At 62.6% G+C, this 57,671-nt stretch carries 52 protein-coding genes and 1 riboswitch (2 of these 53 cut by a window edge); of the genes, 27 read left to right on the forward strand and 25 right to left on the reverse strand.

Annotated features, from left to right (window positions below):
* Positions 1–794 carry the 3' portion of an ABC transporter permease gene (locus DF196_RS03895; RefSeq protein ID WP_109056584.1) on the forward strand. It extends 697 nt beyond the left edge of the window, so the window shows 794 of its 1,491 coding nt (coding positions 698–1,491); its start codon lies beyond the left edge, outside the window; the stop codon is at positions 792–794.
* 175 nt (positions 795–969) lie between these two features.
* Here DF196_RS03895 and DF196_RS03900 read toward each other — a convergent pair whose 3' ends face one another.
* Positions 970–3,081 carry a 1-deoxy-D-xylulose-5-phosphate synthase gene (locus DF196_RS03900; RefSeq protein WP_241519575.1) on the reverse strand — a complete coding sequence of 704 codons (2,112 nt, stop codon included), beginning with the start codon at positions 3,079–3,081 and terminating at the stop codon, positions 970–972.
* A gap of 329 nt (positions 3,082–3,410) precedes the next feature.
* Here DF196_RS03900 and DF196_RS03905 point away from each other — a divergent pair, with 329 nt between their 5' ends.
* The 4 genes from DF196_RS03905 to DF196_RS03920 all read left to right on the forward strand — a co-directional run bounded on the left by DF196_RS03905 (position 3,411) and on the right by DF196_RS03920 (position 6,618).
* Positions 3,411–4,403, forward strand: a complete 993-nt coding sequence (locus DF196_RS03905) for a zinc-binding dehydrogenase (protein WP_109056586.1) — start codon at positions 3,411–3,413, stop codon at positions 4,401–4,403.
* A gap of 70 nt (positions 4,404–4,473) precedes the next feature.
* Positions 4,474–4,974: a 5-(carboxyamino)imidazole ribonucleotide mutase gene (gene purE / locus DF196_RS03910; RefSeq protein WP_170114971.1), complete on the forward strand. Its 501-nt coding sequence runs from the start codon at positions 4,474–4,476 to the stop codon at positions 4,972–4,974.
* A complete protein-coding gene (gene purK, locus DF196_RS03915) occupies positions 4,958–6,187 on the forward strand; it encodes a 5-(carboxyamino)imidazole ribonucleotide synthase (protein ID WP_109056588.1) in 1,230 nt (409 codons plus the stop codon). The genes purE and purK overlap by 17 nt, the downstream gene beginning before the upstream one ends.
* An 8-nt stretch (positions 6,188–6,195) precedes the next feature.
* Positions 6,196–6,618 (forward strand): Fur family transcriptional regulator, encoded by a 423-nt coding sequence (locus DF196_RS03920; RefSeq protein ID WP_109056589.1) that lies wholly within the window; start codon positions 6,196–6,198, stop codon positions 6,616–6,618.
* A gap of 182 nt (positions 6,619–6,800) precedes the next feature.
* On the opposite strand, the gene metK is transcribed toward DF196_RS03920, so the two are convergent.
* The gene (metK, locus tag DF196_RS03925) at positions 6,801–8,024 is read right to left on the reverse strand and encodes a methionine adenosyltransferase (protein WP_109056590.1); all 1,224 of its coding nucleotides are present in this window, start codon (positions 8,022–8,024) and stop codon (positions 6,801–6,803) included.
* Positions 8,020–8,081: riboswitch (SAM riboswitch) on the reverse strand. Its footprint overlaps the gene before it by 5 nt.
* A gap of 283 nt (positions 8,082–8,364) precedes the next feature.
* On the reverse strand, positions 8,365–8,649 hold the full coding sequence (rpoZ, locus tag DF196_RS03930) for a DNA-directed RNA polymerase subunit omega (protein ID WP_094667091.1): 285 nt from the start codon (positions 8,647–8,649) through the stop codon (positions 8,365–8,367).
* A 186-nt stretch (positions 8,650–8,835) separates the two neighbouring features.
* Between rpoZ and ilvD the strand changes: the two genes are divergently transcribed.
* Positions 8,836–10,701 carry a dihydroxy-acid dehydratase gene (gene ilvD / locus DF196_RS03935; RefSeq protein ID WP_109056591.1) on the forward strand — a complete coding sequence of 622 codons (1,866 nt, stop codon included), beginning with the start codon at positions 8,836–8,838 and terminating at the stop codon, positions 10,699–10,701.
* 229 nt (positions 10,702–10,930) lie between these two features.
* On the opposite strand, the gene fmt is transcribed toward ilvD, so the two are convergent.
* The 4 genes from fmt to serB all read right to left on the reverse strand — a co-directional run bounded on the left by fmt (position 10,931) and on the right by serB (position 15,857).
* Positions 10,931–11,971, reverse strand: a complete 1,041-nt coding sequence (gene fmt, locus DF196_RS03940; RefSeq protein WP_109056592.1) for a methionyl-tRNA formyltransferase — start codon at positions 11,969–11,971, stop codon at positions 10,931–10,933.
* Between the two features lie 46 nt (positions 11,972–12,017).
* Positions 12,018–12,722, reverse strand: a complete 705-nt coding sequence (locus tag DF196_RS03945) for an HAD family hydrolase (RefSeq protein ID WP_109056593.1) — start codon at positions 12,720–12,722, stop codon at positions 12,018–12,020.
* Between the two features lie 67 nt (positions 12,723–12,789).
* Entirely contained in the window at positions 12,790–15,036 is a 2,247-nt protein-coding gene (locus DF196_RS03950) for a primosomal protein N' (RefSeq protein ID WP_109056594.1), read from the reverse strand.
* 95 nt (positions 15,037–15,131) lie between these two features.
* Positions 15,132–15,857, reverse strand: coding sequence for a phosphoserine phosphatase SerB (serB, locus tag DF196_RS03955; protein WP_170114972.1), 726 nt, complete (start codon positions 15,855–15,857; stop codon positions 15,132–15,134).
* A gap of 38 nt (positions 15,858–15,895) precedes the next feature.
* Here serB and DF196_RS03960 point away from each other — a divergent pair, with 38 nt between their 5' ends.
* From DF196_RS03960 to DF196_RS04010, 11 genes are all read left to right on the forward strand, one after another.
* Positions 15,896–16,615 carry a DedA family protein gene (locus DF196_RS03960; RefSeq protein ID WP_241519576.1) on the forward strand — a complete coding sequence of 240 codons (720 nt, stop codon included), beginning with the start codon at positions 15,896–15,898 and terminating at the stop codon, positions 16,613–16,615.
* Between the two features lie 85 nt (positions 16,616–16,700).
* Positions 16,701–18,269, forward strand: coding sequence for a proteasome ATPase (gene arc, locus DF196_RS03965; protein ID WP_109056596.1), 1,569 nt, complete (start codon positions 16,701–16,703; stop codon positions 18,267–18,269).
* Positions 18,270–18,316: 47 nt separating this feature from the next.
* Positions 18,317–19,957, forward strand: coding sequence for a depupylase/deamidase Dop (gene dop, locus DF196_RS03970; RefSeq protein ID WP_109056597.1), 1,641 nt, complete (start codon positions 18,317–18,319; stop codon positions 19,955–19,957).
* A 17-nt stretch (positions 19,958–19,974) separates the two neighbouring features.
* A complete protein-coding gene (locus tag DF196_RS03975; RefSeq protein ID WP_109056598.1) occupies positions 19,975–20,835 on the forward strand; it encodes an inositol monophosphatase family protein in 861 nt (286 codons plus the stop codon).
* Between the two features lie 138 nt (positions 20,836–20,973).
* A complete protein-coding gene (locus tag DF196_RS03980; protein WP_109056599.1) occupies positions 20,974–21,177 on the forward strand; it encodes a ubiquitin-like protein Pup in 204 nt (67 codons plus the stop codon).
* Positions 21,177–22,682 (forward strand): Pup--protein ligase, encoded by a 1,506-nt coding sequence (gene pafA / locus DF196_RS03985; protein WP_109056600.1) that lies wholly within the window; start codon positions 21,177–21,179, stop codon positions 22,680–22,682. Before DF196_RS03980 ends, pafA begins: the two co-directional genes overlap by 1 nt.
* Positions 22,683–22,773: 91 nt before the next feature.
* Complete coding sequence (locus DF196_RS03990) at positions 22,774–23,499, forward strand: LytR/AlgR family response regulator transcription factor (RefSeq protein WP_109056601.1); 726 nt, start codon at positions 22,774–22,776, stop codon at positions 23,497–23,499.
* A complete protein-coding gene (locus DF196_RS03995; RefSeq protein ID WP_241519577.1) occupies positions 23,496–25,025 on the forward strand; it encodes an ATP-binding protein in 1,530 nt (509 codons plus the stop codon). The genes DF196_RS03990 and DF196_RS03995 overlap by 4 nt, the downstream gene beginning before the upstream one ends.
* A 191-nt stretch (positions 25,026–25,216) precedes the next feature.
* Complete coding sequence (locus DF196_RS04000; protein WP_109056602.1) at positions 25,217–26,740, forward strand: family 43 glycosylhydrolase; 1,524 nt, start codon at positions 25,217–25,219, stop codon at positions 26,738–26,740.
* A 12-nt stretch (positions 26,741–26,752) separates the two neighbouring features.
* A complete protein-coding gene (locus DF196_RS04005) occupies positions 26,753–27,406 on the forward strand; it encodes a hypothetical protein (RefSeq protein ID WP_109056603.1) in 654 nt (217 codons plus the stop codon).
* A gap of 87 nt (positions 27,407–27,493) precedes the next feature.
* The gene (locus DF196_RS04010; protein ID WP_109056604.1) at positions 27,494–30,379 is read left to right on the forward strand and encodes a glycoside hydrolase family 3 protein; all 2,886 of its coding nucleotides are present in this window, start codon (positions 27,494–27,496) and stop codon (positions 30,377–30,379) included.
* A gap of 116 nt (positions 30,380–30,495) precedes the next feature.
* Here DF196_RS04010 and DF196_RS04015 read toward each other — a convergent pair whose 3' ends face one another.
* The 7 genes from DF196_RS04015 to DF196_RS13550 all read right to left on the reverse strand — a co-directional run bounded on the left by DF196_RS04015 (position 30,496) and on the right by DF196_RS13550 (position 37,331).
* Positions 30,496–31,782, reverse strand: coding sequence for a type II toxin-antitoxin system HipA family toxin (locus DF196_RS04015; protein WP_109056605.1), 1,287 nt, complete (start codon positions 31,780–31,782; stop codon positions 30,496–30,498).
* A 5-nt stretch (positions 31,783–31,787) separates the two neighbouring features.
* The gene (locus tag DF196_RS04020; RefSeq protein ID WP_109056606.1) at positions 31,788–32,027 is read right to left on the reverse strand and encodes a helix-turn-helix domain-containing protein; all 240 of its coding nucleotides are present in this window, start codon (positions 32,025–32,027) and stop codon (positions 31,788–31,790) included.
* 73 nt (positions 32,028–32,100) lie between these two features.
* A complete protein-coding gene (locus DF196_RS13425; protein WP_158276259.1) occupies positions 32,101–32,244 on the reverse strand; it encodes a hypothetical protein in 144 nt (47 codons plus the stop codon).
* 46 nt (positions 32,245–32,290) lie between these two features.
* Positions 32,291–32,572 (reverse strand): HU family DNA-binding protein, encoded by a 282-nt coding sequence (locus DF196_RS04025; protein WP_094667237.1) that lies wholly within the window; start codon positions 32,570–32,572, stop codon positions 32,291–32,293.
* 363 nt (positions 32,573–32,935) lie between these two features.
* Complete coding sequence (locus DF196_RS04030; protein ID WP_241519579.1) at positions 32,936–35,392, reverse strand: lysylphosphatidylglycerol synthase transmembrane domain-containing protein; 2,457 nt, start codon at positions 35,390–35,392, stop codon at positions 32,936–32,938.
* 221 nt (positions 35,393–35,613) lie between these two features.
* Complete coding sequence (gene purB, locus DF196_RS04035) at positions 35,614–37,050, reverse strand: adenylosuccinate lyase (protein ID WP_109056608.1); 1,437 nt, start codon at positions 37,048–37,050, stop codon at positions 35,614–35,616.
* A gap of 74 nt (positions 37,051–37,124) precedes the next feature.
* Positions 37,125–37,331, reverse strand: a complete 207-nt coding sequence (locus DF196_RS13550; RefSeq protein WP_170114968.1) for a hypothetical protein — start codon at positions 37,329–37,331, stop codon at positions 37,125–37,127.
* Positions 37,332–37,386: 55 nt separating this feature from the next.
* Here DF196_RS13550 and DF196_RS13665 point away from each other — a divergent pair, with 55 nt between their 5' ends.
* The 4 genes from DF196_RS13665 to DF196_RS04060 all read left to right on the forward strand — a co-directional run bounded on the left by DF196_RS13665 (position 37,387) and on the right by DF196_RS04060 (position 41,241).
* A complete protein-coding gene (locus tag DF196_RS13665) occupies positions 37,387–38,115 on the forward strand; it encodes a response regulator transcription factor (RefSeq protein WP_206603774.1) in 729 nt (242 codons plus the stop codon).
* A 287-nt stretch (positions 38,116–38,402) separates the two neighbouring features.
* On the forward strand, positions 38,403–39,350 hold the full coding sequence (locus DF196_RS04050) for an ATP-binding cassette domain-containing protein (protein WP_109056609.1): 948 nt from the start codon (positions 38,403–38,405) through the stop codon (positions 39,348–39,350).
* Positions 39,347–40,222, forward strand: coding sequence for an ABC-2 transporter permease (locus DF196_RS04055; protein ID WP_146194698.1), 876 nt, complete (start codon positions 39,347–39,349; stop codon positions 40,220–40,222). The genes DF196_RS04050 and DF196_RS04055 overlap by 4 nt, the downstream gene beginning before the upstream one ends.
* Before the next feature lie 11 nt (positions 40,223–40,233).
* The gene (locus DF196_RS04060; protein ID WP_206603775.1) at positions 40,234–41,241 is read left to right on the forward strand and encodes a sensor histidine kinase; all 1,008 of its coding nucleotides are present in this window, start codon (positions 40,234–40,236) and stop codon (positions 41,239–41,241) included.
* Here DF196_RS04060 and DF196_RS04065 read toward each other — a convergent pair.
* The 10 genes from DF196_RS04065 to DF196_RS04110 all read right to left on the reverse strand — a co-directional run bounded on the left by DF196_RS04065 (position 41,227) and on the right by DF196_RS04110 (position 50,444).
* Positions 41,227–41,487, reverse strand: a complete 261-nt coding sequence (locus DF196_RS04065) for a hypothetical protein (protein WP_241519578.1) — start codon at positions 41,485–41,487, stop codon at positions 41,227–41,229. The two genes, DF196_RS04060 and DF196_RS04065, sit on opposite strands and share 15 nt — an antisense overlap.
* 361 nt (positions 41,488–41,848) lie before the next feature.
* Positions 41,849–43,459 (reverse strand): PGAP1-like alpha/beta domain-containing protein, encoded by a 1,611-nt coding sequence (locus tag DF196_RS04070; protein ID WP_109056612.1) that lies wholly within the window; start codon positions 43,457–43,459, stop codon positions 41,849–41,851.
* Complete coding sequence (locus DF196_RS04075) at positions 43,459–43,794, reverse strand: hypothetical protein (protein ID WP_109056613.1); 336 nt, start codon at positions 43,792–43,794, stop codon at positions 43,459–43,461. Before DF196_RS04075 ends, DF196_RS04070 begins: the two co-directional genes overlap by 1 nt.
* Before the next feature lie 424 nt (positions 43,795–44,218).
* A complete protein-coding gene (locus DF196_RS04080) occupies positions 44,219–44,818 on the reverse strand; it encodes a DUF6466 family protein (protein WP_170114973.1) in 600 nt (199 codons plus the stop codon).
* A complete protein-coding gene (locus DF196_RS04085; RefSeq protein ID WP_109056614.1) occupies positions 44,815–45,864 on the reverse strand; it encodes a vWA domain-containing protein in 1,050 nt (349 codons plus the stop codon). The genes DF196_RS04080 and DF196_RS04085 overlap by 4 nt, the downstream gene beginning before the upstream one ends.
* Complete coding sequence (locus DF196_RS04090; protein ID WP_109056636.1) at positions 45,861–46,916, reverse strand: vWA domain-containing protein; 1,056 nt, start codon at positions 46,914–46,916, stop codon at positions 45,861–45,863. Before DF196_RS04090 ends, DF196_RS04085 begins: the two co-directional genes overlap by 4 nt.
* Positions 46,913–47,461: a hypothetical protein gene (locus tag DF196_RS04095; RefSeq protein WP_109056637.1), complete on the reverse strand. Its 549-nt coding sequence runs from the start codon at positions 47,459–47,461 to the stop codon at positions 46,913–46,915. The genes DF196_RS04090 and DF196_RS04095 overlap by 4 nt, the downstream gene beginning before the upstream one ends.
* A complete protein-coding gene (locus DF196_RS04100; protein WP_170114977.1) occupies positions 47,461–48,411 on the reverse strand; it encodes a DUF58 domain-containing protein in 951 nt (316 codons plus the stop codon). Before DF196_RS04100 ends, DF196_RS04095 begins: the two co-directional genes overlap by 1 nt.
* Before the next feature lie 20 nt (positions 48,412–48,431).
* Positions 48,432–49,517: an AAA family ATPase gene (locus tag DF196_RS04105; protein WP_170114974.1), complete on the reverse strand. Its 1,086-nt coding sequence runs from the start codon at positions 49,515–49,517 to the stop codon at positions 48,432–48,434.
* A 234-nt stretch (positions 49,518–49,751) separates the two neighbouring features.
* Entirely contained in the window at positions 49,752–50,444 is a 693-nt protein-coding gene (locus DF196_RS04110; RefSeq protein WP_109056616.1) for a uracil-DNA glycosylase, read from the reverse strand.
* 114 nt (positions 50,445–50,558) lie between these two features.
* Here DF196_RS04110 and DF196_RS04115 point away from each other — a divergent pair, with 114 nt between their 5' ends.
* The 3 genes from DF196_RS04115 (at position 50,559) to groL (ending at position 53,572) form a co-directional block, all read left to right on the forward strand.
* Complete coding sequence (locus DF196_RS04115; protein ID WP_109056617.1) at positions 50,559–51,248, forward strand: LytR C-terminal domain-containing protein; 690 nt, start codon at positions 50,559–50,561, stop codon at positions 51,246–51,248.
* Between the two features lie 216 nt (positions 51,249–51,464).
* A complete protein-coding gene (locus DF196_RS04120) occupies positions 51,465–51,701 on the forward strand; it encodes a cold-shock protein (RefSeq protein WP_094667229.1) in 237 nt (78 codons plus the stop codon).
* Between the two features lie 245 nt (positions 51,702–51,946).
* Entirely contained in the window at positions 51,947–53,572 is a 1,626-nt protein-coding gene (groL, locus tag DF196_RS04125; protein WP_109056618.1) for a chaperonin GroEL, read from the forward strand.
* Between the two features lie 168 nt (positions 53,573–53,740).
* On the opposite strand, the gene DF196_RS04130 is transcribed toward groL, so the two are convergent.
* Entirely contained in the window at positions 53,741–54,031 is a 291-nt protein-coding gene (locus DF196_RS04130) for a WXG100 family type VII secretion target (protein WP_109056619.1), read from the reverse strand.
* A 221-nt stretch (positions 54,032–54,252) separates the two neighbouring features.
* Between DF196_RS04130 and DF196_RS04135 the strand changes: the two genes are divergently transcribed.
* The 3 genes in view from DF196_RS04135 to DF196_RS04145 are tightly spaced (at most 19 nt apart) and all read left to right on the forward strand, a layout consistent with a single transcriptional unit that may run on beyond the window.
* Entirely contained in the window at positions 54,253–54,975 is a 723-nt protein-coding gene (locus tag DF196_RS04135; RefSeq protein WP_170114975.1) for a TPM domain-containing protein, read from the forward strand.
* A complete protein-coding gene (locus tag DF196_RS04140; RefSeq protein WP_109056621.1) occupies positions 54,968–55,699 on the forward strand; it encodes a response regulator transcription factor in 732 nt (243 codons plus the stop codon). The genes DF196_RS04135 and DF196_RS04140 overlap by 8 nt, the downstream gene beginning before the upstream one ends.
* A gap of 19 nt (positions 55,700–55,718) precedes the next feature.
* Positions 55,719–57,671: the 5' portion of a sensor histidine kinase gene (locus DF196_RS04145; RefSeq protein ID WP_421728441.1), read on the forward strand. 345 nt of this gene lie beyond the right edge of the window; only the first 1,953 of its 2,298 coding nucleotides appear in the window; it begins with the start codon at positions 55,719–55,721; its stop codon lies off the right edge, out of view.

Raw genomic sequence — 57,671 nt, forward strand, 5'->3', positions numbered from 1 at the left:
GCGGCACTGGCACGCAATCCGAGACGGTGAGCCTTGATCTGAACGTTTCCGGCGTCGTCAAGGCGGACGGCAACAAGGGTTACGCCACCTCCAGCGGACTGGTCATGAGCGTCGACGATCTCAAGGCGCTGATCGCCAAGGTGAACCCGTCCGCCGCCAAACAGGGCACCACCTACGATCAGGTGCTGGTGAAGGCCGCCGACCTGACCTCCGTGCCCGAGGTGGAGTCGCAGCTCAAATCCATGGGCTATGAAACCTACTCCTACGAGGACATGCGCAAGTCCATGGAGGAGCAGACGCGCAGCATCCAGATCATCCTGGGCGGCATCGGCGCGGTGTCCCTCCTGGTGGCTGCCATCGGCATCGCCAATACGATGGTCATGTCCGTGACCGAACGCACGCGCGAAATCGGCATCATGAAGGCGCTCGGCTGCTATGTGCGCGACATCCGCGTGATGTTCCTGACGGAGGCCGGCGCGATCGGCTTCTTCGGCGGGCTCATCGGCTGCGTGCTGAGCGGGCTGATATCACTGGGCATCAACCTGATAGGCATGACGTACTTCGCGTCGATGTATGGCGTCAGCACGAACGACACCGAATCGCTCTCGTTCGGGGAACGATTCTGGCAGGCGCTGACCGGCGGTGAAGATGTGACGCGCTTCTCGGTGATCCCATGGTGGCTGTTCCTCTTCGCTATCCTGTTCTCCACGCTGATCGGCCTGCTCTTCGGCTTCGGCCCCGCCAATAAGGCCGTGAAGATCCCCGCCTTGGACGCCATCAAGAACAGCGAGTGATGGCTTTTTCTTGGCTCCCCTTGAAGGACATTGCCGTGAAGCAAACAGCAGGGCTGTTTGTAGGCAATGTGCGAGACGATAGTCGAGCCGGCAAAATGCGAACGAAGTTCACCATGATTGCTGATGAGCTGGCGGCGAAGCCGACTAAGGGGTAGTCCAATAGGGTTTGCCGCCTTCAGTTGAGTACAGTTCTCCTCTGTTGAGTGACGGCGGCGACGATGGCCGGTACGGTCAGGCCGTAGCGTTCGTTGAGTTCGGCCAGCGGGATGCGGTCGGTGAACTCCTTGGCGGCGCCGAAATTCATCACGCGCGGGTTGCCGCTGGTGTGCTCGGCATGGCCGGTGCCGTCGCCGCAGCCGTCTGCGATGCGGTGATTCGCGTAATACGCGGTCACCTTCTCGCCCCAGCCTCCTTCAAGCTGGCCGTCCTCCAGCGTGACGACAAGCTCGTGTTCCGCACGCAACGACTCCAGCGCAGCGGTGTCCAGTGTGCTGCACTGCCTCGGGTCGATGACCGTAGCGTCGATATTGTGATGCTCGGCCAACTCGACGGCCGCACGCTCGGCCAGCGGATACGTGTTGCCCAATCCGATCAACGCCACGCGGGCTCCCACGTGTGTGACGCGCCACGACAGCATATCCGTATCCGAATGGTCCCCGGCGGTACCGCATACGTTGGCAATGCCGCGTCCGCCCGTTAGCGGCAGCAGCGAAGTGTCACGCTCCGCCGCAAGAATCGGCTCACCCGGCACACGGATCACCACCGGGCCATCCGGGGCGCCCGCGACCCCGGCCGGCATCGTGGCCCAGGCAAGACCGGCCAGAAAGTCGGACTGCGAGGTCGGCGCCAGCATCGTCACGCCGGGAATGTTGGCGAACATCGCCACGTCGTATGCGCCGGAATGGGTGTTATCCGAACCGGACAGACCGCCCAGGAAATCCAGCACGGTCACGCGCGAACGGTTCAGGCTCATTTCCTGGAAGAACTGGTCGTAGGCGCGCTGGAAGAACGAGGCCGTGGTGGCCACCACGGGCGTACCGCCAGCACGCGCGATGCCCGCCGCGAACGCCACCGCATGCGATTCGGTGATGCCCGTGTCCACGTAATGGGCGCCCGCGCACTCGCGGAACTCATGGGTGATGCCGTTGGAACCGGGGGTTGCGGGGGAGATGACCACCAAGCCCGGTTCGGTGGCGAACCGCGGCTCGAGCGCGGCCATCGCCAGCTTGCCGTAGTGCTTGCGCGGGTCGTCCGGGCGCCCGAGTGAGGAGTCCGGGTTCTGCCAATGCGAAGCTTCGCACTGGCCCTCGTGCGGCTCATGGTCGGACAGGTTGCAATGGTCCGAATGCCATGGTTCGGCATGGGCGATGTTCTCGGTGGGCTTGACGCCGGTGTCGTTTCCGGGGTTTACTGCGGACGCCGCGCGTTCGTCCGCAACGTCATGGCCGGCAATTTCGCCACTTGCCGCAGTATCGGCGGCCTGTCCGCCCGCATACCCCGCGCCCTTCAACGTATGGATATGCACCACCACCGGGTGATCGATATCCTTCACCTCGGCGAATGCGTCGACAAGCGCGTCCACGTCGTTGCCTCGCTCCACATACCGGTAGTCGAATCCGAACGCCTCGAACAGGTTCGGCTGGGCCGTGCCGCCGGAGGCGCGCAGACGGGCGAGCGGACCGTACATGCCGCCGAAATCGCCGGCGATGGACATTTCGTTATCGTTGACGATGACGATGATGTTGCCACCCTGCTCGGCCGCGTTGTTCAGCCCCTCGAACGCCACACCGGAACTCAGCGAACCATCGCCGATGATGGCGACCACATTGCCGATGCCGCTGGCCGGGCCTTCCATATCGCGGGTTTTCGCCAGTCCGCACGCCAATGAGATGGACGTGCCGGTGTGGCCGAGCACGAACTGGTCATGCTCGCTTTCGTCCGGGTTCGTGAAGCCGGTCACCTCGCCGAAGCGATCGGCATCCAGATACGCGGCGGCGCGGCCGGTGAGCATCTTATGCACGTAGCTTTGATGGGAGACGTCGAACACGATGCGGTCGCGCGGCGAATCGAACACCTTGTGCAGGGCCACCGTGGCCTCCACCATACCTAGATTGGAGCCGATATGGCCACCGTGCAGATGCCCATAATCCAGCAGCGTGCGGCGGATCTCGCGGCATAGCTCATGCAGTTGCTCGCCGGAGAGGGCCTTGACGTCGGCAGGGCTGGTGATGCCTCGCAGCAGGGTGTCCGAATCATTATGTTGCGTGTTCACCGTGTCATCACCCATGCCGTTCATCCCTGCGAATCCCCTTCCAATACCGGTAACCTCAAAAGTCTTCTTAATGTCAAGACTGACCTGAGTCGTACGGGACTGCCCCTCAGTCGGCTGAGCCGACAGCTCCCCTGACAAGGGGAGCCAAGAAAAAGAGGCATGTCATCTTATTTCGAAGCCTTATCCAAATGAGCCATGCTACCGTCCGATGACGGACCCGCGGCGATCCGCACGGCAATGCGTCCAACATCTCCGTAAATCATGTGCGGCACCCTGTTTTCCGGGCCTCGGTGTGGGAGAATGATGGCGGTATTTGCCGCAGCACACCAGCAAAGGAGCTCGCCATGAAAGCCGTATACGCATCCACCGTCAATCCCGCCGAACCGCTCGCCGCACTGGAGGTGGGGGAGCGGCCGGAACCGCAGCCCCATCCGTATTGGTCTACCATCTCGGTCAAGGCGGCGACCGTGAATCATCATGATCTCTGGTCGTTGCAGGGCGTGGGCCTCGCCGCCGGACAGACGCCGATGATCCTCGGCACCGACGCCGCCGGCATCCTGGACGAGGACATTCCCGGCAAGCATGGCCTTAAGGCCGGTAGCGAAGTGGTGCTGTACACCTTCGTCGGCACGGACGGTGCGGGTGTGGCCCCCGGCGAACGCCGCACGATCCTTTCGGAGAAGTACCCCGGCACGATGGCCGAGAAGACCGCCGTCCCTTCCGCTAACGTGTTCGCCAAGCCCGCGAACCTCAGCATGGCTGAGGCCGCCGCGCTCGGCACCAGCTGGCTGACCGCCTATTCGATGCTGTTCAACGCGGCGAACGTCAAGCCGGGGGACACGGTGCTCGTCCAGGGTGCGGGCGGCGGCGTATCCACCGCGGCCATCCAGCTGGCCCATGCCGCGGGTCTTGAGGTGTTCGTCACTTCGCGCAGCGAGGCCAAGCGGGCCAAGGCGTTGGAGCTTGGCGCGGACGCCGTATTGGAGGCCGGTGCGCGACTGCCGCGCAAGGTGGACGCGGTCATCGAATCCGTGGGCGCCGCCACCTGGAGCCATTCGGTCAAATCCGTGCGTCCCGGCGGCACCATCGCCATCTGCGGTGCCACCACCGGCGACCAGCCCGGTGCCGAACTGACACGCATCTTCTTCCAGGACATCCGCGTGCAGGGCAACACGATGGGCTCGCGCGAAGACTTCGCCCGTCTGCTGCGCCTCGTGGAGCATGCCGACCTCCATCCGGCCATCGACTCGGTGTACCAGGGCCTTGACGCCGCGCCCGAGGCCTTCGCCAGGATGGTCGGCGGCGACATGTTCGGCAAGATCGTGCTGGAAATCTGACCCGGCGATCGAATCGGCACAGGGGAGTACAGTGAAACCATCATTCTCAATAACTAGGGAGTAAATGATAATGGCAAATGAATCCAAGCCCGAAGTCGCGGTGGTCATGGGATCCTCCAGCGACTGGGAGACCATGAAGCGCGCCTGCGACATTCTCGACCAGTTCGGCGTCGCCTACCACAAGCAGGTCATCTCCGCGCACCGCACCCCGGAGCTCATGGCCGATTTCGCGCACAACGCCCGCAAGAACGGTCTCAAGGTCATCATCGCCGGTGCCGGCGGCGCCGCCCACCTGCCCGGCATGATTGCCGCCCAGACCACGCTGCCCGTGATCGGTGTGCCGGTGCGCTCGCACGCCCTGTCCGGCTGGGATTCGCTGCTGTCCATCGTGCAGATGCCCGGCGGCATCCCCGTGGCCACCACGGCCGTGGGCAACTCCGGCGCCACCAACGCCGGCCTGCTCGCCGTGCAGATGCTCTCCGCGTTCGACGAGTCCTTGGCCGCCAAGCTTGAGGACTACCGCAACTCCCTGAAGGAAAAGGTGGCTGAATCCAATGCCCAGCTTGTCTGAGGAAACCCACGGCGCCGTCTCCATGCTGCAGCCGGGTGCCACGATCGGCATCATCGGCGGCGGTCAGCTCGGCCGCATGATGGCCCTGTCCGCTAAGTACATGGGCTTCCGCATCGGTGTGCTCGACCCGACTCCGGACTGCCCCACCGCGCAGGTGGCCGACTTCCAGGTGGTGGGCGAGTACGACGACAAGACCGCCATCCACGACTTGGCGGAGAAGTCCGACGTGCTCACCTATGAGTTCGAGAACGTGGACGCCGAGTCCATCGACGAGGTGCGCCACCTGGTGGCCGCCCCGCAGGGCACCGACTTGCTGCGCGTGACCCAGGACCGCATCAACGAAAAGACCTTCATCAACCAGCACGGCATCGAGACCGCTCCCTGGCGTGAGGTCAACGACTTCGACGAGCTCGAGGCCGCCATCGACGAGCTGCACTACCCGTGCGTGCTGAAGACCCGCTCCGGCGGCTACGACGGCCACGGCCAGCACGTGCTGAAGAACGACTCCGACCTGGAGAAGATCCGCGCGCGCGGTGACCGCGGCGGCGGCTTCCCGCCCTCCATCCTCGAAGGTTTCGTGGATTTCGCGTTCGAGGCGTCCATCCTGGTCTCCGGCAACGGCAAGGACTATGTGACCTTCCCGATCGTGCGCAACGACCACCGCAACAACATCCTGCACATGACCATCGCCCCGGCCGAAGTGAGCCCGGCAATCGCCAAGACCGCGCACGAAATGGCGCTGGCGCTGGCCAAGGGCTTCGAACTGGCCGGCACGCTCGCCATCGAGCTGTTCGTGACCAAGGATGGCCGCGTCATCGTCAACGAGCTCGCTCCGCGCCCGCACAATTCCGGCCACTACACCATCGAGGCCTGCTCCATCGACCAGTTCGACGCGCACATTCGCGGCATCGCCGGTTGGCCGCTCATCCAGCCGAAGCTTCTGAGCCCGGCCGTGATGGTCAACGTGCTTGGCCAGCATGTGTCGCCCACGCGCGCGCAGATCGCCGAGCACCCGGAATGGAATGTGCACGATTACGGCAAGGCCCAAGTGCGCCACAACCGCAAGATGGGTCACATCACCGTGCTCACGGACGACACCGCCCGCACCGTGGCCGAACTTGAGGCCACCGGCTGCTGGGATGATCTGAAGCCCTACGCCCGTCCGTTCGTGCAGCCGTCCGAGCCCGCCGCGCCGTCCGCTCAGGAGGCGTAAGCGCCGGCATGGCTGAGCATATCGAACGTCAGACCAAGCAGAAGGATGCCATCCATGCGGCGCTCGCGGATTGCGATGAATTCATCTCCGCGCAGGACCTGCATCGTCGTATGCAGGACGCGGGCTCCAAAATCGGCCTGGCCACCGTCTACCGCCAGCTGAACGCGCTGGCGGATGCCGGTGCCGCCGACACGATCCGCTTGGACGGTCAGCAGCTGTTCCGCCTGTGCGGGGACGACGGGCATCATCACCATCTGGTATGCCGCAACTGCGGCAAAACCGTGGAGATCGACCCGCCAAGCGAGACCTGGCTGCGCAAGGTGGCCGAGGGACACGGCTTCACCGTGGAATCCCACACGTTGGAGGTCTTCGGCCTGTGCGCCGACTGCCGCAAGGCCGAAGAGGATGAGAACAAAGAAGGCTCCCTCTGACGAGGGAGCTGGCGTTGTAGACGACTGAGGGAGAGAAGAGCGGCGTAGCCGCTGGGGAATTGAATCGGCTTCAGGCCAATGGCTTATTCCAGCGGCTACGCCGCAAACTTCTCTCCCTCAGTCACGTCTGGGGACGTGCCAGCTCCCTCGTCAGAGGGAGCCATGCAAAGCGCAAAGCGCGCTCACTCCGCGGCGATGGCGGCCTTGAGCTCGTCCACCTTGTCGGTGCGCTCCCACGGGAACTCCACGTCCGTGCGGCCGAAGTGGCCGTATGCGGCGGTCTTCAGGTAGATTGGGCGCTTCAGATCAAGTTCGTCGATGATGGCGGCCGGACGCAAATCGAACACCTTGCGCACCGCGGCGGCGATCTGGCCGCGAGTCACGCCGTCACGCTCGGTGCCGAAGGTCTCCACGTTGATGGACACCGGGTCGGCCACGCCGATGGCGTACGCCACCTGCACCTCGGCCTTGTGTGCCAGGCCGGCGGCCACGATGTTCTTGGCCACCCAGCGCGTGGCGTAGGCCGCGGAACGGTCCACCTTGCTCGGATCCTTGCCGGAGAACGCGCCGCCACCGTGATGGGCAGCGCCGCCGTAGGTGTCCACGATGATCTTGCGGCCGGTCAGGCCTGCATCGGCGGCCGGGCCGCCCAGCACGAACGAGCCGGTCGGATTCACCAGCTGACGGTAGCCCTCGTACGGCACCTTATCGCCCAGCACATCCTTGAGCACCGGGTCGATGACGTGCTCCTTGAGCTGCGCCTCAAGCCACTCGTGCGTGGCCTCGGGGTCGTGCTGGGTGGAGATGAGCACGGTGTCGAGGCGTACGGGCTGGTCGTTGTCGTCGTATTCGATGGTCACCTGGGTCTTGCCGTCCGGGCGCAGGTGCGGCACCTCGCCGGACTTGCGCACCTCGGTCAGACGGAAAGCGAGACGGTGTGCCAGGTAGATCGGCAGCGGCATGAGCACGGGGGTTTCATCGGTGGCGTAGCCGAACATCACGCCCTGATCGCCGGCGCCCTGCGCCTCGTAACGCTGTTCGCGGCTGGCGGCGGACTCCTCGGCGGCATTGAGACGGCTCACGCCCTGGTTGATTTCGGCGCTCTGACCGGTGATGGCCACGATTACGCCGCAGGAATCGGCGTCCAGGCCGACTTCGGAGGAGGTGTAGCCGATGTTGTGCAGGGTTTCGCGGACTTTGGCCTGCACGTCGCAATACCCCTTCGACGTGACCTCGCCAAAGACCAGGAACACGCCCGTGGCGGCGGAGGTCTCCACGGCGACGTGGCTCGTGGGATCCTGCGCCAGCAGGTCGTCAAGAATGGCATCGGAAATCTGGTCGCAGACCTTGTCAGGATGGCCTTCGGTTACGGATTCGGCGGAAATAAGCCGCTTTTCTTCGGTCATATCATCCCTTTCCCCAGGACTTATCGCCCCGCGCCGGACGCGAGGCACAATGATACGGTGTGATTGATATTGAATTTTCGGCGGGCCGTGCACATCTGATACATGCCGGATACACGTTGTCCGTCTTGGCGAAGCGGGCATGCAAAAGGGCTCGTGCCAACCAGCGCGGTGGCACGAGCCCTAGCGTGTTTGCTTCTGATGACGAGTTATAGCCCTTATCGGCCAAGGTGGCAAGTGTGTCGCCCAAATTCACCGCTCCGGTGAAAACCTTGGCTTCGGTCCGCAGCCCCGGCTAGTCGACGCTAACCGACTATCAGAGCTTCGGACGTGACGGTCGAGGTCAATTGCCCTCGTTGGTGTCGTCCTCGCCCAGGGTCTCCTCAAGCAGACCCTCGTCGATCTCACGGAAGGCGATGGACAGCGGCTTCTCGTTGTTCTGGTATTCCACCAGCGGGCCGACGTTCTGCAGCAGGCCCTCGTTGAGCTGGGTGAAGTAGGAGTTGATCTGACGGGCGCGCTTGGCCGCGAAGATGGCCAGCGCGTACTTGGAATCGGCGTGCTGCATGAGGTCGTCGATCGGCGGGTTCGCAAGACCGGTGGGGTGCGGGTCGGTGCCAAAAGCCATGATGCTTATCTCCAGACTTGGAAAAATCTATCTCAAACGAAGCCAGTGTAGCCGTCCGGGCAGACTTCCCCGGAATGCCGCCATCCTGATACCCTTTTCATGCTCCCCGAAAAGTTACGTTTTTGAAAATTCCATTATGTGAGTCTTGACAAAACCCGTGTCCCGCGTAAGGGCTTGAATGGAGTCATGACTGAAATGCGATCTGCAAAACTCATGTCCGGCCGCGTCTTCGCAGGCGCGCGCGCCCTGTACCGTGCCGCTGGCGTCAGCGGCGACGACATGGGCAAGAAGCCCATCATTGCCATCGCCAACTCCTTCGACGAGTTCCTCCCCGGCCACGTCCACCTGAACAAGGTCGGTCGTATCGTCTCCGAGGCCATCAAGGAAGCGGGCGGCATCCCGCGCGAGTTCAACACGATGGCCGTGGACGACGGCATCGCCATGGGCCACACCGGCATGCTCTACTCCCTGCCCTCCCGCGATATCATCGCCGATACCGTGGAATACCAGTGCAACGCGCACTGCGCCGACGCCCTGATCTGCATCCCGAACTGCGACAAGGTCGTTCCGGGCATGCTCATGGCCGCCCTCCGCCTCAATATCCCGACCGTGTTCGTCTCCGGCGGCCCGATGGAAGCCGGCACCACCGTGCTGGCCGATGGCACCGTCAAGAAGAACACAGACCTCATCTCCGTGATGTACGCCTCCGCCGACGACAACGTCTCCGAAGAGGACCTGCTCAACTACGAGAAGACCGTGTGCCCGACCTGCGGCTCCTGCGCCGGCATGTTCACCGCCAACTCAATGAACTGCCTGACCGAGGCCATCGGTCTGGCCCTGCCCGGCAACGGCACCATCCTGGCCTCCCACTCCTACCGCAAGGACCTGTTCAAGCGCGCCGCGCAGCAGGTGGTCAAGATCGCCAACCAGTACTACCGCGACTCCGACGATTCCGTGCTGCCGCGCTCCATCGCCACCAAGGAGGCGTTTGAGAACGCCATGACCATGGATGTGGCCATGGGCGGCTCCACCAACACCGTGCTGCACATTCTGGCCATGGCCCAGTCCGCGGACGTGGACTTTACCCTGGACGACATCGAGCGCATCTCCCATACCGTGCCCTGCATCTGCAAGGCCTCGCCGTCCGGCAAGTGGGAGATCTCCGACGTGCACCGCGCCGGCGGCATCACCGGCATCCTCGGTGAGCTCGACCGCGCCGGCAAGCTGCACCGCAACGTGCACTCCATCGACTACCCGACCCTTGAGGACAAGCTCAACGATTGGGACATCATGCGCGACACCTGCACCGATGAGGCCAAGCAGATGTACAAGGCCGCTCCGGGCCACATCATCTCCCCGGAGCCGTGGACGCACACCACGCTGTTCGACACGCTCGACACCGACCGCGTCAACGGCGCCATCCACGACATCGACCACCCGGAGATCCACGAAGGTGGCCTTGCCGTGCTGCGCGGCAACCTGGCCCCCGACGGCTGCGTGGTCAAGACCGCCGGCGTGCCGCAGGAGATCTGGAAGTTCCGTGGTCCGGCCCTGGTGGTCGAGTCCCAGGAAGAGGCCATCAAGGTCATTCTGGACGATACCCTGAAGCCCGGCATGGCTCTGGTGATTCGTTACGAGGGCCCGAAGGGCGGCCCGGGCATGCAGGAGATGCTCTACCCGACTTCCTTCGTCAAGGGCAAGGGTATCGGCAAGCAGGTGGCCATGCTCACCGACGGCCGTTACTCCGGCGGTTCCTCGGGTCTGGCCATCGGCCACATCGCGCCTGAAGCCGCCAACAAGGGTCCGATCGCGCTCATCAAGAACGGCGACATCATCAACATCGATATCGAGAACCGTTCCGTGAACGTGGAGCTGACCGACGAGCAGCTGGCCGAGCGTCGCGCCGAGCTTGAAGCCGGCGACGGCTACGTGGCCCACCGCGACCGCAAGGTGTCCCAGGCCCTTAAGGCCTACGCCGCCTTCGCCCGCTCCGCCGACAAGGGTGCTACTAGGGATCCTGACCTGATCAACAGGCTCTCCGGCCTTGCATGATAAACGCTGGCTCTGTTAAACCAAGATTGACATGTCCCTTATTCTTGGCTCCCCTTGTCAGGGGAGCTGTTGGCGAAGCCGACTGAAGGGTAGTCCAATGGAATTCATGTCAATCTTGGTTTAACAGAGCCTAAACATTTGATGGTATGAAAGAAGTCCTCCCGGTATTCCGTGGAGGACTTCTTTCATATTCTGGGGCTCCCTTCAGAGCGGGGAGCCCCAGAAAGTTTTACTGCACGCAGGCGTCGGCCGCGAGCCGTGCGCCACGGGCCCAATCGGCGGCGCGCATGGCCTTCTTGCCTTGCGCCTTGACCTGGGTGAGTTCCAGCGCGTCGGTACCGGTGCCGACCCAGACGTTCTTCTTGCCCACTTTGAGTTCGCCGGGCCGCAAATCGGCGGGTGTGTTCGGATTGCCCGCATCGGCCGGTTGCGCGGCAAGCACATGCAATGTGATGGGCTTGGCCGTCTTATCGGCATCCGTCTCAGCAGCTGCCGTTTCGCCGGTTGCGGTGGCTCCATCTGCATTCTCCACGGTCGTCGGCAGACCCTCGGCATACAATTCGGTCCAAGCACCCGGATGCGGCGTGCATGCGCGGATCTGACGGTCGATGGCATCGGCCGAATCCGTCCAATCGATGCGTGCATCCTCCACGGTGATCTTGTGCGCGTACTCCAGACCTTCTGCCGGTTGCGGTGTGAACGTGGCCGTGCCATCGCCCACGGCGGCCAGCGCATCCACATACAGGGGAGCACCTTCTTCGGCCAAACGGTCGAGCAGCTCGCCGGAGGTCTCACGGCCGGTCAGGGCAACGGTCATTGAAGCCACGATTGGACCGTCATCCAGACCTTCGCCCACCTTGAACACATCGGCGCCCGTGGTGGTATCGCCCGCCCAGATGGCGCGTTGCGCCGGAGCCGCGCCACGCCACTTCGGCAGGTTGGAGAAATGCAGGTTGTACCAGCCCATCGGTACCGCATCCAGCACGTTCTTCGGCAGGATATTGCCATAGGCAATTACAGCGGCGATATCCGCGCCCAGCGCGTTGAGCGCCTCCAGAAACTCAGGGGAGCGTGGCTTGGAATCGATGATCGGCAGTCCCAGTTCCAATGCCGCCGCCTTCACCGGGCTGGGCATCAGTTTGCGGCCGCGTCCGGTAGGCGCATCCGGGCGGGTGATGACGCCCACCACGTCAAAGCGCGGGTCGGCGGCGAACGCCTTCAGCGAGGGCACAGCCACGTCAGGGGTACCTGCGAACACCAGTTTCAGCATAAATCTCCTTGGAAAACGTCGATGGACTGGAATGATGGACGAACGCTTATTGCACGTCCGGAATATTGACGCCGTTGGCGATGAGCAGCTGACGCAGCTTGACCGGATCCTGGAACCGCACACCGCGGATGCCGGCGGAATTCGCCCCCACGATGTTCATGGCCTTGTCGTCGATGAACAGCGCGCCCTCGGCCTTGATGCCGAACTGCTTGAGCGCCGCCTCGTAGATGTCCTTGTGCGGCTTGCGCAGGTGCACGAAACCGGAGACCAGCTTGCCGTCCAGCAGCTGGAGGATGTCGCACTGCTCTTCGGCCACATGGAACACGTCAGCCTCCCAGTTGCTCAGGCCCCACACGCCGATGCCCGCGGCCTTGAGATCGTTGACCAGTACACGCGCACCCGGCACGATGCCGGTCAGGGAATCGCGGAAGTTATCCATGTAGTAGCGCAGGATGTCCGCCCACTTGTCGCCGGTGCGCTCGCGCATGACGGCGATAGCCTCATCCGTGGGCATGCCGCCGTCCATCAGATCGTTGACATCATAGAAACCGGAGATGTCGTTGTCCAGGAACTCATCGATGGTCTTCTGGCTGTAGCGGGGAATGAGCGCGGCGGCCGGATCCCAGTAGATGAGCACATTGCCGAAATCGAAGATCACATCGGTGATCGGCTTGCCGGCGTTCGCGGCGGCCTCGCCGTCCGCGACCAGCACGTCGTATTCCATATCCGGTTCTCCGGGCCAACCCTTCATCGCGTCCTCCTTAATATGTTGACGTCCGTTTCCATGGTTCCATGCCTAGGCGACGATGGACCGCCACTCAGATGAGGTCCTTGGGATCGATGCGGAACCGCAGTTCCCCCGGTTCCCGGGCCGCCACATGCCGGGCGACCTCGCGATGCAGCCGTGCGGCCAGTTCGGCGCGCTCGCCCTGCGGCACGCGCACCACGGCCTTGACCCGATCCGCCGTGGCCTCCAGTTCCCGGGCGTCCACGGTATCCGGCTGGGCGATGGGCACCGGTCCCAGCATGCCGGGCATCTCGCCGCAAACCGCCCAATCTCCGGACAGTGCGCCGATGCGTTGCATCAGCGTCATCACCGCATCCCGACGTCCCCACACGCATGCCGCGGCCACAGCCGGAGGCATGCCGGTCTCGACACGCTCCTCCATGTCCTTGGCCGCCAGAATCCGCGAATCCCATACCATCAACGACTGGGCGATCGCCGGATCGGTTTCGCCAAGGATCAACGCCTGACCGCCGCGAGAACGCGGCGCGCACAACGACACCGCCCGCATCCACGCGGTCAGCGTATCCAACCGGGCATCCACCCCCAGCGCATACAGGCTGGTCCAGGCATCCAGAATCGCCACCGCACGGTATTCATGTCCGGCCGCACCCTGCTCGGTACTGATGGGTCGCACCCTCGGCTCGAATCCGGGCGTCGCGATGACGATCATCGGCTGGCAGGCCACGTCCCGCACCAATCCCTGCGTCTTGCTGGACAGCACCACCGGCACTCCGCGGAACAGCCAGGCCAGTTCCGCGGCGGTGCCGGCCGCGCCCACGCGCACCACGCGCATACGTTCGTGCCCGCAGCCGGGGCATGCCCAGTTGATGGCCGCAGCCCCGCACCACCGGCACCGCGGCGTGGCATCCCGTCGGTCGGCCGGCAGCTGCAACGGTCCCATGCATTTGGCGCAACGGGCCTGACGATGGCATTTGGCGCAGCTCAGCGTCTCACTGATACCGTCCTGAGGAATGGACAGCAGCACGGGGCCGCTTTCCAACGCCTTGCTCAGCACACGCACCGCGGTGTGCGGCACACGGGCACCGATGCTGGGGTCCGCCAACCTCGCCAGCTCATCACGGTTGAGCCACCGCACCCACGGCGTGGCATCCTTCAACGGCGAGCCCAACGGATGGATGGCCGTGGAGAAACCGCTCACCGGCGTCTCCACCGTGTCCGGTCCCACATTCTCCCACTGGCTTTGCGGGGTGCGTGCATTGGCCATGGCCACGAACACACCGCCATGTGCCTTGGCTCGCAGACGCATCACGCCGCGGGCCTGCGGGTAGGGCATCATGCCGTCCATGTTCTGATAGGCGGCGTCCTCCAGAATGGCGAACAACGCCGGTCCCTCCACTGGCGCATACATGACCGCACGGGTGCCGACCACCACCTTCACCTGCCCCAAAGCGACGGCGAGATACGTGCGATACCGGTCGGCGGCGGGCATGGTCTCCGCGTTGAGCACGGCCACGTCCCCGGTCCAACCGCCCGAGGGAGAGGGGGCGAACGGCGTGAGTCCGTAATTGCGCAAAGCGGGGAGGAGATCCTCAACCTCGCGCATGGTGGGCAATTCCACCACCGCGCATTTGCCGGCGGTCAGAGCCGTGGCTACCATCCAGGCCATGTCCCGCTGCCATTCCTGCGCGCCCGGCAGAAGATCGAAGACGAAGGATTGGAAACGGTTGCCGGTGAGACCGGCCTGCAGCACGTTGGCATCCGCGTAATTGGCACTGATGCGCTTGTACCCCTGTGCGGCGCCATCGGACACCCCTGCAACAGGGGAGCCCGCGCTGGCACCGCCACCCACCGGGCGTCGGAACGATGCCGCGAGTCGCTGCTCGGCCTCCACCTTGGCCACGCGCGGCGGCACCGCGAACCGCAGAATATTGGCCCGCGTACCGCCGTACGCCTGGGCGATGAGACCAATGTCCTCGCGCATCGAGGCGGGCACCAGCACGTCCGGGCTCAGCACCCGTTCGATGTATCTGATGGAGGAACGCGGCGTTTCGCTGGAATCCGTGCGCGCCCAGATCACGCCGCTGACCCGCTGGCCGCCGAAACGGACCCGCACCAATACGCCGGGTTGGGCGGCCTCGCTGTCCTTTTCGTCGATGAAATAGTCGAAGGCCTGCCCCAGATGCAGGGCCTGCACGTCCAGCACCACCTGGGCGATGGGATTGTGCTCGGCCGGGTGGTGTTCGGCGGGCGCGCGCTTGCGACGCTTGCGTGGGGCAAGCCCCGCAAACGTCAGCTGTTCCGCGTCCTCGAAAGTCATGGCACCACTATAAGTGGGGATATTGAAGACGGTAAAATTTTACCGAAGAAGAGGTAGCGAGGCGTGGTGAAGCGTCTCGCTACCTGCGGGCCCACCTATCGCAGGAAATCAAGCACGCGGGTGAGATCGCGCTCGTTGATGGCATCGTCCGCGGCCAGCTGGGTCTTGGGCTTGGCGCAGAACGCCAGACCCAGACCGGCGGCCTGAATCATCGGGATGTCGTTCGCGCCGTCGCCCACGGCCACGGTCTGGCTCATCGGGATGCCCAGACGCTTCGCCCATGCCTCCAGCGCGTGCAGCTTCACGGTCTTGCACACGATCTCGCCGAGCACCTTGCCGGTGAGCTTGCCGTCCGCCGTCTCCAGGCGATTGGCGATCCAGTAGTCGATGTCGCCCTCGGCCGCCAGACGGTCCACCACCTCATGAAATCCGCCGGAGACCACGCCCACCTTCCAGCCATGGGCGTGCAGCGTGTCGATGAGCTCCAACGCGCCATTGGTGAAGTGCAGCTTGTCATGCACGGTGTCGAACACGGAGACCGGCAACCCCTCAAGCAGGGCCACGCGGGCGCGCAGCGCATCGCAGAACTCCAGTTCGCCGCGCATCGCGCGTTCGGTCACCGCGGCGATCTCCTCGCCGCAGCCGGCCGCCTCGCCCAGCTCGTCGATGACCTCCTCGTCGATGAGCGTGGAATCCACGTCCATGACCAGCAGACCGGGCTTGGACAGCGTGGGAACCGGCGGCAAAGATTCGCCGTTCAGGCCGTCCCCGTTCAACCCTTCGGCGGACTTGTCAACAAAATGCACATCTTCTTGCGTCATGCTTCCGATTCTCGAAAAACCTTGGGACAATGCCCCCTATGAGTTTTTCCCCGGCACTGACCACGACATTGACCGACGCCTTCGCCACCAATATCGCCGCCCTCGCCGCGGACCCCACGCCTGTATGCACCGCCGCGGAACCCGGCCTGATCGGCACGATCACCGCCTGGCTCGTCAGTCTCATGGAAACCATCGGCGGCATCGGCGTGGCCCTGGCCATCGCCCTCGAATCCGTGTTCCCGCCCATTCCCTCGGAAGTGATCCTGCCGCTCGCCGGCTTCACCGCGGCCCGCGGCACGCTGAGTCTGCCCGGAGCGATCATCTGGGCCACCATCGGCTCGCTGCTCGGCGCATGGACGCTCTACGGCATCTCCCGATGGGTGGGCCTGCACCGCATCAACCGCGCCGCGGACAGGATTCCGGGCGTCAGCCGCAAGGATGTCGGCAAAGCCAACGACTGGTTCACCAGGTACGGCACCTGGTCCGTGCTCATCGGGCGCGTGATCCCCGTGGTCCGTTCGCTCATCTCGATCCCGGCCGGCTTCAACCGCATGAATTTCCTGCAATTCACCGGCTGGACCCTGCTCGGCTCGGCCGTGTGGAACACCATCCTGGTCTCCGCCGGCTACCTGCTCGGCGACCAGTGGTGCTCCATCCAAGGCGTGCTCGGCGTGTTCGAGGACGTGGTCATCGCCGCCGTGGTTCTGGTCATCGTGTGGTTCGTGGTACGCAAAGTGCGTACGCTGATGCGTAAGTAGGAAATCCGCCCGCGGAGCTGTCCGCGAAGCCGGACGAATCCGGCCGGAACCGGTTCGCCCGGGCCGGAAAGCCAAGAAGGAACACATGACCGCAACCGAAGATCTCGCCGAACTCAACGACCGGCTCATGGCCAAGAACCATGCGCTCGCCGAGGCGCTCACCCGTGCCGGCAAGGAGCTCACCAAAGCCAAGTCGCAGCTCGCACAACTGGCACAGCCGCCGCTCACCTTCGCCACCATGGTCAGGGTGGACTCCACCCATACGGACGAAGACGGCATCCAGCACGCCTCGGCCGAGGTCATCTCCGGCAGCCGCCGCATGGTGGTGCCCGTGGCTGCGAACGTGAACGCCGCGCGACTGACCACCGGCGCCACTGTGATGCTCAACGAGAAGCTGGTACTGGTCGAACAGCGCGACGCGGACACCGTGGGCCAAGTCCGCACCGTCCGCCAGACGCTTGACGACGGTCGTCTCATCATCGCCGACGCCTCCGGCAATCCCGTACTCGTCCGCCGCGCCACCGCGCTTGCACGCCGGAACGTCAACCAAGGCGACCGGGTGATTGTGGACCCGTCCGTGAGGATGGCCATCGAACTGCTGCCGGCCGAAGGCGATCGCGATCTGGTGCTCGAGGAGACGCCGGACGTCACCTTCCGCGACATCGGCGGCCTGGACGAGGAGATCGACCGCATCCGCGACGCCGTGCAGCTGCCGTTCCAGCATCGCGCGCTGTTCGAACGCTACGATCTGAAACCGCCGAAGGGCGTACTGCTGTACGGACCACCCGGCAACGGCAAGACGATGATCGCCAAGGCCGTGGCGAACGCCCTGTGCGAAGGCGGGTACGACGCGGACGGCGACGGAGCGATCAGCGATGCCGAACGCTCGGTCAAGGGCGTGTTCCTGTCCGTCAAGGGACCGGAACTGCTCAACAAATACGTGGGCGAGTCCGAACGGCTCATCCGCCTCATCTTCCAGCGGGCCCGCGAACGCGCCGCCGAAGGCAAGCCGGTGGTGGTGTTCATCGATGAAATGGACTCGCTGCTCAGGACCCGCGGCTCCGGCGTCTCCTCGGACGTGGAGACCACCATCGTGCCGCAGTTCCTCTCCGAACTGGACGGCGTGGAATCACTGGACAACGTGATGGTGATCGGAGCCTCCAACCGCGTGGACATGATCGATCCCGCGGTGCTGCGTCCGGGCCGCCTCGACGTGAAGATCCGCGTGGGCCGTCCCAAGCGCGCGCAGGCCGTGGCCATCGTGAACCACTACCTCACCGACGACCTTCCACTGGAGGACGGCGTGGACGCGCGCGCCCTGTCCGAAGTGCTCGTGGGAGACATCTACGAGGCGTCCGAACGACGCCACCTGTGCGACGTGCAGAACGAGGCCGGCCAATGGTCCGCCCTGTACCTGAAGGACGTGGTCTCAGGCGCCATGCTCAAGAACGTGGTGGACCGCGCCAAGACCCGCGCCGTCAAGCAATCCATCGAATCCGGGGAGGCCGTGGCCATCACCGTGCCGCTGCTCGCCGCCGCGGTGGAGGACGAATACCGCGAAACCAGCGATTCGATGGTGGACGTGGACCCGGCGCAGTGGGCGCTCATCAACGGCATGGACCCGATCCGCCGCATCCGCGCCAAACAGCAGTGAATACGTAAGCATACGCGCAGGCAATACGTAAGCGAAGGAGCATGTGAATGACCGTCAGACGAGTGATGGGCACCGAAACCGAATACGCGGTCTCGCTCAAGGGGGCCGGCCGGTACAATCCGGTCCAGCTGTCCTTCGACGTGGTAGGTGCGGCCGCCGGAGCGGACAGCAAATCCATCCGCTGGGACTACCGGCAGGAGGATCCGGTCAACGACGCGCGCGGTACCCGCCTCGAACGCGCCGCCGCCCGCCCGGACATGCTCACCGACGCCCCGCAGCTCAACATCACCAATGTGATCGCCCCCAACGGCGGCCGTGTCTACGTGGACCACGCCCACCCCGAGTACTCCGCACCGGAGACGCTTGACCCGTTCGAGGCCGTGGCGTACGACCATGCCGGCGACCTCATCATGCAGGCCGCCGCCGAACGCGCCGCCGCACAGACCGGCACGCCCATCGTGCTCCACCGCAACAACGTGGACGGCAAAGGTTCCTGCTGGGGCACGCACGAGAACTACATGATGGACCGCGCGGTGCCGTTCGACCTGGTCATCCGCCTGATGACGCTGCACTTCGTGACCCGCCAGATCTACGCCGGCTCAGGCCGTGTGGGACTTGGCGAGGCCAGCGAGATCCCCGGCTTCCAATTGAGCCAGCGCGCCGACTACATCCATGCCAAAGTGGGACTGCAGACCACCTTCGAACGGCCGATCATCAACACCCGAGACGAATCCCACGCCACGGACGACCGACGCCGCCTGCACGTGATCGTGGGCGACGCCAACCGCATGGACGTGCCGCAGGTCTTGAAGCTCGGCACCACCAGCATGCTGCTGTGGCTCCTCGAACACGCGGGGGAGGCCGGATTCGACCTGAACGGCTTCCTGGACGGGCTCGAACTGGCCGACCCGGTCGAGGCCATGCACGCCGTCTCCCATGACCTGGGCCTCAACGCATCCCTGCCGCTGGCTTCGGGCGGCCAGACCACGGCCTGGCTCATCCAGCTCAAACTGCGGCAGGCCGTCTATCAGGTGGCCGCGCTCGTGAACGGCACGGACACCACCGGGGAACCGGCCTGGCCGGACAAGCCCACCACCTCCGTGATGGCGATGTGGGGACAGGCGCTCGCCGACGTGGCCGCCATCCGCCACGCCTCCGACGACGAGCGCCTGGCCATGACCGGCGAGGCCAGCCGCGTGGAATGGCTGCTCAAATGGCAGTTGCTGGAAAAGCTGCGCCGCAAGATAGGCGCATCCGGCTGGGCGGATCCGCGACTACAGGTCATCGACCTCAAATGGGCCGCGCTCGACCCCAAGGACAGCGTCTTCACCAAGCTTGCACCCCGTACCGAACGGGTCAACACGGCGGCCGACGTGGCGCACGCCGCGGCCGAACCGCCCGAGAACACCCGTGCGTGGCTACGTGCCATGCTCGTACGCCGCTTCGGTCCGGAAGTGGCCGCCGTCAGCTGGTCCAGACTCACCGCACGCGACCCCGAAACCATGAACGTCGGTGATTCCGCGGAATTCTACGGCAACGCCGGTCATATGGCGACCCCCGACCATCACCTGTTCTCGCTGGACATCTCCGACCCGCTCGCCTTCGGCAAGGCGCGCTGCGCGGAGCCGTTGGACGCCGCCGAACACGCCATCGACCTGCTCAGGACGTTGGCGCACGGCAACCGATAAAGATACACTGGGAGATTATGGAAGAAACACGCGAAGAGACTCCACAGCATCTGCGAAGCCTGGCGCTCAAAGTCGCCGGCCTGCTCGAGGAAGCCGGCCACCACGCCCTGCAGGCCCAGCTCAATCCGCGCAGCATCGCGCGTCCGACCGACGCCGAACTCGCGGACTCCCGCACCAAGCTTGAGGTCGACGGCAAGATCCTGCGATTCATGAGTACCCGTCTGGCGGACATCGCCCACTTCGACGGCTTCTGGACCACCCGTCCCTCCGTCAGCCGTCCCGGCCAGCGCTACTGGTACATCGGCAAGATCGACGGCGTGATCAACTATCTGCGTCGTATGAGCGAATGGACGCTGACCGCAGCGCTGTTCGAATTCGACGAGAACAACGAGCCCAAGCCCATCCTCGGCGTGGTTCACGCGCCAGCACTAGGCCTGACCTATCTGGCGGCCAAGGGCGCCGGCGCCGTGCGCATCCACAAGACCGCGGTGGGCGAGAAGCGAGACAAAGTCGTGCCGTCGATGACCTCCTCGTTGGATGGTTCCGTGCTGAGCTACGGCATGTCCTTCATCCCCGAGGAATCCCGTCGTGCGCTGGAGGTGGCCTCCTCGCTGGCGGGCCAGCCGGCCGACATCAAGCGCGTGGGCCCGGCTTCGCTCGATCTGTGCAAGGTGGCGGATGGCACGTACGACGCCTACTTCGAGCCGATGCTGCATGTGTGGGACATCCCCGCCATCGCCGCCGGCACCGTGGTGGTCTGGGAGGCCCAAGGCACGCTCAGCCGCTGGGACGGCGACCGCATCCACTGGCGTCATGACAACGACGTGGTGGCCACCAACGGTCTCATCGGCCGCGAACTCAAGCAGTATCTGCAGTAGAACGGAAGCAATCGGCTCTTGATGATGTCCGGTCGTCCCTCATTGCGGACGAACCGTCGGCCACGGGCTGACCGAGGGAAGTCTTCGGGGCCGATTGATTCTAATTTGCAGGAGTCGTTTATACAAAAGAAGGCACGCATGCCACAGCAATTCGAACAGCCGCAATCCCAATCACAGGAAACCCACGAGGACGACGCCCTCGCCCAGGCCGCAACTCAGGCCGCGGACCAGTCGCAGGACCAGTCCGACGTGCTGGACAGCATCCTCGACGACATCGAATCCACGTTGGAGACCAATGCCGAGGAATACGTCAACAGCTTCGTGCAAAAAGGCGGCGAGTGATGCCCCAACTGCGTGACAGCGGCACCCGAGCCCTCCACGCCACAGAACCCGTGCCATCCGCCGAGATGGACGGGTTCTGCCGTATTTTCGGCGTGGAAACCGAATACGGCGTGGCCGTGACCGGGGCCGAGAAACCCGTGGATGCCGGACAGGTGGCCATGACCATGTTCCAGCCCATCGTCTCCCGATCCCGGTCCACCAACACGTACCTGACCAACGGCTCCCGCCTCTATCTCGACGTCGGCTCCCACCCCGAATACGCCACCGCCGAAGCCCGTGACCCGCGCGAGGCGTTGGCACAGGACCTCGCCGGCGAGCAGGTGATGCGTGGGCTCGCCTTGAAGGCCCAGGCCAAACTGCGCGAATCATACGGCGAACACGCCACCATCCACGTGTTCAAGAACAACGTGGACTCGGCCGGCCATGCCTTCGGCTGCCATGAGAACTATCTGGTGCGCCGCTTCGTGCCTTTGGAGGCCGTGGAACACCAGCTGCTGCCGTTCCTCATCACCCGTCAGCTGTACACGGGCGCGGGCCGTATGACCCCGGACGGCTTCCAGATCACCCAGCGCGCCGACTTCCTGGACGAGGCCGTCTCCTCCGCCACCACGCGCTCGCGGCCCATGGTCAACACGCGCGACGAACCGCACGCCGACCCTGATTCGTTCCGCCGCCTGCATGTGATCATCGGCGACTCCAACCGTTCGCAATGGTCCACGTGGATGAAGCTCGCCGTGACGCATCTCGTGCTGTGCTCCATCGAGGAGGCGTTCCGCCGTGGCGAGCCGTCCGGATTCGAGGATTGGGCGTTCGTCGACCCGGCCGCCGCCAATCGTGCGATGAGCCGTTTCCTGGATGCGCCGGACGCCATGCTGCCGCTCGCTTCGGGCGAGTCGGTGAGCGCGCTTACGTTGCAGCGCCGGTATTTCCGCGCCGTCGAGTCGTTCGTGGCGGATCATCGCGAGACGATGGACTCCGCGTTCGTCGCCGGTGTGCCGGTGACTGGTCTTTCGGGAGATGCTGTTGCAGGTTCGCCGACGACAACGATTCTGGGGGAGTGGGACCATGCGCTCCGCGCGCTGGAACAGGGCGATTACGACGCGCTCGCCGATCGCGTGGACTGGGCCGCCAAGCGCCGGGTCTTCGAAGCGTTGCGCCGCCGCCGTCCGGAAGTGACCTTCGCCCAACTGGAGCAGCTGGAACTCGACTACCACGACATCGCCAACGGACGCCTGTACGGCTCGCTGACCGCGCGCTCGCAGATGCGGCGGCTACTGACCGCCGACGAGACCGAACGCGCGATCCATGAGGCGCCGCAGGACACCCGTGCCGCCCTGCGCGGACGATTCGTGGAAGCGGCCCTCGCCTCCGGGGCCCAGTTCTCTGCCGACTGGACCCACCTGACCGTGACCGCCCCCGAACGCCGCGAAGCCGTCCTCCTCGACCCGTTCGAGGCCGCCCCCACCCCGGAATTCAGCCAACTCATGGAATCCCTCGGGCGCTGAAACTCTCGGTCGCGATCTCCCGCCGCCACCGTCCGCCGTGCATTACAGTGGTACGGTACGTGATCGGTCGGCGGCAAAGGAGGCGCGGCATATGATTCGTGTGGCGATCGTGGAGGACGAACCCGCCTACGCGCAGACCCTGCGCGAGTATCTGGAGCAGTACTCCGAAGAGATCCACGAACGGTTCGACGTCACGGTCTTCCCAGACGGCGAAGACATCGTGGAGAACTACCGCGCCGAATGGGACATCATTCTGATGGACATCGAAATGGCGTCCATGGACGGCATGACCGCCGCCGAGCGCATCCGCGAGGTGGACGGCCAGGTGGTCATCATCTTCATCACCAACATGGCCCAATACGCCATCCAGGGCTACCGCGTGGACGCGCTGGACTACGTGCTGAAACCCATCTCCTACTTTGCGTTCACGCAACGGCTCGGTCGTGCCATCTCCCGCATGCAGACCCGGTCGCGCGCCGAGGAGAAGTATATGGTCATCGCCTCCAAAACCAGCACCGTGCGCGTGCCCATCTCCCGAATACTGTGGATCGAAAGCAGCGGTCACCGATTGGCCTACCATACGGCGGACGGCGTATTCGAATCCACCGCGTCCTCGATGAAGGAAGTCGAGGACAAGCTCGCCGACGAATCGTTCTTCCGCTGCAACAAGGGCATTCTCGTCAATCTCGCGCATGTGCGCGGCGTGGAGGAAGGCAGTGCCGTGATCGGCGGTGGCACGCGCATCCCCGTCAGCCGGGCCAAGCAGCGCGACCTGCTCACCGCGCTCACCGCCTACCTCGGGAACGTGATCAAATGATGGGTGTAGGGGCCGCGGCATGGGGCGGTGCGCTCGCCGACATGATTGGTTTGTTCGGGGTACATGGCTTATCCGGGCCGTCTGGCCTACTCGATGCGTTCGGTTGGCTCGTCCGGTTCACCGAGGTTGATGCCGGGGCCGCCGCCATAAACCTTGCATCGACCGATGTCGCGAACGCCGTGGGCACGGTGCCGGACATCCCCAAAGTGCATACGGCGCTTGCCGAATGGCTGGCATGCGTGACGCTGATTGCTTTGGTGGTGCGCAAACCTCCTCGCATACGGGGAATCGGGGTTCTGGCCGGCTCGTTGGCGGCGCTCGTGGTGGTCCAGATCGGCATCGGCGTAGTGCCGGTGGCATTGTGGCTGCCCGGCATGGCCGTGGCGCTGGCCATCATGTTCGTCACGATTCGTCTCTGCTGTGATTGCTCGGCGGCCACATGCCTGTACTGGCTGATGCGCGCGTTCGTCATTGCCGAATTCGCCGCCTCACTCGAATGGCAGCTGTACTACTATCTGTCGGGTCGGTACGGCTGGCCCATTCACGTGCCGTGGCTCGATGGCCTGTATCTCATCGTCGTCTATGGAGCGGTGTTCGCCGTGGTGGCGTTGCTTGAACGTGGACAGAACGCCGAAGCGCTGGACGTGGGCGGGCGGGACCTTATGGTGACCGCCATCATTGCCATCACCACGTTCACGCTGAGCAATCTGAGCTATGTATCCACCGCCACGCCGTTCACCAGCACCATCGGCACCGAGGTATTCAATATCCGCACGTTGGTGGGGCTCGGAGGCGTGGCCTTCCTCTATGCCTTCCATATCCAGCTGTGCGAGAACCAGGCCCGGCGCGAGCTCGACTCGATGCGCACCGTATTGCAGATGCAGTACGCGCAATATCAGCAGTCGAAGGAAAGCATCGCCGTCATCAATCACAAGTACCACGATCTGAAGCACCAGATCGCCGTGCTGCGGCGCGAGTCCGACCCCGGCAAACGCGAGGAGTATCTGGACGATATCGAACATGGCATCAAGGAGTACGAGGCGCGTTTCAAAACCGGCAATGCGGTGCTGGATACGATGTTGACCGGAAAGGGATTGGTCTGCGCACGCGATGGCATTGAACTGACGTGTGTGGCGGACGGTTCGCTGCTGAACCGGATCAGCGAGATGGACATCTGCACGATATTCGGCAACGCGCTTGACAACGCCATCGAATACGAGCGTCGGATCGCGGACGCCTCGCATCGGCTGATTCATGTATCGGTCTCGGAAGCGAACGGATTCACGCTGATTCGCGTGGAGAACTATCTGCAATCCGGCGATGCGGCCGGCAATGCGATTGCCGGGACGGGTGACGGTTCGGCCACCGGTTTGGATGGGGATCTACCCGTCACCACCAAGGCGGACAAGCGATTCCACGGGTTCGGTCTCAAAAGCATCCGTCACACGGCCATCAAGTACGGTGGTACCCTGACCATCGCCAAACGCGACGGCTGGTTCGATCTGACCGTCCTCATTCCCCGGTAGATGCTGAGCCTTCTCACTTGAGTGAGGCCGTCACGAAGCCGACTGAGGGGAGCCGCGCCGCACGTGAGTTTATGCAATAAATCGACCGTTCATGCAATTGCCCTTTCCCGAACCGGCCTTTCCCTGATGATGGAACCATCAGGATTCGCTGCGGAATCCTCTGAATCGCCAGACTCGAAAGGGAGCTCATCGTGGAACGCCAGGTCTTCAACCCGTATCTTCCGGCAGGGGAGTACATCCCCGATGCCGAACCGTACGTGTTCGGCGACCGCGTGTACATCTACGGCTCGCACGATCGATTCGGCGCCCCGATGTTCTGCGTCAACGATTACGTCTGCTGGTCCGCGCCGGTGGACGACCTGTCCGACTGGCGCTATGAAGGCGTGATCTACCGCAAGAACCAGGATCCCAAAAATCGCCTTGGTCTGCGACTCCTGTTCGCCCCGGACGTGGCGATCGGCCCGGACGGCCGTTACTACCTCTACTACGCCTTCGATTTCATGGGGCTCATGGGCGTGGCCGTGGCCGATTCGCCGGCCGGCCCGTACGAGTTCCACGGCCACGTGCATTACGCGGACGGCACGGTGTGGGGACGCCGCAAGGGTGATTCCTTCCCGTTCGATCCGGGCGTGCTTGTGGACGACGACAATCGCGTCTACCTGTACTCCGGCTTCTACACGCCTGTGCCCGCCATCGCCACCGGCTTTCGTTCGCTGGGCTTCGACGGGGGTTACGTGCTCGAACTGGAGCCCGACATGGTGACCATCCGCACGCCGGAAAAGCTGCTGTTCCCCAAGTCCGGTCCCGGCTCGTTCGCCGGCCACGAGTTCTTCGAGGCCTCCTCGATGCGCAAGTGGGACGGCAAGTACTACTTTGTCTACTCCTCCCGGCTCAACCACGAGCTGTGCTACGCCGTTTCCGATTCGCCGACTGGGGGCTTCCGCTACGGCGGCACGCTCGTGAGCATCGGCGACGTGGGGCTTCCCGGTCACGATGACGAAACCCGCGCGACGAACTACACCGGCAACACGCATGGTGGCATGCTGCGCATCGGCGACGATTTCTACACGTTCTACCATCGCCAGACCAACCGCAGCTCCTACGCTCGTCAGGCCTGCGCGGAACGACTCGATGCCATGTTCGACGAAGCGAGCGGCGAATGGCGCTTCGTCCAGGCTGAAGTCACCAGTTGCGGTCTGAACGGCGGGCCGCTGCGGGGGCAAGGCAGGTACGAGGCGCGAATCGCGTGCAACCTGTGGAGCAAGGATGGTGCGGGTCGCTACGATGGTGCGAATCCCGCCAAACGATTGGCCGCGCATCCCTACTTCACCCAGGACGAACGTGACGCCAAAGCCGAAGTTGGCCCGATCGAGGCGCACCAGTACGTCGCCAACATGCGTGATGGCGCGGTGGCCGGCTTCAAGTACTTCGACTTCGATGATTCCCGTCCGCTGACCGGCATCGCCGCAACTGTCCGCGCGCATCGCGGCAGGGGAGAAGCTTCGGGAGCGTTCGTGATTTCCGTGGATCCGGCCGGCTTGTCGGTCGTCGCCACGGTGCCGATCACCGTCAACACGGCCGACGGCTGGCAGACGTTCCGGGCGGAGCCGGCGTGCCTTCCCGCTGGAATCAACGCGCACTCCTGCCCGCTCTACTTCCGGTATGCCGGCTCCGGGTCCATCGATTTCCTGAACTTCGAACTCATGACCAGGTAAAGGAGGTGAACAATGACAACACTCAACGAAGACGTGCAGCGTACGGCGGTCCCGGACCGCGGTCCGATCGCCGCCATCCGGCGCGGTTGGGCGCGCTTCGACGCCAAGCACCATGGCATCGCCGAATTCATCATGTTCTTCATCGTGTGCAATGCGGTCACGGTGCTGCAACTGGTGCTGATGCCGGTGTTCAAATGGCTGTTCGGCCTGACCCCGCTGGTCGCCACGAACTTCCAGGTACTGTCGGTCGGCCATAACTTCGACGGCAGCGCATATTACGTGTTCGACTACGCGGCCGGAGCCATCGGCACCACCGATGCGGCCGGCGTCGCGGGCGGTGGCGGACTGGCCTACTTCCTGGCCGTGGAGCTGACGATGGCCATCGCGCAGGTGATCAACTTCATTACCCAGCGCAAGGTGACGTTCAAATCCACCGGCAGCGTGTGGAAGGCCGCGGCCTGGTACGTGCTTGCCTACGTGATTATCACCATCGGTGCAGCCGCGTTGCAGGGTCTGTACAAGGCCCCGCTTTACGGCTGGTGCATCGACGTGATGGGTGCCGGCGCCGGAGCCACCACAGCCGATCTCATCACCATGATCATCAACTGCACGCTCTCGTTCTGGGTCTTCTACCCGATTATGAAGCTGATTTTCAAACAGAAGTAAAACGTATCCCCTCGGGCGGAGCCAAAGAAGGCTCCGTCCTCCCCATCCACTCCCCAATGACGGGGAACCCATATAGAAGGAGAAACCATGAAAGAGGGAAGCGGCGGCCAGCTCGCCATGTATTGCATCATCGGTATCACGGTGTTGGCGGTTATCGCCGTCATCTCGGTGGTTGCACTGGCGTTGGGAACCCGTAAGCGCTACCGCGAAGGTCGCGTGGTCAAGCATATGAAGCTCGGTAATAGCATTCTGGGTACAGTCGGAGTGATTTTCATTGCCGCCGCTGTAGCCGTCAGCGTATGCATGAACGTATTCGCCAACCAGTTGAATAACGTGTTTTACGTGGGTGCTGTCGGTTCCGACAGCGTGGAGACCACGGAGGACGATTGGCGTGCCTTGGCCAAGGAGATCGGCCAGGAGGGTATGACTCTTATGCGGAACGAGAACAATGCTCTTCCGCTGCAGAATACCAAGGTGAATCTCATCGGCTACTACGCCTACAACCCGTACTTCTCCGGCGGCGGTTCTGGTCGTGTCTCCGGCGGTGATGACACTGTGGACGTGCTGTCCTCCCTGAAATCTGCCGGCATTGAGATTAACCCTGCGTTGGTGGATGCGGGCGTCTACGAGGTCAAGGAGCCGGAACCGGTACAGATCGGATTCCATGTGTCTCCGCTGACCGTTGATGAGGTGTCCGTGGATAAGTTCACCGGCGACGCATCCTTCGAATCCATGAAGGAATACTCCGATACAGCGATTGTCGTGCTGGGCCGCACCGGCAGCGAGGGCGCGGACCTGACCTCCTACGAACAAATCGACGATGCGAACTATCTCCAACTCAACGACAATGAGAAAGCCATCATGAAGAAGGCCAGTGAGACCTTCGACAAAATCATCGTGGTAATCAACAGCGCCAACGCGCTCGAAATGGGGTTCCTTGACGAATACAACGTGGATGCCTGCGTGTGGGCCGGTCTGCCCGGACCGTACGGTTTCGATGCCCTCGGCAAGATTCTGACCGGCGAGATCAACCCGTCCGGCAAGCTGCCTGACACCTGGGTTACCGATAACGACAGCGCTCCCGCATCCGAAAACTACGGCACCCAGGTGGCATCCAACTCTAAGACCAGTCACTACGTGGACTATGTCGAGGGCATCTACGTGGGATACAAGTGGTATGAGACCGCTTATGCCGAAAAGGCCGTAGTTACCAACACCAAGACCAATGAGACGTTTGACTACGGTAAGGACTACGACTCCATCGTGTCCTTCCCGTTCGGCACCGGTCTGAGCTATACCACGTTCTCCCAGAGGATTACCTCCATCAGCACTGAGACGCTTGATCCGAAGGACAGTGTCAGCGTAGACGTGGAAGTCACCAACACCGGTGACGTGCCCGGCAAGGAAGTCGTGCAGCTGTACATGAGCGCACCCTATACCGACTACGACAAGAAGAACGGTGTGGAAAAGGCGGCCGTGCAGCTTATCGGTTACGACAAGACCGATGAACTCGCTCCGGGTGCTTCTCAGAAGCTTACGATCGAAGTGCCGGTCGAGGATCTCGCCGCCTATGACACCAGCCATTCCAACGACGACGGAACTGTCGGCTCCTATATGCTTGATGCTAGCGAATACACGTTCTCGATTCGCTCCAATGCGCACGAATCTCTGGACGAAAAGACCGCATCGCTGGATGATCGATTCTTCTACTCCGGCTCCGATCAGCGCTCCTCCGATGATCAGGCCGCTTCCAACCAGTTCGATGAGGCCTCTCGTGGAAAGTACTTGAGCCGCAGCAACGGATTCTCCAACTATGCGGACGCCATGGGTTCAGTGGTTGATACGGTGAATTCCACTGCCAATGAGGACGATCCGGATGCCTATGATCCTTCCTATGACGAGGGCATTGATGCCATGACCAAGGGTGTCGACTATGCGGTCAAGGGAGATTTGACTCTTGACGATGTCAAGGGACTTGATTATGACGATCCGAAGTGGGATGCGCTCATCAAACAGCTCACCGTGGAGGAGCTGAAGTCCTTGGTTGAGGATTCCACGTATGCTTCGCCATCGTTACTGTCCATTGGCAAAGATTTCCGCACCGTTGATTCCGATGGTCCGATGGGTATTTCCTCGATGTGGACTACGTCCATGAACGGCATCGCCTATCCTTGTATACCGCTGCTTGCCGCCACATTCAATACGGATATCGCGACCAAGTTCGGCGATCAGATGGCCGATCAGACCCAGTACTACGGCACCAGCGGTTGGTATGCTCCCGCCATGAACAACCACCGTTGGGCATTCTCCGGCCGTAACTTCGAGTACTACTCCGAAGACGCGGTGCTCGCCGGCACCACCGCTAGCGCCCAGGTCAAGGCCGCACGCGAAGGTGGACTGATTGTCTACATCAAGCATTTTGCTCTCAATGACATGGAATCGGTACGACATGAGAACCTTCATACTTACTCCAACGAACAGGCGATCCGCGAAATCTATCTGAAGCCTTTCGAGGACTGCGTCAAGAAGGGCGGTGCCACCGCGGTAATGGCCAGCATGAACTTCATCGGAGACACCTACGCCGGTGCCAACGAAAGTTTGTTGACTGAAGTACTGCGCAATGAGTGGGGCTTCAATGGCAAGGTGCTCACCGATATGGATCAGGGTGGCATGGCTGCTGGGTCCAACAAGGCCATGCGCGCCGGTCTTGACGGCTGGCTAACCCGCTGGGGTATCTCCGTGAGGGCTAAGACCGACGCGGATATCCACTACCTGCAGCGTTCTGCCCACAATACGCTATATGCGATGGCTAATGGCAACCTGATGCCGGTGAACATTGCCAACTGGCAGGCCTATGGCGCCGCAATTGCAGCGGAGCTTGGTGTGCTGGGTGTGCTATGCATTGTTGCTATCGTGTTGCGCGTCCGCAAGCCAAAGAACGTCGCGGCCAAGGAGGCAACCACCGCTCAGTAGTGTGATCTCTTAACTGAACTTCTTCCTTTCCTCCGGTTGTTGCCGGGATGGATGTTTCCTCCGAGCGTCCATCCCGGCAACAACCGTTTGCGCTATGTACTACAGCGGGTGAGTGGTCACAAATCCAGCCAACTTGCAGCATCGTCGTAGGCCATAATGATGCGTTTGCGGTAGTCCTCGATGAACTGCTGTGCTCCGATCAATGCGATGGCATCGTGATTGGACTGGACCGCGGACTCGAATGCGTCGGGGAGCCTCTGCACCAGGGTTACGAATCGGTGGATGATTTGGTCCCTGTCCATATTCATTCGAACGGCGAAGCGTTCCAGATGCTTGCGTCTAAGCTGCAGTAGGTTCCGCCGTCCCCCGATATTCATCGCCAGTGTGGCACTGGCAGCAAGTCTGCCATGTCCGAGATAGGGGAATATGGAAGCAAGGTCGTAGAGTGGTGCGAGCTGTACGGATTCCCCATCGAGCAGTAGCGAGTAGTTTTTCGCATGGCTGTCCGTGGCCCCGAGCAGATAACTTACCAGGATTCCATCAACAAAGGCCCTGATATTGCTTTCTGCCTGACCGGGTAGTCCATGTGTGCGGAGCATTGTCGCGTACGCTTCCGAAGTAGGGCCATTATGTTCCTCGTATTTCAACGAAGCCGGAAGCCCGAGTGCTTGGGTGAAGTCTTCTTGATGCAGCGCCTGTACCCGTCCGTCATCAGTGATTCGGCGATCATACCGTTCACTGATGATGGCGGGAACGTCGCTGAACAATCGGAATTCGGTATTGGCCACGCGCAGTCCCAGGGCTGTGGCGACGCGCATGGTGAGATGCTCGTCGAATGCCTGCAGGGGGAGCGTGGTGATGCCGGGTTTGATGATGTGCGTGGTGCGGGCGATGCCGTTCGTGATGTACCAGGAACCGTGGTGCAGCCTGAGAGCGATTTTGCCTTGCTGCCCGGCAATGGACCAGTGTTCCGCTGCCGTAGCCGGTTGCAGACCGGTGGGTGCTGCGGCCCGAAGGCGCGCGGCGATTTCGGCGTCGCTGATGGGGATGAGTGAGTCGTTTTCAACCGGCAGCTGTGGCGTCGCGGATAGTCGAAGGGCGCCGGTGGCATCGAACCCGATGGCTTGCAGAAGATCGAATGCGGCAGTCGAACGAGCATGATGCAGACGAGCAGCTTCCTCCCGTGCTTGGGGTGATTCCGGCACAAGGGCTTCGAGGAAATTCTCCGGAACTTTGCCAACGTGCTCGTTCTGAATGAGTGGCATGGATAACGATATCGGCGTTGGATTGCTCGCCCATCGGTAATCATCTCTATACCGAAAGCGCACTGTGCCATTGACATCTTTAAGGAATTCCCCGATTGGGGTTTCTCCAAGAAACGCATACAGGATATCGTCGCTCATAATGGTCACCATTCGTATGACTTGGTGGGGTGCGGCGTCTTGCGTACGTCCAGTGATAGACCCAGTGCGGAAAGCATATTGAGAATAGTGGCGAAGCCTGGATTGGGTACCCTGCCGTGCTCGAATTCGATGAGCCAACGTCGGGATACGCCAAGCTTTTCAGCCATTTCGGTTTGGCTGATGCCTTGCCGCTGCCGTTCGTTCTTGAGCAATTGCGCGTATTCGCCGCTAGTCATTACCAACATGTGAAAAATATATCACATAGCGCATGGTCTGTGCAATATATTGCACTTTCGTCATGATGTGCAGAATATTGCACTACCACTTCGGCAGCAGCACCTGCAGCGAGAAGATACCAGCGTCGTCGCTGACGGACAGCGTGCCGCCGTACTGCTGGGCATGATTCTGTGCAGATACGGACCTGATATAGCCCCGCACATACAAAAGAACCCCAACCGTCATGGTCGGGGTCCTTTTCGTCTCGTTACTGCTCGCTATGAGCGAAGGGTCACTCGGTGACGGCCTTCTTCAGCAGGGAGCCGGCGGAGATGCGCACGCCGTAGGAAGCCGGGATGTTGATGGTCTCGCCGGTGCGCGGGTTGCGGCCGGTGCGAGCGGCGCGCTTGACGCGCTCAGCGGAGAAGAGACCAGTGAGCTTCAGGCCCTCGCCGGACTTCAGAGCCTCGACGAACACGTCCTGGAAGGCGTTAACGGCAGCCTCGGCCTGGGCCTTGGTCAGGTTGGACTTCTGGGCGATCTTCGAGACGAGATCAGACTTGTTGTATGCCATAAAGCATCCTTCTTGGGTCAGGGGACAAGCACTGCCGCTTGTCCGCGTTCATCACATGATGATAGCGCATGCACCTGCCTAAACCCGCATTTTATAAGGCTTTTCACATCTTTTTTCCGTGAAATCGGCCCGAAATGAGCACGATTCGACCGGTAAACGGAAGATGAACCACGGTACAGCCTGATATGGATCCAGTGAGGTGCGGATTTGTTGACGATTCACCGGATTTTGGCACAAAACCAAGGTTTTCGTCACCTTGGATATAGCATCGGGCAGTCACGCAAGGCGATTGCGCCGGATTGTCATGCGTAACCGCCTCCACCGACCAGGCCGTCACACCCTGGCATACACTGGCATGCTCCGTCACACCAGATTGCGCTGGTCCAGCCACTTCATGGCGGCCGCGCCCAGCGGCACCCTGAGCCAGTAGAACACCACGCGATGCAGCAGCGTGGCGGACAGCGCCACGCCCTGCGGCACGCCCACCGCCACGAACGCGAAGGTCAGCGCAGCCTCCACACCGCCCAGACCGCCCGGAGTGGGCACCGCGGAACCGAGGGCGTAGGCCAGCATGAACACGAACGTCGTCTCGATGGGGTTCGAGGAGTAGCCGAAAGCCTGCAACGCCGCCCAGAACGCCAGACCGGTGGTCACGTTCTGGAACAGCGCGCCCAGACAGCTCACCGTGAGCTCGCGCGGCTGCGAAAGCACGTCCAGCAGCTGGTTGATATAGGTCTTAGCCAACGGCATCAGACGCCCGGTCACCCAATGACGCAGCGGCGGGATCATCATCGCCACACTCACCACGGCCACCACCGCGCCCAGCACGATGACCAGCGTATTCGTCGGAATCGCGCCGGTGAACATGTTGCGGCCGGTGAACAGGCCGATGAGCACCAGAATCGCGAAGTACACGGCATAGTAGACCACCAGCGCGGCGCTCATGATGGCACTGGCCTGGGTATTTCGATAGCCGGACTTGCGCAGGAACTGCAGGTTCACGAAGGAGGGGCCCACGCCCGCCGGCATGGACACCGTGGCGAAGCCGCCGGCCACCTGGCTCATGAACACGCCCATATTGTCCCGCCGGTCCGAATCCATCAGCGCGCCCAGCGAGACGGAGGAGCCGATCCAGCCGCAGACGCCGAAGGCCATCACCACCAGTGCCATCACCGGGTTGGCGTTGGTGATGGCGGCGATGATCTCCTCGGGCTTGAGCTGAGTGAAGACCACCACCACGGCCACGATGACCAGTAGCATCGTGATCATCGAGCGCCAGGAGAATCGCGCCAGCGTCACCGGCTCGGCCTGTTCGGCCACCTCCTCATCCATCAGAGCGTTGATGCCGCCGCGCAGCGAGGCCAGCAGCTGCTTGTCCCAGGTGTCCAGCGCGCGGGAGGGGGAGGGGATGGCCACCTTCTGGATGAACGGCGCCAAGGTCACCAACACGGTGTCTCCCCAAGCCTCTCGGGCGGCGGCGATCGCATCGTCCACGCCGATGAGTGCAGCGAACAGTACCAGCAGCTGCACCTTGTCCAACGCGATATTGGCCGGTGCGGAGGCGTTGTCGCCGTTGAGCCAGCCGGCAATCACCGCCGTGCCGTCGTCCAGCCGGGCCAAAGTGTCCGGGGTGATGCGCCGATGCGTGTATCCGCGACGGTTCGCCACCGAAAGGTAGCGCATGTACGCCACCGCGTCCGACTTGGTGAGGGTGCGCAGATTGGCCGGCAGCTCGATGGTGTGCGCGTCCAGCACCAGAATGGCCGACTCGTCCGTGTCAGCGATGCCGTAGGGGGCGGGGGCTGGCAGCTTGATGTTATGCAGGCCCAGCAGCATCGCGAGATGATGTTGCACGGCCTCGCGCACGGAACGGTCGCGCCTGATGGACACGCTGGTGAAGCGCGCCCAGTCCCACAGCTGCTTGAGGTATCCGGCCGTATGGGTCTGCGCGTCGATCACCGAGACGATGAAGCGACGTCCGTTCGTGGTCTCCAGATCGTAGATACGCGAACCTTCGGCCAGATCGTCGTCCAAGGTGGCGGCCAGCGAGCCGTGCCCGGCCAGCGCGGGTTCCTGATGACGGATGAGCGAGGCCGTATCCAGTCCGATGCCCTTGAGCGCGGCCACCAGATCGGCGCCCCACACGCCGGTGTTCTGCGTGCCCATGAGGAAGCGGACGAGCATGCCCACCGTGCGTCCCGCGGCCAGCGAGATCAGCATGCCGGTGACCGAATGCCAGGACAGCATCACCATCACCGCCGCCGTGATGTACAGGATGTTCCAGCTCCACTTCACGCTGGAACGGATGCGTCGCGGCCCGGCCACGGTCAGGAAGGCGGCCATGCCGGCGTAGATGTCCGGCAATAGTCCCGAGCCGAACGTGGTGGTGGCCGAGATCAGCGCCACGGGCAGGGTGCGGTCGTTGAGACCGCTGATGAGTAGAGAGACGCCCCAGACCGTGCCGTATCCGGCGAACATGGTGAGCGCGGAGACTGCTGCCTCCAGCCAGGCGCGTGTCAGCAGCAGCTGGCCCAACACCATCACCACGATCACGATGGTGGACAGCTGGGTGAGCACGGTGGAGGGAATGTCAGCCAGCCAGTTGATGGCGCGGGCCGCGGTGTGCGCATCCGACTCCATGCCTCGCGTCATGCCGCCCAGGTAGACAGCGAACACCATGACCACTGCAGCCATGAGCAGGGAGAGCCCGGCGCGCGTCAGATCGGCGAAGTCGCGTGTACGGCGCGGTGCCACATCCTCGATGATGGGCCCGGCGGGGCTTTCATCCTGCTGCGGGTTCGGCTGCCGGTCCCCTAGCACGTTCTGCGGTTCGTCCTGCCGGGGATTCTTTGTCTGTTCGTTCACTGGGGACTGCTGATCACTGGCCATGGGTTGCTGTCGCACCTGCCTTGACTGGATGTAAATCGTGAACTGGATGGTCGGGGAACCGAGTCGGTCGGGGAGTGCGGCCCGGAAAAGACGAAAGGCGCGAGCCCAGCGGGAATCACCGCACGGACTCGCGCCTGAAGGCTACGCTATCGTCAGCGGTCGAAGGCGACGAGCTTCGAGGCCACGCCGGTGTACGTGGCCGGGGTCAGGGCCTTGAGGCGAGCCGCGGTTTCCGGATCGAAGGACTGCTGGTCGATGAACGCCTCGACCTGTTCCTTGTTGATCTCGTGGCCGCGCATAAGCTCCTTGACCTTCTCGTACGGCTTGTCCATGCCCGGCAGGCCCCTGAGCTCGCAGGCGCGCATGGCGGTCTGGATGGGCTCGCCGAGCACCTCCCAGTTCTCGTCCAGCTCGCAGGAGATTACGTGGTCGTTCGGGTGGATGGACTTGAGACCGCCCATCAGGTTGTACAGGGCCAGCTGGGAGTAGCCGAGCGCGGAGCCGATGTTGCGCTGCGTGGTCGAATCGGTCAGATCGCGCTGCCAACGGGACTCCACCAGCGTGGCGGAAAGGGTGTCCAGCAGCGAGCAGGAGATTTCGAAGTTGGCCTCGGCGTTCTCGAAACGGATCGGGTTCACCTTGTGCGGCATGGTGGAGGAGCCGGTGGCGCCCTTGACCGGCACCTGGGCGAACACGCCGCGGGAGATGTACATCCACACGTCCACGCACAGGTTGTGCATGATGCGGTTGGCGTGGGAGACGGTCGAGTACAGCTCGGCCTGCCAGTCGTGGGATTCGATCTGCGTGGTCAGCGGGTTCCAGGTCAGGCCCATGCGGTTGGTGACGAACTCGCGGGAGACGGCGATCCAGTCGACGTCCGGACAGGCGGCCAGGTGGGCGCCGAACGTGCCGGTCGCGCCGTTGATCTTGCCCAGGTACTCCTGGTTCTCGATGTGCTTGAGCTGACGGTTCAGACGGTAGACGTAGACGGCGAGCTCCTTGCCGAGCGTGGTCGGCGTGGCCGGCTGGCCGTGGGTGAGGGAGAGCAGCGCCTTGTCCTTGTATTCTTCGGCCTTTTCAGCAAGGTGGTCGATGATCTCCTTGAACGCCGGGGTCCAGACGTTCTCCATGGCGTTCTTCACGCAACGGGCGATGGAGAGGTTGTTGATGTCCTCGGAGGTGCAGGCGAAGTGCACCAGGGTCTTCAGGGCGTCGTTGATGTTCGTGAGCTCGGCCGGGGCCTTGTCGATCTGGTCGTCGATGTAGTACTCCACGGCCTTCACGTCGTGATGGGTCACGGCCTCATGTGCGGCGTGCGCGGCGATGCCCTCGGCGCCGAAATCCTCGGGGATGGCACGCAGGAAGGCCTTCTCCTCCTCGGTGAACGGTTTGACGCCGTCCACGACGGGCTGGTTGCCGTTGCCCTCGAAGCCGTTGGCCAAGAGGATCATCCACTCGACTTCGACGCGCATGCGCTCGCGGTTCAGGGCGGGCTCGCTCAGGTATTCCACGAGCGGGGCGGTGGCGTTGTGGTAACGGCCGTCAAGCGGGGTCAGTGCGATTGCGGGGGAAATATCGGTAAGCTTCATAATCTCCTAGGGTACTTCCAGCCGTGAACCGGTGGTGTCGCGCCGTCAAACGCCAAGAACCGGTGGTTGTACGCTTAGGGGACTATGGGCAATGCGCGAATACTGGTGATCGAGGATGATGCGGACATCAACGAGGTGGTCTGTACGCGGCTGATGAAGGCCGGGTTCCTCTGTACGGCTGCGTATTCCGGTTCGGAGGCGCGGTTGTTGCTGGATCGTGGTGTCGATTCCGCGGCTGCGCAGGGCAGCGTGGCGGACGGGAAGATGACAGTGACTGACATACAACCGGTTGACTCTGCGGGTGCGCGGGGCGGCATAGCGGATGGGAAGACGACGGTGACTGACGCGCGGCCGGTCGATTCCGCCGGTGCGAGGGGAATCATGGGCGGCGACGGACGTTGTGCATACGATTGCATCGTCACTGACCTCATGCTGCCCGGCCTCAGCGGGGAACGACTGGTCGCCGAGCTGCGCGAACGCGGCGCCGGCGTGCCGATCATCGTGATTTCCGCGCGGGACACCGTGGCCGATCGCGTGGCGCTCCTGAAACTTGGAGCTGACGACTACCTCGTCAAGCCATTCGACTTGGACGAACTAGTGGTCCGTGTCCAAGCGCAGCTGCGTGGCCGCGGCTACGGGCACGGACATGCCGGCGTCGGTATGGCGCAATCCGGTGCCGGCATTCCTCGGCCCCCTCTGACGAGGGGGCTGTCGGCGCAGCCGACTGGGGGAGAGACCACCCCCGCAACCGCAGTTAACAATCAGCCGTCCCTCCTCACCGCCGGCCGATGGACCCTCGACCCGGCCGCCCACGTTTTCGCCATCGACGGTGAGCCAATACCCCTCACCAACACGGAATTCAGCATCATCGAACTGCTCATGGACCATCCCAACACGGTCTTCACCAAACAGCAGGTATACGAGTTGTGCTGGAACGAGCCGTACATGGTGGACGACAACACCGTTACTGCGCACGTGAGCAAGATCCGCGCCAAATTGAAGCCCTCCGGTACCGAAACCTACATCAAAACCGTCTGGGGACTCGGTTTCAAACTCGACGTGTAAGCAAGGCGGCGCATGATGTACGCAAAACCCTCACTATGTTTGCGTAATCGGCGGGCAGCCGCAAACATAGTGACGGTTTATGCGGTCTAATCATCACTATGTTTGCGCATGGTTCGTCATCACGCAAACATAGTGAGGGTTTCCGGACCGCCGGCCGATGTGCCACTGACCGTCACACTTTCGCAAGACTTTCGTGAGACTTATGCGAGCACTGCGCGAGCGTTGCGCAAGAACCATTCCGTACGGTAGACCCCATCAACGCACGATGGAAGTGAAAGGAGCGCACGATGGATACGATTCGCATACGCTCGCTTGCCAAGCGATACGCCGGCAAACGAGCGGTTGACGGGTTTGACATGACCGTGCCGCAGGGGTCGATCTACGGATTCGTCGGCAAGAACGGCGCCGGCAAGTCGACCGTCATGAAGATGATTGCGGGACTCGCGACACCGAACAGCGGTGAGATCACCCTGTTCGGCAATGTGACCGCCGGAACCGCCCCTGTGCTCGGAGGCGTGCAGCGCGTCGGCGCGCTGATTGAAAATCCCGGCCTACTGCCGCATATGAGCGCGTTCGACACGATGATGGCGCAGGCGCTCGCACTTGGTGTGGCCGACCCGAAGCCCGTCTGCCGCGACTTGCTCGATCAGGTCGGTCTCGGTGACACCGGTCGCAAGAAGACCGGGGGATTCTCGCTCGGTATGAAGCAGCGGCTTGGACTGGCGCTTGCCCTTATCGGCGGGCCGGATCTCTTGCTGCTTGACGAACCGCTCAACGGCCTCGACCCGGAAGGCGCGCGCACCATGCGCAACTATCTGGTGCGGCTCAACCAGCAGCGTGGCATCACCATCGTCGTCAGCTCGCACGTGCTCGACCAGCTGGAACGCATGTGCACCCATTACGGCGTCATCGCGAATGGCCATATGGTGCGCGAGATGACCGCCGAACAGGTGCAAGCGGAATGCGGTGACAGCCTCACCGTACGTACCGCCGACACAGCGACCGCGCTCGCGGTCCTTGAGGATCGTCTGCCCGCGAACCCCGCCAATCCGGTACGGTTTGCCGCCGAGCCCGACGGCTCCATCACCCTCTCGGGTGGTTTCGATACGGCCATGGTCTCCCGAATCCTCAACGAAACGAACCAGACCATCCTTGAATTGTCCGCGAAATCGCGAGACATGGAAGACTATTTCGTCACACTCATGGAAGACGCCCGCACGGAAGGGAGCCGATGATGTTCAACCTGCTGCGTTCCGACCTGTATCGCCTTGTTCACGGCCGCAAATTCTGGGTGGTTACGGTGTTGTCCGTTCTGCTGACGGCCGGCCTGCTTGTCACGCTGATGTTGCTCGGCACCGTCAGCGGGGCCTCCCAGACAGATACGGATGGCGTTTCCGTCACGGCCAATGTCACCGCCGGTCTGATGGCCTCCGCCCGTACGATGGAGTCGCATACCGCGATACTGTCCAGCTCGGGACTGGGTGGCAGCTCCATATTGTCCATGTTCATCGCCGTACTGGCCGTACTGACTGTGATGGACGATTGGGATGCCGGCTTCGTCAAGAACCTGATTGCCGGACGCCACAGCCGAATGACCTACGTCGCCAGCCGGCTGCTGATGCCAACGTTATTGACCGTATGGAACGTGGTCGTGGCGATCGCCTCGCTGGAGCTTACATGCCTCGTGTTGGGGATTCGGTTCCGCCACACGGAAAGCATCGGTGCCTATCTGGGCTTCTGCGGGCTGAAAACACTTGGCATGGTTGCTTTCGTACTGATCGTCGTCGCTCTGACGATGATCGCCCGTAGCAAGGCGTTCGGCATCGCCGCCGCGGTGCTGGTCGGGGCGGGCATCATGGGATCGCTGATGAACATCATCTTGTCGGTGATTGCCGTGTACCTGCCATGGGCGGCTCAGCTGGCGCAATGGCTACCTTCGAACACCGCGAAACTGTACACCGACAGCGCCGGTCTGCTCGCCACGACGGTTGGCGGCACCTCGCTCGGCATGCCGGTTTGGGCGCATGCCCTGATCTGCTTCGCCGGCTGGATTATTCTGTCCGTTGGCGTGGCTCTCCTCGTCAACCGCCGTCGCGACGTGTGCTGACAATCAGTGACATGTGGATTGTGACACTGCTGATCGGGCTGATTGCGGGAATCGCGATCGGCCCGGTGGCGTATGGGCGTGAGATGCGGCGGATGGCCCGGTTCCTGCATGAACGGCCAACGGAAAGCAATACCCGGCTGGGCGTGGAGCTGCCGGGCGAGGCGAGCCGTGAACTGGTCCGGGCGATCAACGCGCAACTGGATGCGATCCAGGCCGAACGAATCACCTCGATAGCCAAAGCACAGGAATTCCAGCGTGACCTCTCGTCGCTGGCACACGACGTGCGTACGCCGCTCATGGGCGCGCAAGGCCATATCCAACTGGCATTGCATGGGGATGACACTCAGGGCGGCTCGGCTCTGCAGCATTCCGGCCGAGAAGACGTAATGAAGAATACCGAAGCCGCAATGCCGGATTCAACGGCAGTCAATCGGGAACGGCATCTCAGCGTGGCTTTGCGGCGATTGGACGACATGCGTGGGCTGCTCGACCAGTTGTTCACCTATGCCCGAGCCAATGATCCTGACCAGACACTCGATATCGAGCCTGTTGCTTTTCAGCCGTTGATTGCCGAGGTGCTTGTGGACCATTATCCCGAATTCGAGGAACGTGGCTGGGAGCCCACACTCGATTTCGAGAACGATCGGTTTATGTTGGAAGCCGACCCCGCCGCGTTGCGCCGTATCATCGACAACCTCGTCACCAATGCGCTGCGACATGGCGCCGGCGCGCCAACCATCACACAGCGCGGCGATGCGATTACGTTCTCCAATCCCATCGCCGCACAAGCGGCTTCCGACATCGACCCAGCCAAACTGTTCGACCGTTTCTATCAGGCGGATGACGCACGTGGCTCCAAGGGGGCGGGCCTAGGGCTGGCCGTCTCTCAGTCTCTGGCCCATGCCATGCACCTCCATTTGTCCGCTGCAGTGGAAACGAGGGAAAATGCCGACGGTGAAGGCGCCCTTCTCTCCATCACCCTTGCACCTGAGCCAAGGGTCAACTCACGTGTTGAGTAGCTGATGGGCGCGCTGGCGGGAGACACCGAGGAGATCGCCGATCTGCTGCAGGGCCAGGCCCATGCCATGCAGCTCCTGCGCGGCGGTACGGGCCTCCCGGGCGGCTTTGGCACGGCAATCGGCCTCCTGCTCACGCAACTGACGGGCCTTATCAAGATGCTGCCGAACCGAATCGGGAAGTTGCGTCCTGACCGCGATGCCGAAGTCGGAGCTTTGCGTCATCAGCACGATGAGATCGCGAGCCATGCCTTCTATTTCCCGGGTGGTACGCGCTTGCGTGAATCCCACGCCCGGCACCTCGAGAACCCAGTACTTCTCACCGGGCCGAACAATAACGTCATACGTCTTCACCGGTACCAATCCTTTCCGAGTTTGATTGCGGCCTCCTCGCAAATAATCTTTGCGAGGACATTGTCGATTTCGCTGTGCCGTGGAATGGGAATCATCAAATCATCCAATTGGAATATTTCATGATTCCCACCTTGCCGAACGCGAGAGAACCGCTCGCTGTTTCGCAGCGTTCCGTAGCAATTTGATGAGTGCTTTTCTAGAGGTCATTATAGTTTCTAGTGCTTCCTTGACAACTCCGTCAAGAGTGATATTGACATTATTCTTCGTATTTCAGGATGATTTTGTTGTCCTTGGTCGGCTCGGTACCGGATTCCAGTGAAATGGTGGGCTCCAGCGGCTCCTTGGACATGCGGCCTTCGAAGTAGCGGGTTTCCTTGAGCTCGCCTTTGATGACGTTCTGGAAATGGGCTTCGTGCCGCTGCACCGCCGGATTGCCCTGGTTCAGCGCGTCCTGATAGGTGGCCTGATGGTATTGCAGCCAATGGCTGATTTCCTTGCCCGAGGTGGCACCTCCCGCCACCGGCGTCGCATCATACGGAGTGACGCCGTTGATGGGCGTGGACCCGGGATTGCAGGAGCCATCCGAATTGATGATGCTTTCGGTCCCTTGAGGCGCCTGCGACACCGAACCGCTAACGGTCAGCCAATTTGGGGTAGCTGGGTTTGAGGCCCCATCCAGTGCCGCCACGAGTTCATCCTGAATCTCCACACTGGTGACCCATGTGCTCTCCGGTATGGGATGATTGGCGATAGGGGAGCCCGCGGTCACAATATGTTTGACGTTGAACTCGTCCTGCCAATCCGAGGCGATGGATGCGGCCACGATGCCGCCTTGCGAATGCCCCACGATCGCTACTTCGTCGTCCTCGCCGATGCCGGCCTGTCGCATCGCCTCGATGACCAGACGGACGCTATCGGCTTGCCTGCGCTGTTCGGGGTCCGAGCTCATGAGTTCTGCGTTCTGCTCCCAATCGAACGGAGAATCGGACTGTCCATCGGTTCCGGGAACCGTAACGAGCCAGGCCGATTTGCCGTCCTCCTTCTCGTAGCGCTGGACGGCGATGGTGGCATATCCCAGTCCGCTCTTCAAATCGACCTTTCCAAGCCGCTCGTTGGCCAGCCGGTACAGGCCGTCAAACGCGCCGGTCACCGTCTGGCTTGACCTGACCACATCCGCTTCGGTCGTGACCTCGCGGACATTGAGATAATTGCCTTGGGCCGCGTTCTTCAGCGGAGCGCTGAGCAGGGAGAGGATGCCCGCGCCTTGGTTGACCTCATCGGTGGTGGAGAATCCCGTAAGAGGCGAGAGCTTGCTGAGTATGGCGCCGGTGCCGCTCATATACCCCTCCTGGAATGGTGACGTGGCGGTAGACATCCACGAGGGATTCAGTTTGCCTTCCTTGACCAAACCGAATAGGAGACCGCCCAGAGCCAAAGTCCCCATCCCCATTGTCATTCCGAGCCAGTTGGCCGTGGTTCCGAACTGTACCGCCTCATTGAACAGCCGTTTCACCGAAAGTTCGGTTTCCGAATACACACCCAACACCTTCAACAGTAACTGGGAGGTACGGGCAAGATCGTCGCTGATCTGCCGGCACGTGTCCGCATGGTTCTGACAGCGCACTTTCAGCACGGTGTAAGGCAGCATGGAAGAGTTATGCGTGTTGCACGCCGATATGAAGGCATGCCGGTTATCGAGCTGCTCCCTGGTGGCGTTCCAGACGGTGGCGAGTTTTTCGAATTCACCAGCCGCTTCGTCCAGAGCCTTGGCCACGGCCGTGTATTCCTCACGGGTCGCGGTCGAATAACCCTTGCCGCCGTACACCTTGGATTCGACCTGCCAGTAGTATTCGTTATCGTTGCCCATCACGCCTCCATCGCCAGTCGTTGGGTGGTTTCCACATCGTCGGTCAGCATTTTGATGGCGTATGCGGTGCGATCAAGCGTGGAACGGAACCATTCGGCGGCATTGCCGGTCCATTCGATGTCCTTGGAGCGGGCGATGGCCGTTGCCGCATTGTCATTGGAAGCGACAGTGACCGCACGTTGTCTGGAGATGAGATCCCGGTCGGTCTGCATGAGCACAAGACAGCGGCAGGCGGAAAACGCCGGAGAGGCAGTGCTACCGTCCAAGGCCGGCAGCGGTTGATCCTGAATGAAGATGGGCTGGCTATTGAGGAAAGGATTATCGTAACTGTTCATGCCTTCCAGCTAAACGGAAGGCGTACAAGACTGTCCAGCCGAACCGGGACATGTGGTTCCAGCTTGCCGTTTTCTGAGGAAGTTATGCACAAATGCTGTGGACAGCGGTGAAAACGGCGGCAGACGCAACGTGGCGGTGCCAGTGCCAGTTATAGGAAGGCTCTGTTAAGCCAAGATTGACATGCCCCTTATTCTTGGCTCCCCTTGTCGGGACATTGCCGTGAAGCAAACAGCGGAGCTGTTTGCAGGCAATGTGCGAGACGACAGTCGAGCCAACAGAACGCGAACGAAGTTCGTCCTCAATTGCAGGACGAGCTGGCGGCGAAGCCGACTGAGGGGTAGTCCAAGGGAATTCATGTCAATCTTGGTTTAACAGAGCCTATAGGACACCACCACCGCCACGATAAGGCCATCGCCAAGACCATCACCACGGCTTGGTGACGCCGGTGCCTTTGTTCTGGGTCTTCTGCTCCGTCTTGTTCGTGGTGGTGGAGTCGCCATCGGCCGACTGCTGGTTGGCCTTCATCAGCTCCTCGACCTTCTTGCGCTGCTCCTCGGTCAACGAACCTTGCTTCTTGGCATTGGATGAGGACGAGGAATTCTGCTTCGAGGACTGGCTCTGCGCGCTGGTCCCGCCCTGCTGTTCCTGCACGCGCTCCAGCGTGATCTTGGTCAGCTCGGCGGAGATGGAGGCGTTGGCGTCGATGGCGTCGCGGATCTCGGGCAGCAGCACCGCACGCATGCGGCCTGCCTCCGCGAACTGCGCGTCGGTCTGCTGTTGCTGGGCATGCAGCGTGTCCGCATCGGTCTTCTCATCCTGCGCGGCCTTGATATTGGCGGTCAGCGATGCGGTCGCCTGATTGAACCGGTTGGCGGCCACCAGGTTCACACCGGCCAGTCCCGCCGTCACGAGCAGCGCCACGGCAACCACGGCCAGCACGATGCGCACGGCCAACGGTCCACGCGCCGACCGCACCGGTCGTGCCGAAGAACGTACCTGAGTCGTTTCGGCGTTCTTGCTCATAGCAGTCTCCTTGAAGTCACGATCCAGGCACCGAGTTCCCATGCCAGCAGCAGTGCCAGCACGATGGCCAGAGGCCAGACCACAGGTGTGGTGCGCGTACGCTCCTTGACCGTGGATGTGACCCGCCACTGGTCGGAGACCTTGCTTGACACCGCATCCGCCAGCGTCTGCGAATCACCGAGCTTCACATATGTGCCGCTGATTTCATCGGCGATATCCTTCAGATTCTTCTCGTCCATTTTCGAGACGCCGGGCTCACCGGTGTCCGGGTCGAGGATCCACTGGTCGGCCGTATCGGAACCGGTTGCCGAGCCGCCGGTGTTCACGCCGTCCGCAATGGCCGGAATCTTGCCGCCTTCGGTCGAGCCCACACCTATGGTGAACCCGTCGTCAAGATAGCGTCGTAACGAGGAGAACGTACGGCGGGTCTTGTCCGAGGTCTGTTCGCCGTCACTGATGAGATACAGCACAATCGCGTCATCCGGATGGGCCTCGCGAATCGACTTGGCGGTGATCAGCAGCTGATCGATCGGCGCATCCAGACTGGAGCCGGCGGAGACGGACGTGGATTCCAACGTCAGCGTATCCGCCCAATTGTCGATGGCCGGGGCGTCCGGCGTCAGCGGCACGTCCAATGTGCCTGAGGCGCCGAAACGGATGGCCGCGAAACTGGCATCCGGATAGGACTTGGTCACGTCATGCACGGCCTTGCGGGCCGCGTCGATACGGCTGATGGCTTCACCGGACCCATACCGGGCGTCGGTCACGGCCATCGAACCGGTCACGTCCACGGCAAGAATCACGTCGGTGGCATTGATGGCACGGGAGGTGGTCGGTGCCACCACACTAGGCGTCAGCACCATCACGGCGGCCACCAGCATCATCAGCGTGCGGCGGACGCAAGCGGCAATGGTCTCGTCGCTCGCGCCGGCCTTGCGCCTGCGCGCAAACTGCATGATTTCCGCCACGGCCAAAACAGCCAGCACACCTGCCAACAGACCGCCGGCCACCCAACCCAGAGCGGGGGAGAAGGTGAATCCGTTCATCGGCGCAACCTCCAGACGCATGCGATCCAGACCATCAGCACCAGCACGAGCACAAGCGTCCACAAACCCGGCGCATCCACCATCGAGGCTTTCGCCTGGTTCTCGTTGGCCGTGTCCCGGCGCGATTCGATGTCCCGCACCAACTCGTTCACGCTCCTGCCGTTCGACTGGGTCAGGAAGACGCCGCCGTGCGATTCGATGGCTGACTTCATATCCGTGGTGGTTTGGTCGTTCTCACTGGATTTCGGGCCGGAATACAGGCCGTCCACGGTGATAGAGGCCTGACGGGCCAGATCCAGCGCCTCGGTGAGCGAGTAGGTGGGCTTGCCGGAGACCACGTTGTCCGTGGCCAACACGATCGAGGCCGCGCGCCTGCGCTCAGCGGTGGCGCTGGAGGACTCGCCATACGCGAAACCGGGCAGCATGGCGGCGCAGGACACCACGCCATCACCGATCAGCGACGTGGCATCCTTGCGGTTCTGCGTGCCGTCCAGCCAGTCGGCGATCTTCTGGTAATCGGAGTCGGACATCTTGTCGATGTCGTCCTGCGATTCCACGCCGCGCAGGGCCTTGCTGGCCGCCGCGAGCTGCTTGGAGACCAGATCGTAGTCGTCGGTCAGCGGGAAGACCGTGCGCGAGGTGGAGTTGAAGATGCTCAGGCCGATGCGCTCGCCCTGGAAGTGCCCCACCAGTTCACGGTACGTGTCGATGACCTCGCGATCGTAGGGAAGCGTGGAACCGGACACGTCAAGGCACAGCACGATGTCACGGCTGGAGGCACGCTCCGCGCCCGCATCCACCTGACTTGGGCGCGCGACCAGCGCCACGGCAAGCAGCAGCGCCAACGCAAGCAGGCCGGCGGCGAGGCGACCGAGCGCGCGCCACTGGCGGAACAGGCGCGAGGCATGTTCGGTATTGAGATCGTCATCCAAGGAGAATACGGCCTCGCTCGATTGCGGACGGCGCGAGAACACCACGATGAGCGTCACCAGCGCGGCCGCCACCAGTACGGCGGCCAACGCGGCCCAAGGCCAATGCCAGGTGAGGGTCATGAACGCCACCTTTCCACCAGATTGGACACCCATTCGGCCGCTTCCTTGACGCTCGCCTCACGTGCGGCCCGATTGCGCGAGGCGTCGGCGAATTCGGGCGGATACAGCGCGCTGATGGTCTGACGCAGCGAATCCAATCCCTGGCGGTTCGCCGGGGTGCGGTTGAGACGGGTCAGATCAGTCAAGGTGCTGGCCGTGAGCTCGCGGCCCGAAGCGGCACCTGCGAACTCACGCGCGATCTGCGCCAATTCAGCAAAGGCGTCCTCACGGCTCAAGGTGCCGGACTCGTTGCGGGCCACCACGTCGGCGATACGATCGCGCCACACGGCCTTGCCGCCAGCACCGCTGTGGACACCGCGCTGCAAGATCTCCTTGCGAGGCTTCCTGGACGGACGGGACAGCAACACCGCCGCAACCGCCAACGCCACCGCAACGACGAGACAGACCGCGATCACCGCAGCCAGTGGGCCGGTCAGCTGCAACGCTCCGACCGGCTTCAGATCGCCGGGGCTAACGGCCAATACCACGGCCAATGATTCCATCATCATCGCGTCACCCCCAGCGTCAACATCAGATCGGGGGATACGCCCAGCTGGTTGCGCGTGGTCCGGGCCAGTGCAGCCGAAACCAGATGCACGAACCGCTCGAACATGGCCTCGCTCGACCCGGCGCGAATCATGTGGGATCCGGTGCGTCCCAGCTCCTGTTCCAATGCGGCCGCCATATAGCCGCGATGCGTATCCACTTCGGCGGCGGCTTTGGCGGAACGCAGGAAAGCCGGCACGCGGCGGCTCGTCACACCATCCGTGGGGGAGGGATGACCGGCCCTGAGCGGACGGAACGGATTGAGCGTGGCCACATCGATGAGCACCACCGGGTGAGTGCGGGCGATACGGCGGAACTCCGGGATGTGCCGTTCGGCCAAGGCATGCTCGTCCGTGGCCAGCACGATAAGCGCATCACGGTCCTTGATTCGGCGGGCGTACGAAAGCAGCGCGTCGATATTGCGCTGATGCTCCCACGCACGGTCCAGCGCTTTGTCCAGCGTGCGCTCGAACTGTGCGAACCCGCCGTTGAACGGGATGCGCGTGATGCTCGACGAATCGCCGAACACCAAGGAAATATCATCGGAGCGACGCAGCGACAGCGCGGCGAACATGCGCAACGCATTGGCCGCCACCTCCCAGGCGCGTTCGCCCGAATCGCACATGCCGCCCATCTCGCGTCCCACGTCCATAAGCAGCCACACCTTGGATGTGGCCAGACGTTCGCGCTGGACCACCATCGGACGGCCCTGCCTGGCACTGGTTTTCCAATCGATCAGGCGCGACTCGTCGCCCGGCTCGTAGGCGCGCACGTCCATCACATCGCCCGCACCACCACGACGGCCGGACGTGTGCTCGCCCTCCAACACACCCAGCGCCTTGCGTACCGTGGGCAGGCTCAGCTGGGTGCCCAGGGCCTCGATTTTCTTGCGGACGGAAACGGAAGTCACGTCGGCACTCACGCTCTGGCTCACGGAACGGGAACGGTCTCGACGATCTTGTCCACGATCTGGTCGCTGACCACGCCATCTGCCAGTGCCTCGAACGTGAGCACGATACGATGGCGCAGCACTTCGTGGGCGAAGGCCTTGATGTCCTCCGGCACCACGTAATCACGACCGGATAGGAGCGCGTTCGCCTGTCCGATGCGCGTCAGGGCGATGGTGGCGCGGGGCGAGGCGCCCAGACGGACCAGCGAGGACAGACCCTTGATGGGGCGGGATCCGGCGCCACGGGAGGTGGCGGCGATATCCACCGCGTACCGCATGATCGCGTCGGACACATGCACACGGCGTGCGGCGCGGCGCAGGAAGTCCACGTCCGTCACGGAGATGCGCTCGCCGGTGATGGTGTCCGGGCCGATCATGTCGGAGCCGCGGCGGGTGAGCATGGCGAGCATGCGCGTCTCCTCCTCCGCGGAGGGGTAGGTCATGATGGCCTTCATCATGAAGCGGTCCATCTGGGCCTCGGGCAGGTTGAACGTGCCCTCCTCCTCAATGGGGTTCTCGGTGGCGATCACCATGAACGGCTTGGGCAGCTGGATGCGCTGGCCGCCGATCGTGGTGGCGCCCTCGGCCATGGCCTCCAGCATGGCGGACTGGGTCTTGGCGTTGGAACGGTTGATCTCGTCCAGCAGCACGAAGTTGGCGTGGATCGGGCCGATCTGTGTGGTGAACTTCTGGGAGGCGAAGTCGAACACCTGCGTACCGGTCAGATCCGAGGGCATGAGGTCCGGGGTGCACTGCACGCGCTTGAACGAGCCGGACACACAGGTGGCCAGCGTCTGGGCGGCCGTGGTCTTGGCCAGGCCCGGCACCGATTCGATGAGGATGTGGCCACCGGCCACCAGGGTCACGATAAGGGACTCACGCAGATTGTCCTGCCCCACCAGCGTCTGGGCGAAACGCGCGCGGATGCTGTCCGCCAGTGCGCGTGCGCGTTTGGTATCGTCGGCGCTCAGCGCCGGGGTCTGGATCATGGGCTGACCGACCGGCGGCATGGCGGGCCGGGGCAGCGGTTGTGGGGGCATGTTCGGTTGCGTGGGGAACAGAGTCATGCCCACCACTGTAACGACTCACGCTGACGGCGGTTGTGGATTTTCAGTTGTTGTAAGCCCAACGGTCCTGCAATTGCGGTCGGGCTTCGCCCGCGTTTTGTTGGCTCGCCTGTCGGCTCGCACGTTGCCTAAAAACCGAAATCCTTACGGATTTCCGTCGCGGCGTAGCCGCTCCCCTCACCTACGTACAGCCCACAGGGCTGTACGTTTAACGGTTTGGCCGGGCTGTTTTCTTTACGGCAACGTCCAATCCACCGGTTCCGCACCCATGTTGATGAGGGCCTGGTTGGCGCGGGAGAAGGGCCTGGAACCGAAGAAGCCACGGGACGCCGACAGCGGGCTCGGGTGCGGGGACTTGATGATGAACGCATTGGTGAGCAACGGTTCGAGACTCTGCGCATTACGCCCCCAGAGAATCGCCACCAGCGGTTTCGGCTTGCCGTCGGCGTCCGTACGGGCGTTGAGCGCGCGGATCGCGGCCTCGGTGACCTCCTCCCAGCCTTTGCCCTGATGCGAGTTCGGGCGGCCGACTCCTACGGTCAGGCACCTGTTGAGCAGCATGACCCCGCGTTCGGTCCACGGCGTCAGATCGCCGTTGGAAGGCATCGGCACGCCCAGGTCATCGACCAGTTCCTTATAGATATTGATCAGGCTCTTCGGCAGCGGGCGCACGTCGGGCGCCACGCAGAAGCTCAGGCCCACCGGGTGCCCCGGCGTGGGATAGGGGTCCTGGCCCACGATGAGCACCTTGATTGAATCGAAGGGAATCGTGAAGGCGCGCAGGATATTGTGGCTCGCCGGCAGCCAGGGACGCCCGGCGGCATTTTCGGCCCTGAGAAAATCGCCCATGCGGTGAACGGTGGGTTCCACATCCGCCAGGGCCTCGGCCCAGCCGGGCTCGACCAGATCTCGTAAAGGTTTAACCATGGCTCACCACTGTAGCCAAAGGAGTCCGCTTTGAAGCCCGGCGTGGCACGATAATGCGATTTGACGCTTGCCGGGTTAGACTCGTGGGTAGTTTTTCATACAGGAAGGGCGGCCATGGCACGCGACAAGATGACCTATGACTCTTACGAACGGGATATCTTCGACAATCCGCCGAAGGGCCCGGTGGGCGTCCACCGCGGCTCTCGTCCGCTGATGGCACGTCTTGCGCCGTTCCTCGTCGTGATGCTGATCGCCGCGCTCGCCGGTGTGGGCGCGTGGCTGTTCGTGTCCGGCGAATACAAGGTGATTCTGGGGCAGTCCACCTCCCAAAGCGAAACGGCGAGCGACGCCAATAGCGCCGATAGTAAGGACTCCTCGAATACGTCCGCGAACGGTTCCAGCAATTCCACGAAGAAGGATTCGTCCTCTTCGGATGCCAAGGATTCGTCCTCCGACTCCACGCAGTCGGATTCCACCAACTCCACGAACAGCACCGACCAGAACACACAGCAGCCCGAGCAGACCTCCACGGTGAACAAGGCCACCCAGGTACTCGTGGTCAACGCCACCGGCATCCAGGGTTACGCCGGACAGCGGTCCGACGTGCTGCAGACCTCCGGATACACGAGTGTGACGGCGGCCAATCCCGACGGGACGCTCACCATGCCCACCTACACCGTGGTGTGGTACCAGAACGAGACCGACAAGGCCACCGCCGAGGATGTGGCGAACACGCTCGGCATCGCCACAGTGGAGCAGGCGCAGGGTCTTGCCGTGCCGATCACCGTGGTTTTGCTCAACTAGCGTAAACCCAAGGAAAACCTAGGAAAACGGCCCCAATCGGGTGTGAACGTTCTCATGTTTTTGGACGTTTTCGTATTGAATTGGTTGGGAATGTTCCCTCTTCACTGTACAATCGTGCTCTAGTCGCGAGGTAGGGGGAGCGCGATGCGGTTCTTTCTACGTTCCCTATAGGTATGTGTCGCGACACCTATAAAGGGAACAAAGGAAAGATCAGATATGGCACAAGGTACCGTGAAGTTCTTCCTTGCCAAGAAAGGGTTCGGGTTCATCCAGCCGGACGGCGGCGGCGAGGACGTTTTCGTGCATTACGCGGAGATCAAGGACGACGGCAGCACCAATAAGTTCAAGATGCTGTACGAGGGCGATCGCGTGGAGTACACGCCTGTCCCGTCCGGCAAGGGCACGCAGGCGAAGGACGTGGTGAAGCTGTCCTCCGGTGAGGACCGCGCCTGATACCCGGCGCATGCAAGGATGCGCACACAGAGCCTCGGCCGCAAGGCGGTCGGGGCTTTTCTGTTTTTCATGCCGAGAGCACAATCGCCGGGGCCGATGTTGGCACTCGGCACCCGTGAGTGCTAATGTCTGGGTTAGCACTCGGAGGTCGAGAGTGATAACCGGCAGCTGACGGCCGGGGGTCGGTACTCGGCATCCACGAGTGGACACTGTAAGTACGCAGCCATTTGGAGGAACACACAACCATGGCAAAGATCATTGCTTATGATGAGGAAGCCCGTCAGGGTATGCTGGAGGGCCTCGACAAGCTCGCCAACACTGTCAAGGTCACCCTGGGCCCGAAGGGCCGCAACGTGGTGCTGGACAAGACCTACGGCGCCCCGACCATCACCAACGATGGTGTGTCCATCGCCAAGGAAATCGATCTTGAGGATCCGTACGAGCGCATCGGCGCCGAGCTGGTCAAGGAAGTCGCCAAGAAGACCGACGACGTCGCCGGCGATGGCACCACCACCGCAACCGTGCTGGCCCAGTCCCTGGTTCACGAGGGCCTGAAGAACGTGGTCGCCGGTTCCAACCCGATCGCCCTGCGTCGCGGCATCGAGAAGGCCACCGACGTCATCGTCAAGGAGCTCGTCGCCGCCGCCAAGGACGTCGAGACCAAGGATCAGATCGCTGCCACCGCCACCATCTCCGCTGCTGACCCCGAGGTCGGCGAGAAGATCGCCGAGGCCCTGGACAAGGTTGGCCAGGACGGCGTCGTGACCGTTGAGGACAACAACCGCTTCGGCCTGGACCTCGACTTCACCGAGGGCATGCGCTTCGACAAGGGCTACATCGCCCCGTACTTCGTGACCAACGCCGACGACCAGACCGCCGTGCTGGAGGATCCGTACATCCTGCTGACTTCCGGCAAGGTCTCCTCCCAGCAGGACATCGTCCACGTGGCCGAGCTGGTCATGAAGACCGGCAAGCCGCTGCTGATCATCGCCGAGGACGTTGACGGCGAGGCTCTGCCTACCCTGATCCTGAACAACATCCGTGGCACCTTCAAGTCCTGCGCCGTCAAGGCCCCGGGCTTCGGCGACCGCCGCAAGGCCATGCTGCAGGATATGGCCATCCTGACCGGCGCTCAGGTCGTCTCCGACGAGCTGGGCCTCAAGCTCGACTCCATCGACGTGGACGTGCTCGGCCACGCCAAGAAGGTCATCGTCTCCAAGGACGAGACCACCATCGTCCAGGGTGCCGGCTCCAAGGAGGACATCGACGCTCGCGTGGCCCAGATCCGCGCCGAGATTGAGAACACCGACTCCGATTACGATCGTGAGAAGCTGCAGGAGCGCCTGGCCAAGCTGGCCGGTGGCGTGGCCGTCATCAAGGTCGGCGCTGCCACCGAGGTCGAGGCCAAGGAGCGCAAGCACCGCATCGAGGACGCCGTGCGTAACGCCAAGGCCGCCATCGAGGAAGGCCTGCTGCCCGGCGGTGGCGTGGCCCTCGTTCAGGCCGCTGCCAAGGCCGAGAAGGATGAGGCTGTCACCTCCCTGACCGGCGAAGAGGCCACCGGTGCCGCCATCGTGTTCCGCGCCATCGAGGCCCCGATCAAGCAGATCGCCGAGAACGCCGGTGTCTCCGGTGACGTGGTGATCAACAAGGTTCGTTCCCTGCCGGACGGCGAGGGCTTCAACGCCGCCACCGACACCTACGAGGACCTGCTGGCCGCCGGTGTGACCGACCCGGTCAAGGTGACCCGTTCCGCTCTGCAGAACGCCGCTTCCATCGCCGGCCTGTTCCTGACCACCGAGGCTGTGGTGGCCAACAAGCCGGAGCCGAAGGCCGCTGCCCCGGCCGCCGGTGCCGACATGGGCTACTGATCCGCTAGGGATTAGTCGTTCCGATTAGCTGAAGAAAAGGGACTTCCTTCGGGAAGTCCCTTTTCGTATTGTCCCTGGCTTCCTTTGCTGTGGGGCCTATGCTCCTCCACGAGGCTCCCCTCAGTCGTCTACGACGACAGTTCCCCTCGGAGGGGAGACAGTGTCAGGCTATGAGGCGAACAGTCGCGACGCCTGGGATTCGGCATCGGCGTAGACGGTGGAGGCCTGGGTCAGCGAACGCTGGATGGACTCAAGCGAGGCCTCCATCTGCTGTTGGGCCGAACGCCATTGCGCGGCGACCGAGGTGAACTGGGTGGCCGCCGAACCGCGCCACGCCTCCTGCAGACTGTTGAGATTGGTGTACATACCGGCCACGGCCTGCCTGATTTGGGCAACCGAATTGGCCACAGCGGCCGAGGATGATTGGATCCGTTCCGAATCCACTTGATATTGGGGCATGATGCGCTCCTTTCGCGGCATTGGTGAATCATGGTCGATAACGACCGACAATGCCAGTACCGGCCGCTATGGTGGAGCCTATGGCACAAACGAATTGGGCAGAAGGAAAAACGACCACTGTGGTTCCATCTTCGGCGCAGGCGGCGCGTATCGCCGGCAGGAAGTCCCGAATGTGGCTTGTCTGCTGTGTTTTCATGGTTGTCGCGGCGTTGTTGGGATCCATGTGGATAAGCGGATTCGCCTATGGGGACAACTCGGACGGCGCCACCGGCAGCGGCGATTCCTCCAGTTCGGACAGCGGCGTGACCATCACCGAGAACATCACGGATACTGAGAACCTGCTCGGCTCGCATGTCTCCGAGGTCTCCGACGCCATCGCGAACACCGAGAAGGAGGCCGGCGTCCACGTGCATCTGCTGTACCTGTCCACATTCAACAGCAAGCTCACGCCGCAGAAGTGGGCCAAGAACGTGCTTGAGTCCATGGATCCGAAGCCCAATACCGTGCTGCTGGCCGTGGCCTCGAACGACGGCAACCTGGTGGTGGCCGTCTCCTCCAATTCAGACGAATGGCTCAAGGACCAGGACACCGTGGACAAGCTTTCCGAAGCCGCACAGCAGCCGCTGATGAAAAGCACTCCCGACTGGTCCGGCGCAGCCACCGCCATGATGGATCAGATCGTCAAATCGCAGAAGACCTCCACCTCATCGTCCTCGATCAAGATCGGCATCATCGTGATGGCCGCAGTGCTCGTGGTGCTCATCATCGTGGTGGTGCTGATGGTGGTGATTCGCGTGCGTTCCGGTAACAAGAAGCCGCGTCGCGCCAGCGCCCAACCGCTCAGCTGGCAGGAGAAGAAGGCCCGGAGAAAAGCCAAGAAGGAACTCCAAGGCGACATTCAGGAAACGCCCAGACGAACGCGACACTCTAGGAAGCATGAGTAAGCCTATTGAAGCATCGATCGTAGTTGTAGATGACGAGCCGTCCATCCGCGAACTGCTCGTCGCATCCCTTCATTTCGCCGGATTCGAGGTGAACACCGCCGCATCCGGTTCCGAAGCCATCGAAGTCATCGAGAAGGTGCAGCCGGACCTCATCGTCCTGGATGTTATGCTCCCTGACATCGATGGCTTTACTGTGACCCGCCGCATCCGCCAGGAGGGCATCGACGCGCCCGTGCTGTTCCTGACCGCGCGCGACGATACGCAGGACAAGATCATGGGCCTGACCGTGGGCGGCGACGATTACGTGACCAAGCCGTTCAGCCTGGAGGAAGTGGTGGCCCGCATCCGCGCCATCCTGCGCCGCACCCGCGAGCAGGTGGAGGACGACCCGATCATCCGAGTGGCCGATCTGGAGATCAACGAGGATTCCCACGACGTGACCCGCGCCGGCCAGCCCATCGATCTGAGCCCCACCGAATACAAGCTCCTGCGCTACCTGATGGACAACGAGGGCCGCGTGCTTTCCAAGGCGCAGATCCTCGACCACGTCTGGCAGTACGACTGGGGCGGGGACGCCGCCATCGTCGAATCGTACATCTCCTACCTGCGCAAGAAGGTGGACGGCGTGACCTACACCGACGAGAACGGCGAGACCCGCAAGGTCACCCCGCTCATCGAAACCAAGCGCGGCATCGGATACATGATCCGCGAACCCAAGAACTGACCTCGACACCTTCGATATCATGAGTTTTTCCCGCATCCCCTCCGGCCCCGCCGCGCCCATGCCCGCGCCTCCGGCGGCGGCCGGTCCCACCATGACCCCGGCGGCCGCGCGGCTCAAGGAACAGCACGAACGCAAGAAGAACCTGTTCCTGCGCCATCTCGACCGCGTCTCCCTGAGCAGCAAACTGGTGGTGTGCACCATCGCCGTGCTGCTCATCGGCGTGACGGTGATCTCCTTCTCCATCCGCACGCTGGTGGGCAACTACATGCTGGAGAAAATCGACAGACAGCTCAACCAGCAGCGTGAACTGGTGTTCAACAACATCGATCTGCTGGCCAAGAACGACTCAAGCGGCATCAACTCATACTTCCTGCAGATTCAGTACACGGACGGCACCACGGACGACAACGGCGACCCGCTGACGGTGACGCCGTTGCTGCCGCAGCTGCAGAGCGGCATCGTGTCCATGCCGGTGCTGCCCACCGACGGAGACACCACCGGCATCAAACTCGGACAGATCTTCACCGCGCCGGCCGTGGCCAGGCAGGTCAAGCAGGTGCAGAGCGAAAGCAGCCAGTCCACCTCGCCGGACAATTCCGACAAATCCAACGATTCGGGCAATTCCGAAGGATCCAGTGGTTCCAATGGTTCAAGCGGGTCTGATAGCTCCGGCGGGTCCGCGGATGGCCAGAGCGGATCGGATACGCAGAACGGCACGGGAAACTCGGATAGCAGCTCAGGCAGCGGACAGAGCGAATCTTCGGGCGGCACCATCAGAATCCTGGGCAACCCCTCGGGCAACGTAAGCCATTCGATTATTTCTGCGGCCAATTCGCCGTGGCGCATCCTGCCGCTGCAATTCACCGGGCCCGACGGTAAGGGCGGCGAGAAGGTGCGTGGCGTGGTGTACATCGGCCTGTCGCTTTCCGACCAGATTGACATCATGAACACCCTGACCCGCTACTGCGTGGTGGTCGGCATCGCCGTACTGCTGCTGGGCGGATCGCTGTCCACGCTCATCATTCAGCACACGCTCACCCCGTTGAAGCGTATGGAAAAGGCCGCCGCCAAGATCGCGGCCGGCGACCTGAGCCAGCGCATCCCCTCCGCTCCCGAGAACACCGAAGTGGGTTCCCTGGCGGCGTCCCTCAACACCATGCTGGCCCGAATAGAATCGAGCTTCCATGAGCAGGAGGAGACCACCAACAAGATGAAGCGGTTCGTCTCCGACGCGAGCCACGAGCTGCGCACGCCGCTCGCCGCAATCCACGGCTACGCGGAGCTGTACAAGATGCAGCGGGACATGCCCGGCGCCTTGGAACGCGCGGACGAATCCATCGAACACATCGAGAAATCCAGCCAGCGCATGACCGTGCTGGTGGAGGATCTGCTGTCCCTGGCCCGACTGGACGAGGGCCGCGGCATCGACGTGACCGGCACCGTGCGCCTCTCCTCGCTGGTGACCGACGCGGTGGACGATCTGCACGCGCTGGACCCCGAACGCGCCATCACCCGCCAGATCATCATGCTGGAGCCCGCACGCGATCTCAACCATCCGGCCACGCTCCATGTGGAGGAAGGCGACTGGCAGGACGTGACCTTGCCCGGCGATGCCTCGCGCCTGCGCCAGGTGGTGACGAACATCGTGGGCAACATCCACCGTTACACGCCCGTCGATTCCTCGGCGGAAGCCGCGCTCGGCGTGATGCCCGCCGCCATCGACCCGAAGCAGCTCGCCAAGATGCCAGCCACAGACGCTTCGCTGCGCCGTTTCATCGATGCCGCCGAAGTGGGCTCCTCGATGCAGACCGGTTACAAATACGCGGTGCTGCGGTTCATCGACCACGGTCCCGGCGTGCCGGATGCTTCGCGCTCGCAGATATTCGAACGCTTCTACACGGCCGACCCCTCCCGCGCCCGTGAAAAGGGCGGTACGGGTCTCGGCATGGCCATCGCGCAGTCCGTGGTCAAG

The sequence above is a fragment of the Bifidobacterium callitrichidarum genome, from assembly GCF_003129905.1.
GTDB classification, from domain to species: domain Bacteria; phylum Actinomycetota; class Actinomycetes; order Actinomycetales; family Bifidobacteriaceae; genus Bifidobacterium; species Bifidobacterium callitrichidarum.

Coding starts and splice junctions, on each gene's coding strand:
- DF196_RS03900 (WP_241519575.1), bottom strand. CDS start 3,081: ATGGGTGATGACACGGTGAACACGCAACATAATGATTCGGACACCCTG.
- DF196_RS03905 (WP_109056586.1), top strand. CDS start 3,411: ATGAAAGCCGTATACGCATCCACCGTCAATCCCGCCGAACCGCTCGCC.
- purE (WP_170114971.1), top strand. CDS start 4,474: ATGGCAAATGAATCCAAGCCCGAAGTCGCGGTGGTCATGGGATCCTCC.
- purK (WP_109056588.1), top strand. CDS start 4,958: ATGCCCAGCTTGTCTGAGGAAACCCACGGCGCCGTCTCCATGCTGCAG.
- DF196_RS03920 (WP_109056589.1), top strand. CDS start 6,196: ATGGCTGAGCATATCGAACGTCAGACCAAGCAGAAGGATGCCATCCAT.
- metK (WP_109056590.1), bottom strand. CDS start 8,024: ATGACCGAAGAAAAGCGGCTTATTTCCGCCGAATCCGTAACCGAAGGC.
- rpoZ (WP_094667091.1), bottom strand. CDS start 8,649: ATGGCTTTTGGCACCGACCCGCACCCCACCGGTCTTGCGAACCCGCCG.
- ilvD (WP_109056591.1), top strand. CDS start 8,836: ATGACTGAAATGCGATCTGCAAAACTCATGTCCGGCCGCGTCTTCGCA.
- fmt (WP_109056592.1), bottom strand. CDS start 11,971: ATGCTGAAACTGGTGTTCGCAGGTACCCCTGACGTGGCTGTGCCCTCG.
- DF196_RS03945 (WP_109056593.1), bottom strand. CDS start 12,722: ATGAAGGGTTGGCCCGGAGAACCGGATATGGAATACGACGTGCTGGTC.
- DF196_RS03950 (WP_109056594.1), bottom strand. CDS start 15,036: ATGACTTTCGAGGACGCGGAACAGCTGACGTTTGCGGGGCTTGCCCCA.
- serB (WP_170114972.1), bottom strand. CDS start 15,857: ATGACGCAAGAAGATGTGCATTTTGTTGACAAGTCCGCCGAAGGGTTG.
- DF196_RS03960 (WP_241519576.1), top strand. CDS start 15,896: ATGAGTTTTTCCCCGGCACTGACCACGACATTGACCGACGCCTTCGCC.
- arc (WP_109056596.1), top strand. CDS start 16,701: ATGACCGCAACCGAAGATCTCGCCGAACTCAACGACCGGCTCATGGCC.
- dop (WP_109056597.1), top strand. CDS start 18,317: ATGACCGTCAGACGAGTGATGGGCACCGAAACCGAATACGCGGTCTCG.
- DF196_RS03975 (WP_109056598.1), top strand. CDS start 19,975: ATGGAAGAAACACGCGAAGAGACTCCACAGCATCTGCGAAGCCTGGCG.
- DF196_RS03980 (WP_109056599.1), top strand. CDS start 20,974: ATGCCACAGCAATTCGAACAGCCGCAATCCCAATCACAGGAAACCCAC.
- pafA (WP_109056600.1), top strand. CDS start 21,177: ATGCCCCAACTGCGTGACAGCGGCACCCGAGCCCTCCACGCCACAGAA.
- DF196_RS03990 (WP_109056601.1), top strand. CDS start 22,774: ATGATTCGTGTGGCGATCGTGGAGGACGAACCCGCCTACGCGCAGACC.
- DF196_RS03995 (WP_241519577.1), top strand. CDS start 23,496: ATGATGGGTGTAGGGGCCGCGGCATGGGGCGGTGCGCTCGCCGACATG.
- DF196_RS04005 (WP_109056603.1), top strand. CDS start 26,753: ATGACAACACTCAACGAAGACGTGCAGCGTACGGCGGTCCCGGACCGC.
- DF196_RS04010 (WP_109056604.1), top strand. CDS start 27,494: ATGAAAGAGGGAAGCGGCGGCCAGCTCGCCATGTATTGCATCATCGGT.
- DF196_RS04015 (WP_109056605.1), bottom strand. CDS start 31,782: ATGAGCGACGATATCCTGTATGCGTTTCTTGGAGAAACCCCAATCGGG.
- DF196_RS04020 (WP_109056606.1), bottom strand. CDS start 32,027: ATGTTGGTAATGACTAGCGGCGAATACGCGCAATTGCTCAAGAACGAA.
- DF196_RS13425 (WP_158276259.1), bottom strand. CDS start 32,244: ATGACGGTTGGGGTTCTTTTGTATGTGCGGGGCTATATCAGGTCCGTA.
- DF196_RS04025 (WP_094667237.1), bottom strand. CDS start 32,572: ATGGCATACAACAAGTCTGATCTCGTCTCGAAGATCGCCCAGAAGTCC.
- purB (WP_109056608.1), bottom strand. CDS start 37,050: ATGAAGCTTACCGATATTTCCCCCGCAATCGCACTGACCCCGCTTGAC.
- DF196_RS13550 (WP_170114968.1), bottom strand. CDS start 37,331: ATGTCAGTCACTGTCATCTTCCCGTCCGCCACGCTGCCCTGCGCAGCC.
- DF196_RS04050 (WP_109056609.1), top strand. CDS start 38,403: ATGGATACGATTCGCATACGCTCGCTTGCCAAGCGATACGCCGGCAAA.
- DF196_RS04055 (WP_146194698.1), top strand. CDS start 39,347: ATGATGTTCAACCTGCTGCGTTCCGACCTGTATCGCCTTGTTCACGGC.
- DF196_RS04060 (WP_206603775.1), top strand. CDS start 40,234: ATGTGGATTGTGACACTGCTGATCGGGCTGATTGCGGGAATCGCGATC.
- DF196_RS04065 (WP_241519578.1), bottom strand. CDS start 41,487: ATGGCTCGCGATCTCATCGTGCTGATGACGCAAAGCTCCGACTTCGGC.
- DF196_RS04070 (WP_109056612.1), bottom strand. CDS start 43,459: ATGGGCAACGATAACGAATACTACTGGCAGGTCGAATCCAAGGTGTAC.
- DF196_RS04075 (WP_109056613.1), bottom strand. CDS start 43,794: ATGAACAGTTACGATAATCCTTTCCTCAATAGCCAGCCCATCTTCATT.
- DF196_RS04080 (WP_170114973.1), bottom strand. CDS start 44,818: ATGAGCAAGAACGCCGAAACGACTCAGGTACGTTCTTCGGCACGACCG.
- DF196_RS04085 (WP_109056614.1), bottom strand. CDS start 45,864: ATGAACGGATTCACCTTCTCCCCCGCTCTGGGTTGGGTGGCCGGCGGT.
- DF196_RS04090 (WP_109056636.1), bottom strand. CDS start 46,916: ATGACCCTCACCTGGCATTGGCCTTGGGCCGCGTTGGCCGCCGTACTG.
- DF196_RS04095 (WP_109056637.1), bottom strand. CDS start 47,461: ATGATGGAATCATTGGCCGTGGTATTGGCCGTTAGCCCCGGCGATCTG.
- DF196_RS04105 (WP_170114974.1), bottom strand. CDS start 49,517: ATGACTCTGTTCCCCACGCAACCGAACATGCCCCCACAACCGCTGCCC.
- DF196_RS04110 (WP_109056616.1), bottom strand. CDS start 50,444: ATGGTTAAACCTTTACGAGATCTGGTCGAGCCCGGCTGGGCCGAGGCC.
- DF196_RS04115 (WP_109056617.1), top strand. CDS start 50,559: ATGGCACGCGACAAGATGACCTATGACTCTTACGAACGGGATATCTTC.
- DF196_RS04120 (WP_094667229.1), top strand. CDS start 51,465: ATGGCACAAGGTACCGTGAAGTTCTTCCTTGCCAAGAAAGGGTTCGGG.
- groL (WP_109056618.1), top strand. CDS start 51,947: ATGGCAAAGATCATTGCTTATGATGAGGAAGCCCGTCAGGGTATGCTG.
- DF196_RS04130 (WP_109056619.1), bottom strand. CDS start 54,031: ATGCCCCAATATCAAGTGGATTCGGAACGGATCCAATCATCCTCGGCC.
- DF196_RS04135 (WP_170114975.1), top strand. CDS start 54,253: ATGTGGATAAGCGGATTCGCCTATGGGGACAACTCGGACGGCGCCACC.
- DF196_RS04140 (WP_109056621.1), top strand. CDS start 54,968: ATGAGTAAGCCTATTGAAGCATCGATCGTAGTTGTAGATGACGAGCCG.